A 57671-nucleotide genomic window follows, 5' to 3' on the forward strand; every position below is an offset into this window, starting at 1 on the left:
TTTATGGGAAAAAATTGAACCAGAAAATGATTTCACGGATAGAATAAAATCTTTCAAATTTTTTAATAAAATCCTGTTGTTCTAAATAGAGATGTAAATTTTGGTTATTTCTGTAATATTATGTTACTTTACGTTATCACGCGGTTTTTAAATTTTCCTTTTGCTTACTAGTGAAAATGCTAAGCACTACACCTCATCATTCCAGCGTAATCGAATTTCCTGTGCCGCAAGCATGGCGAGACATTATTTATACGGTCATTTTTGACGTTATGGAAGACAATTATGCCAGCGTGAAAAGAGGTGCATTCGGTAAATGTGCTGAGTTTGCAATTGTCGGGGCAAGGGTATTAAAAATTTTGACAAACGCACCATATAAGGCTGTTGGTGGTGGGCAAATTATGGATTGCGGTGATGAGCAATATGTACTGATTACCCCGACTCGTACCGAGCGTCGTAACGCCCGTAATCTCGCTGAAATGAAGTTTTATCACTGCTGGGTGCAGCTTGAAGCCCAATCGATGTCAACTGGGGGTATAGAATTTGTCGACTTTACTTTGTTGTACGATAGGCTAACGGCTCATTTATTAAATAAACCCTATACACTTAGCAACTCTGCGGCCTACTTTTGGGGCGATGCCAAGGCACTGGATTTACCCATTCCTGCATCACTCAGCAAACATCCTTCACTTAAAGAGCGTCAATCAGGTTGGTACTGGACTGATTCTATCTGCTGCAGATTACTTTTAAAATATGAAAACGAGAACGCAGCTTATTTTTCAGCGCTGACTTCTAAGATACTTTATCGCATTGCTGATGAAGCTGAAAAATGCTTCGCACCGACATCAACTGCTAGTTTTTAAACCTTGAAGCTGAGGTTTTTTATCGGGCAATTAATTTTCATTCAAATGTTTTTTTAATTTACTGAGCGCTTGTTCCAGGTCGCAATAGTCGGAATCGGTGTAGCCTGAAAACCGTTGTTCGCCAGCATGGACAACTTTAGGGAAGATTTCACTGAAAGTCGCCTCACCTTGCGGCGTTAGTTTAACAAATAATTGACGCCTATCCCCATCCCCGCGTTCACGCTGAACCAGGCCTTTTTGCTCCATGCGATCGAGTACGCCAGTTAGTGTGCCTTTGGTGATTAAGGTTTTTTCGCCCAGTTCTTTGCAAGTCATTCCTGGGGTATTGCCTAGTGTTGCGATGATGTCGAATTGCGCTGGTGTGCAACCGAACTGACGCACATTTCGGTTGGATGCCTGTTCAAAAAGTTGCATACATTCGGAGAGCAGACGTATGCTGCGGAGGTAACGTTTACTCATGGTTTAATGGTCAGTATCTGCGGCGATATCGATATAAACATCGCCGCTTTATGCACTCATGCAACTTCCGTCGGAAGTTGCATTACGCAATTATTGCAAAATATTAGTCAGCGCGAACGGCTTCAACCTGGATCGCTAATTTTACTTCAGGTGCAAAACGTGGGGTGCCATAGTTCAGGCCAAAATCTGTACGCTTGAATTCTGCAGATGCGTCAGCACCGCAAACTTCTTTTTTCAACATTGGATGTTGAATGCACTTAAATTTGTTGATGGACAGTGTCAATGGCTTAGTGACGCCCAACAGAGTGAATTGACCATCGACGGCAACTGGAGTGTCGCCATTGAATTTGACAGAAGTGCTTTTGAAAGTGGCAGTTGGGAATTTTTCGACATTGAACATATCCGCAGATTTAGCGTGATCGTTCATTTTTGTCATACCGAAATCGATAGATGAAGTATCGATCGTGATATCAACTGTGCCTGTTTTCGCTGCACGGTCTAACGTAACTGTGCCGCTGGTTTTATCAAACTTACCGCGCCATACAGAAACGCCCATATGGTCAGCTTCAAAACTTGGGTAAGTGTGGCTAGGATCAATGTTGTAGGTATCTGCAAATGCTGGTGCTGTACTGATAACCAAAGCGGCGGCGATGAGTTTTGCTAATTTCATAGTGACTCCTGATTGGATAGAGGTTGAATGTCAGCGTGTAGTTGCTGACATTCAGGATTTAACATGGGATAACTTTGTAAAATTTCGTGCTACTGCGTTCTTGCTGAGTTTTTACTGCGTGGTGACTACGTGAAATTTAATCGTGACTTCATCGGCGACCATACCGGTGTCTTTCCATTCACCTTCGCCGATATTGAATGCCAGACGTTTGATCGGCAGGCTGCCATCAAACACTTGTGTATTGCCTTCCTGTTTTACGTTCATAGGAAAACTGACGGGAGCGCTTTTGCCTTTGATGGTCAATGTGCCGCTCACATCAAGTTTGCCTGCGCCGCTGGTTTTCATGCTGGTTGCAACGAAGCTGGCTTTAGGAAATTGCGCTGCGTTAAACCATTCCTTTTTCAATACTTCTTTGTTGTACTCGGCATCGCCTAAATCAAAACTGGCGAGGTCAATTTCTACGCTCGCTTTTGAGGTTTCTGGTTTGGCGGCGTTGTAATCGATGACTGCTGAGAATTTTTTAAACTTAGCATCCACTGGCACGTTCATTTGTTTAAATACGATACCGACCGTGCTTTTACTGGTATCGAGTTTGGAGATGGCTGCCAGTGCAGGAATCGCGATTGCAAGGACGATGGTTGAGACGAGAAGTTGCTTGGAATTTTTGAAGAGTTTCATTATTTTCCTCTGATTATTCATTACGGATGGATTCATTTAGTCGGCATCATGCGGCGCAAGATACCATCCTTATCAACGAATTGATGCTTGAGTGCGGCAAGTACATGCAAGATCACGACGCCGAGCATGACATTAGTTAGTAATTCATGTAATTCTTTAAGTGTATGTTTAAGGTCTGGATCCGGGGCGATAAAGGTTGGTAATTCAAACAGACCCAGATACACGACCGGATAACCGGCAGCAGATGTATAAAAATAGCCAGACAAGGGAACCGCAAACATCAACACATACAACAGGATGTGCGCTGCATTTGCTGCATTCTTTTGCCAGATTCCCATAGTTTCAGGATAGGCGGGCGCTGCACTAAGTAAGCGCGCTAACAGGCGGACCGCCACCAATCCTAACACCGTGACACCCAGCCATTTATGATAGGAGTAGTATTGCAGCTTGGTTGGGCTGATGCGCATGTCAGTCATGATTGTGCCGAGTGCAAACGCCGCAACGATCAGCAAAGCGATGAGCCAATGTAAAGCGATGAGTGTTATCGGATATCGATCTTTTGTCGGCATACCTGGACTCCTGTAAAATAAAAATTAGTTCGTATTAGAACTAATATAGCAAAAAAAGTTCAACTCTGCTGAACACGGTTTATTTTCTAATGTTGATTTTGATGAGCAATACCTTGCAGTAGGCGTGCATAAGGCTCGTTGTCATACTTGAATAGAGAATGAAAAAAAGCGCAATCAACTGTTTGATTGCGCTTTCTTATTTTGGTTCGCGAACTTGAACACGGGGATGTTCAAGTTATACAACTTTAAATCGCTTTCGCTAACTTTGCAGCAATACCAATGTAGTTGGCAGGTGTCATTGCCAGCAACACGTCTTTAGCTTCTTGTGGAATTGCCAGACTTTCAACAAACTCACGCAATGCTTCTTTGGAAATACCTTTACCACGAGTTAATTCTTTTAATTGCTCGTAAGGATTTTCAATTGCGTAGCGACGCATTACTGTTTGAACTGGTTCAGCCAATACTTCCCAGGTTGCATCCAGATCTGCAGCCAGGCGTTCTGGATTTGTTTCCAGCTTATTCAGACCACGCAGGCAGCTGTCGTAGGCAAGTAAGGTATAGCCTAACGCTACGCCGATGTTACGTAAGACTGTTGAGTCAGTCAGATCGCGCTGCCAGCGGGAAACTGGCAATTTTTCAGATAAATGACGCAGCAAAGAATTAGCCAGACCGAGATTACCTTCGGAGTTTTCAAAGTCGATAGGGTTGACTTTGTGTGGCATGGTGGAAGAACCAATTTCACCGGCTTTGGTTTTTTGCTTGAAATAACCAACCGAAATGTAACCCCAGATATCACGATTTAAATCCAGCAAGATCGTGTTGACGCGTGCAAATGCATCAAACATTTCCGCCATGTAATCATGCGGCTCAATCTGTATCGTGTATGGGTTATATGTCAGACCCAGACGTTGTTCAATCACATTCTTAGAGAAACTTTCCCAGTCGTAGTGTGGGTAAGCGGACAAATGAGCATTGTAGTTACCAACAGCGCCATTCATTTTCCCCAGAATTTCTACTTGTTCAATACGCTTCAAGGCGCGTTGCAGACGTGCTACGACGTTGGCCATTTCTTTACCCAAGGTCGTCGGGCTTGCAGCCTGACCATGGGTACGAGACAGCATAGGTACATCGGCGTTGGTATGCGCTAACTCAGTCAGGCGCGTAATCAACTTGTTCAACGCTGGCAGCATGACGCTGTCACGTGCTGTTTTCAACATCATACCGTGTGAGGTGTTGTTAATGTCTTCTGAAGTGCACGCAAAATGGATAAATTCGCTGGCAGCAACCAGCTCTGGTACATCTTTGACTTGTTCTTTCAGCCAATATTCGACAGCTTTGACGTCATGGTTAGTCACTGCTTCGATATCCTTGATGCGCTGTGCATCGGCTTCGGAAAACTCAGCCGCCAGTTTATCCAGCAGTGCGTTGGCGGCAGTCGAAAATGGTTTAATTTCATCAAAGCCAGCCTGAGATAAGGCTTGCAACCAGGAAATTTCAACTTTAACGCGGTGATGCATAAAACCAGCTTCCGATAGCGTTGAGCGTAAAGCATCGACTTTGGCAGCATAGCGGCCATCTAATGGCGAGAGGGCGGAAAGGGAGGATAAGGACATGATCGCTCGATGTGGTAGTGTGAGATAGAAAGCATTGCGCAAAAAACAACATTGAGTTGTGTTTTTACTAAAAATAACAAGGTTATAATCTAAACTAAGTATCCTGAAACGTTCTACTTGCTTGTCTTTATTTTTGCGCTCAAGTCCCAATTTTACCATTTGATGCTTGCTTAAAGGGGGTATAAAGGGGTTATAACGGGTTTATAAGGGGCTATTAAGGGTCGATAAAGTAGTCTTAACGCCGACCAACCTGAACTTAGAATGGTATTTTATGGTTTGCGCGATGACTAAGGGGCTCTGGAAACCGCAGCTTTTAACTTTCACAATGCTATAATCAAATCCACATCATTCTTGCAAAAACTATGAAACTCATCGGCTCTACCACCAGTCCTTACGTAAGAAAAGTTCGTATTGTCTTAGCGGAAAAGAAAATTGATTACGTGTTTTTGTTGGAAAATGTATGGGCCAGCGATACCAAGATTCAAGAGTCCAATCCAATCGGCAAAGTTCCATGTCTCTTGATGGAAGATGGCGGTGCGATGTTTGATTCTCGTGTGATTGTTGAGTATCTGGACACTTTAACGCCCGTTGGTAAGTTGATTCCCGCATTAGGGCGTGAACGCGCTGAAGTGAAATGCTGGGAAGCGCTGGCTGACGGTGTGCTTGATGCCGCAATTTTAGTACGTCTGGAGAAAACCTTGCGGCCTGAAGCACAGCAAAGCGCGGAATGGATAGAACGCCAGATGAACAAAGTCAATGCGGGATTAAAAGCGATGTCAGCAGGTCTCGGTGAAACTGCATTTTGCTCCGGTAACCATATGACGCTGGCAGACATCAGCGTTGTTTGTGCACTCGACTGGTTAAACTTCCGCTTCCCGGACATCGATTGGCGTACCGAATTCCCTAACCTTGGTAAGTTGTTTGATAAACTGTCCGAGCGCCAGTCGTTTAAAGATACAGTACCAGGTTAAAACGACTATCTCAGGTAAAGTTACCTGAAGACAGTTTCAACAGTTTCTTAAAAAAGGATGATGCCCAAAAGCTCATCCTTTTTTTTGTTTGAATGAATTGGGTCGGGAGCAACCCGCCAATTCAAGTTGATAGAAAATGGATTCCACCGCAATAGCAAATACTCACATTAATCAATTACTCTTCTTCACTCATTTGTGATTGCAAATAATTTTGGATGCCAATTTTTCCGATCAGCTCTAACTGAGTTTCCAACCAGTCGATGTGTTCTTCTGTATCTTCAAGTATATGCTGGAAGATTTCGCGAGACACAAAATCTGCATGTGCTTCACAGGCGGCAATTCCTTCTTTTACCGTTTTTTGCGCAGCCTGTTCGAGCTTCAAATCGCAGCTCAGCATTTCTTTGGTATCTTCGCCTATCATTAACTTATGTAAGGCTTGCAGATTGGGTAAGCCGCCTAGCATCAAAATGCGGTCGATCAGCTTGTCAGCATGTTTCATCTCGCCGATGGATTCTTCGTACTCTTTTTTAGCGATTTTTTCAAAGCCCCAATGCTTATACATACGGGCGTGAAGGAAGTATTGATTGATGGCACTCAACTCATTCGTGAGCTGTGCATTCAATAATTTAATGACTTTAACGTCACCTTTCATAGCGCATCCTTTCAAAGAAATTTGAATCAGGTATTTCTAGCGAATGGTGATGGCGCAGACGGCAGTTGATGGCTGCGGGCAAGCGTCATGCCACGCAATCATCATAACAATTTTCAAGAGATTAAGAAATAAAACTAGCCAGCTAAGGAAAAATTGATGGTTGCTGTGGCAAGCATAGGTATTGCTTTACCATCCTCAACATAGGGCTTGAACAAGGCATGCATGAGGGCAGCACGGGCAGCTTCATCAAGGCGTTGTGATCCTGATGAGTGATGGACATCAACTTTTTCCGCTTCACCTTTTTCGTTGACGAGTACCTTCAGTGTTACTTTTCCTTCTTCGCGCAGACGACGTGATTGTGCAGGGTAGACGGGTTGTGGCGCGCGTAGATATTCGACTTGACTGGTGACCTTCAGCGATGGTTGCGGCGTAGTCTGTGCCGGGGCGGTGGCGATGCTGGTTGAAAGTGCGGGTTTTTCGTGGACAGGGGTTTCAGCAGCCGCGATCACGATTGCATTTTCACTTGGGGCGTTACTGGCCAGATCTGGTAATGCGACTGGCTTTGTCGCTGGTACTGCTAATGTCATTTTTTTAGTATTGCGTGGCCTGGAGTTACTCTTTATTTCGACATTTAGTGGGGTGCTGACAAAGCTGACGATGACTTCTTTTGGTAAATTCATTTTGATTTCAGTCACCAAGCCACTTTTCAGCGCATAAATTGCGGCAATATGAGTAAGTACGATAAAGCCAAACGTTGCATAACGTTTGAGATTGAATCCAGTATCTTCGTATTCAAACAAGTTGGCGCTTGCCGTGCTCATGCTGATACTCCGTTGGCGTGAAACTGAATGTTATGGAGTAGTAAGTGCACACCATGTGTTTTGCTCTGTGTTTCTTGTTTCTCACAGTGCTCGCGCAAAATTTTTCTGGCGCATCCAGCGCATTTGCCACAGCAAGTCCCGACGTCAAGTTGCGTGCGCAGCTCCGCCATGGTGCGTATGCCTGCTTCGGCTGCACGCTGGATTTTGGATTCAGAGACGTTGTTGCAAACACAGACAATCATGAAAATATCCTTCTCATTTCGATTAAAATTTACTCGCTGGCGGCTGGCATTAACCAGGAAAAACGCTGTATTTTGTTTTGCCGCTTCAAATTACTATCAATCAAACCAGCCCATTGCTCACTGAGTTGTTGGCAAGTGGCACGAAGTACCGGAGTCAGATCTGATAATTCAGACAAGGCCTTCAGGTGTCGTTCTATAACTGAAGCTAACTTCAGGCAGGGATTGTTGCCTTCTGAAGACGCTGAATTGACGCTGTAATGTGACATCAGATGTAACGCGGCTGAAACAAGCAATTCTGCATGCGTTGATTTTTCGCTATGGCCAGAAATCTGCGCCTCTGTTGGTACAGTTTCTTTCAGTAAAGTATTTGGCATCGTGCTTCTCCATTTCATTGACTACGATCTGACTGGCTGAGATGCAAATAGCTGGCTGATGACGACGTAAAATCAGGCGGTCAATATCAGCTTGTTAAGCTGGGTGACGCGCAAGCGGTAAATTCTGCCTTCGTGGTCGATTTCGACTTCTCTTGAGTGCTGCATTAATTCTTTGCTGTTTAAACGCGGAATAGAAATCGATGTTTTTGCTTGCTCACGCGCCGATGTTGTCATGCCGTGAGACGGAACCTGATGTGGTAAATATTCATCCATAACAAACCTTAAAATCTAAATGATAACAATTCTTATTTAGATTATTGTTGATGTAACGAAAATTTGCAAGAAATTTCTATCGACCCGTCAGTTTTTCTTTTTCTGTAGATGAATAACGAATAAGTTTTTGGCGCTGGGGGGATGTTGAAAATCTATATGGCGGCCTGGAACATCTCAATGATGCGAGCAGTAAAAACTTAAAAATAGATGCTTAAAAACAAGAAAGCCCGATACGTTTAGATCGGGCTTTTAAATATAGAGTGGGGTTGAGCTTAATTGCTGATTGCTGGAAAATCCGCCATCACTTCACCTAGTTTGACACTAGCGGCCGGCTTCCATGCCGGATTAAAGCGTAGGTCACTTTGCGGGAAGAGCAGCACGACAGTAGAACCAAGCATGAAGCGGCCCATTTCTTCGCCTTTTTTCAAGACGATGTTCTTGTCTGGATAATCCCAGGTACGAATTTTTCCGGGACGCGGTGGGTTAATTGTGCCGTGCCAGACGGTTGCCATGCTGCCGACGATTGTTGCACCAACTAAGGTCAGGACAAAATTGCCATTGGCGGACTCAAAAAAGCAAACCAGGCGCTCATTGCGTGCAAATAGATTCGGTACGCCACGTGCCGTCGTCGGGTTCACCGAAAACAAGTCACCTGGTATGTAGACCATACGTATCAGTTTGCCGTCGCATGGCATGTGTATGCGGTGATAGTCGCGTGGGCTGAGATAGATATTCGCAAAACTACCGTTGGCGTACTCCGCCGCAGCCTTGCTATCGCCGCCGATTAACGCGGTGGTTGAAAATTCATGGCCTTTTGCCTGGAAAATTTGACCCTGAGTAATCGGTCCAAACTGGCTGATAGCACCATCAACCGGGCAAATCAAATCAGATACTGCGATAGGCCGCGCGCCAACTTTCAAAGGTCGTGTAAAAAACGCATTAAACGTCTCGTAGCTGCCGATGTCAGGATTTACTGCTTCGTCCATGTTCACTTGATATTTACCGACAAACCAGCGGATAAATTTGGTCGTTACATTACCCCATTTCGCATTGGCGGCTTTACCAGCGAGCGCGGTCAGCGCCTGTTTGGGTAGGAGATATTGAGTGAGAACGGCAAGTCGATCAGACACAGTAGGTGGCCTTTGAATTGAATTGGTCGGGAATTATAACGTTGCGCAAAGAGAAATCACGTATTTCGTGTAGTTTCATATCAATTTTGATGTAAAAATCAGAATTCTCGTGATAACCCCAAATTTCTTCAAATATGCACCGCGTTACCTTGGTTGCGCTGTGACATATGCATGGAACAAAATTACGGTATACTTGTATCGATAGTTAAAATTAATTGAATTGATAAAATTAATTAGTTTTTCAATATTGTGAAAACGTTCTATCATACAGTCTCATCACGTCACACTTGTTTCAACTACAAAGGAAATTACCATGTCATTGATTAACACTATCGTAAAACCATTCAAAGCAACTGCTTACCATAATGGCAAATTCGTTCCAGTAACGAACGAAGATCTGAACGGCAAATGGTCTGTTTTCGTATTTTACCCAGCTGACTTCACATTTGTTTGCCCAACAGAATTGGGTGATTTGGCTGATCACTACGCAGAATTCCAAAAAATGGGCGTTGAAATCTACTCAGTTTCTACTGACACACATTTCACCCACAAAGCATGGCATGACACATCTGACACGATTGCGAAAATCAACTACCCAATGATTGCGGATCCTACATTGGCGATCTCCCGCAATTTTGAAGTGTTGATTGAAGAAGAAGGTCTGGCACTGCGCGGCACTTTTGTTATCAATCCTGCTGGCGAAATCAAAGTCATGGAAGTACATGACAACGGTATTGGACGCGATGCAAAAGAATTGTTGCGCAAAGTACAAGCTGCACAATACGTAGCGAGCCACCCAGGTGAAGTTTGCCCTGCAAAATGGACACCAGGTGCAGAAACATTGACACCATCTCTGGATCTGGTTGGCAAGATCTAAGTTTGGGGCTAAACGCGCAACTAGATTGAGTTGCATTGTTGAGTAAGTCGTTCATACCCTGATGCTGATCAGGGTATGGACTGATGCAAAATCGCCCCAAGAGTTGTAAGGCACGTCAGTGATGTGCCCGATTGGGACAATTTTGCATCAGTCCTAAAAACATAAAACGCATGAAGCATATGAATAGGAAAGAAATATCATGTTAGACAATAATCTCAAAACCCAACTTAAAGCCTACCTCGAAAGATTAACTCGCCCGATTCAGTTGGTGGCTTCTCTCGATGACAGTGACAAAGCAAAAGAAATGCAAAGTTTGCTCAACGAAATCGCTGAATTATCGGACAAAATTTCATTGTCTGAAAATAATGATCCAGCCGTCCGTAAGCCATCATTTGCGATTACGTCGCCTGGTCATGATATCTCGTTGAGCTTTGCCGGTATTCCGATGGGGCATGAATTTACTTCGTTGGTATTGGCATTGTTGCAGGCTGGCGGTCATCCACCAAAAGTGGATGCGGATGTGATCGAGCAGATCAAAAATCTGGACGGTGATTTTCTGTTTGAAACCTACATTTCATTGACTTGCCAGAATTGTCCTGAAGTTGTGCAATCGCTGAACCTGATGGCGGTATTGAACCCACGTATCAAATCCGTCACGATTGATGGCGCCTTGTTCCAGCAAGAAGTTGAGCAACGTCAGATCATGGCTGTGCCAACGATATTCTTGAATGGTCAGGTATTTGGCCAGGGGCGCATGTCGGTTGAAGAAATTCTGGCGAAGCTTGATACCGGTTCTGTACAACGTGCCGCAGAAAAACTCGATGCCAAAGCGCCTTATGATGTGTTGATCGTCGGTGGTGGTCCAGCAGGCTCTGCTGCTGCGATTTATGCGGCGCGTAAAGGAATTCGTACAGGTATCGTTGCCGAACGCTTTGGTGGGCAGGTTCTTGACACCATGTCGATTGAGAATTTTGTCTCTGTGACGGAAACTGAAGGGCCAAAATTTGCGGTCGCTCTTGAGCAGCACGTGAAAGCCTATGATGTTGACATTACCAATTTGCAACGCGCAGAAAAACTGACACAGCAAGACGGCATGACCTCAATTCAACTCGCCAGCGGCGCGACATTGAAAGCCAAAGCCGTGATCCTGGCAACCGGCGCACGCTGGCGCGAGGTGAACGTGCCGGGCGAAAAAGAATACCGTAATCACGGCGTTGCTTATTGCCCACACTGCGATGGTCCTTTGTTTAAAGGCAAGCGGGTTGCTGTCATTGGTGGCGGTAACTCTGGTGTTGAGGCAGCAATTGATCTTGCCGGTATTGTCAGTCACGTGACTTTGATTGAATTCGCGGCTGAATTGCGCGCTGATGCCGTGCTTCAGAAAAAATTGCATAGTCTGCCAAATGTTACTGTTATTACACAAGCACAGACCACAGAAATTCATGGCGATGGCCAAAAGGTAAATGGTATTAGTTATAAAGACCGTGTCACTGAAGCAGTTAAACACATCGAGTTAGAAGGTGTGTTTGTACAGATAGGATTGGTGCCAAATACAGAATGGTTAAAAGGCACGCTTGAATTATCTCGTCACGGTGAAATTATCGTGGATGCAAAGGGGCAGACTTCGTTGCCCGGCGTATTTGCAGCGGGCGACGTCACCACTGTTCCTTACAAGCAAATTGTGATTGCTGTTGGTGAAGGTGCTAAAGCAGCGTTAGGTGCTTTTGACCACTTGATCCGGAGCTGAATTTAGTCAAATCTCATTACGTAGCAAGGTCCGATCATGTAGGATTGAAAGGATTGAAGTCGGAAATAGTTTAAAAGCCTCAGCCGCTAGTTGGATGAGGCTTTTTTATTCCTCGATATAAAAAAGCTTAGTTAATTTGTTAATGATTATTGCTATAATCTATATTATTACAAATTGTAACAGTGATCCTATGACTTTTTTACCGCAATGGCTGTATAACTGGTTGGGCTTAAATTTCCCCGCGCAACGTATTCCGCTCACTGTCATATTGCCATTGGTGAAGTCGACTCCGTTACCGGTTTTAAATGCGCTTTATCAGTTGCAAAAAACGAGAGCAACAGAGGATGAAGACGTGCAGTTTTTACGCCTGATATTAAAAAATCTCAAGCAACTCAATCGTTGCGATACGAGCGTCACTCAACGAGAAGAATATAACCACCGATTAGCCGCCTTGTTTTATCCGCTGACGCAGGTGATGGTGGGGCGGTTTGGAAAGGACGGTGGTGTTCCCGATAGTCAAGTGCGCGCGCAAACCCTCGATACACTGATCGCTATCTGTACAGAGTTTGCCAGTTCATATGGCGTGATTATTCAGTATTACCAGCAGTGTTCACGTTTTCGTTATGCAAGATCTCTCAAAAAATTGGATTTGGCGGCATTACGTCTCTTTGAATTTTTAAAAATGGAGCAATCGATCAAAGGCTTGCGTTATCAAGAATTAAGCGAGAAGTCCTGGGCGATGGCGAATACCCTAATTCATATTCTAGCTGCATCAGAACGCTTGAGTGTGGTGTTGAAACCATTGGATCAAACTTACAGCGCAGAGCGGGCGGTTGCTACAACCAGAGCGATGGATGTCTATCTGAGCATACAAATGTCGGAGCGCCTTCAACTCAGTTTTTGGCCTGTTCAATGGCAATCGTGGTTGCAACGTTCGTTAGGTTTGGGTGACCTGAAAATTGGGTTAAGCGTGTTGTCGGAGCAAACGAATAAAATCCAGGTCTCGTTTGTTTATTGCTACGATCCGACTCCAAGTTGCTTTACTCCCAAATTAAATAAGACGAGCGTCGAACCACTACTGCTTCAATGGGATCAATTGCAGCAGTCATTGACCAGTGATTTTGCCCAAGTTTTGCGTTCTCGCCAGTCCGAGCGCCAAGTCACGCTTTCTAAGCATCTGAGTTTATTTCATCGTGACGAACAACTCGCTTTGGCGCAATTGCAATTTGATCGATTTAATACTTACCCAATAAGAGCAGTGGCCAAACTTGATCAGGAGAAAGAAGTACCTGATTTGAGAATTTTCATTGGTTTTAAGGATGTATTTGCCTTGTTGCGTCATATCGCATCTGGAGGGACCTGGAAACCAATCGGGCAGCGCATGACCGACTTGCTTGCCAGACACTCGGCAGTGTTTTCTGATGATGCGGATGCCAGTGTCGAAAGCACCTGGTCTTTGCGACATCAGGATAATAGTTTGATATGTTTATCTAGCCTGGAAAGTCGTCACACAACGCATATGCACATCGGAGATTTAGCAGCGTGCATGCTGGAACAATCTGATTGGCATCAACCAAAGCTATGTGTGATACAGCGCATTTTGCGTCCGCAAGCTGGGCGTGTTTATGTAGAAATGCAGGTATTAAGTGAACAGTCCGAAGCAATTTTTTTCGAGTCGCAAGTGCTTAATCAGGCCAACTTATCGACAGATTCCATACCGGGCAACGAGCTTGTACAAGCTATCCGAGGAAAAAATGCAAATGCCACACATTTAATTTTGCCACGTGGGGTCAGACTGATGTCCGAAGGCCAAGTAACCATGAATACAAAAAATGGTATGGAACTAGCTCAACTAGGCCATATTATGAGTGCCACTAAGAGTTTCAGCATGTATGCTTTACGTCGGAGTCGGCCTATTCGTGATTTGCACGAAGCGGATAGAGTTCTGGCTTAGCAAGGATAAATGCAGATATTTGTAATGAGTATTCTTGAGTTGAGTCTGGGTGGTAATTGAACTGAAGACTTCTGATGACCAGTTAAACAAAGGTAAAAAATAATTGTTGATAGCGGCATCAAAGTTGATGCCGCGTGATACTACGTGGAGTTCATTTTTAAATAGTCTGATACTCAGGCTGGTCTATCGAGGTCGTTAATATTGTAATCATGCGGGGTGGTTTTTTTCGATGTACCTGCGGGATCTTGATACATCCAGTGTAGTAAAAATTTCGTCATTTCCGACGCTGCGTGGACCGGTGCTTCAGCTTGATGAGCAACCGCGCTACAGATAGCCTCGATCAGACACAATGCAGCGCCTTCTGAATTCGGCGAGAACTGGCGTCTGGTTTGTGCAAATAAGGTCACATTTGCCAAAGCCGCCAGCGGTGAACTTGGTGCATCAGTTAGCGCCAGTATTGGAACTTCTTTCTCATTCAGTTGACGCAAAATCGTGACAACATCTTCTGCGTAACGCGGAAACGAAATTCCGATGACCAGATCGCGTGGCGTGAACTTGAATAATTGTCTGGCTACCGTTGATGGGCCGCCAGCACCTATAGTTGATTGTACGGTATTGCAGAATGGGTCCAGATTATGCGCCATTAATCCGGCTAAAAATGCGCTTGCGCCATAACCGACGATATAAATACGTTCAGCATTGAGTATCATTTTTACCGCTTGATTACAGGCATCTGCATCCAAACCACGACGCGTTGCCTCGAGATTTGCCAGATCTTCATTGAGCGAGCCTGCGACAATTTCGGTGCTGCTTGCTGCGCGGCTGACTTCCGTGCGCAAATTATCAATCGGTGCCAGCATGGCTTCAAAACCAGTCACTAATTCTGCACGGAACTGCGGGTAACCTTCAAAGCCTAAGGCGCGTGCAAAACGATTTGCAGTGGCGACCGAAATACCGACAGCATTTGCTAATTCGTCGATAGACATCGTGGCCGATCTGAACACATTCGACAACACATAGTCAGCTGCTTTTTTATGTGCTTTGGAAAGGTTCATGTAAACCTTGCCTATGCGTGCGTTGACTGTACCACCAAGGGATTGTGTATCAGGGCGATTCATAGTTGGCTGGCGTTTTCAGTGATAGGAAATGTAAATATAGTTTCATCATTTTATTAAGTAAAGTAATGAAACGTATCAAAATGAACGAGTGAGCTTTTTTATTGAGATGTTGATATTCGCATTACATTCACAGAATATTCATCCGATTATTCTTATTAATGTAAATTATATTTTCAGTTGTCCCCAAAAAACTGTTCCTACTTTGTCTCTTTTTATAAACATGTGTGACTGCAAGTGCTATTCATCGTCAACGAAAACCTGTTGTGAAGGCAAGAGAAATTTAAAGATTCTTTGAAGCAAAGATGATTGAACGGGCATTGTGAGTCTGTGTTGTTGCGCACAATGCGGGTACGATGTGAAAGGCGGTGCGGGTTGTAGCCGCCCGATAAAACGAAGCAAAAAGTCGGGCGGATGTAACCCGCCCCATTCGGGACTAATTCAGCATCCCATCCAATAGACTGCAAGTTGCGATCCAGGACCCTTGCTATGATTAAGCAGATGCGGCGTGAATAATGCCACCACCGAGGCAAACATCGCCGTCATACAAAACCGCTGATTGGCCAGGTGTAACCGCCCATTGAGCTTGTTCAAAATGCAAATTGAACTGCTGTTCGTCACCCGCAAAAGTGCAACGCATATCCGGTTGGCGATAACGGGTTTTGGCGGACAGATCCGTATTCTCAGGTGCATGACCTGCCACCCAGCTGACTTGAGTTGCGTCTAAGCTTGATGATAATAACCATGGATGATCATGACCTTGTACCGTGTACAAAGTATTGGCGGCAACATCTTTTCTGGCGACATACCAGGCATCGCTGCTGCCGTCGGCATTTTGGTGGGTTTTGATGCCGCCGATACCTATGCCTTTGCGTTGACCCAGAGTGTAGAAACTCAATCCCACGTGTTGACCGATGATTTGATTTTCCGGCGTTTTAATGTCACCTGGTTTGTACGATAAATAGCGATTTAAGAAATCACGGAAAGGGCGTTCGCCGATGAAGCAAATCCCGGTTGAGTCTTTTTTCTTCGCATTCGGCAATTGCAATTGCTCAGCGATTCTTCTGACTTCGGTCTTTTGAATTTCTCCCAGAGGAAACAGCGTGTTCGCGAGTTGCTTTTGATTTAAACGATGTAAAAAATAACTCTGATCTTTGCTGGCATCCAAGGCTTTGAGCAATTGGAATTCGCCATTGACTTCACGCACACGTGCGTAATGACCGGTCGCGATGTAATCCGCGCCAAGTTTCATTGCATGATCTAAGAATGCCTTGAATTTGATTTCGGCATTGCACAGCACATCTGGATTGGGAGTGCGACCTGCCTGATATTCACGTAAGAATTCGGCAAAAACGCGGTCTTTATATTCACTGGCAAAATTGACGGCTTCAATATCAACGCCAACCACGTCGGCGACACTGACCGCATCAATCCAGTCTTCACGGGTAGAACAGTATTCTGAATCATCATCGTCTTCCCAGTTTTTCATGAAAAGACCGATGACCTCATAACCCTGCTCTTTTAATAACCACGCTGATACCGACGAGTCGACGCCGCCGGACATGCCAATAACAACTCTTTTTTTGCTCATAATTATGATCCAAGTATGCTTGGATGGGTAAAAAGCAAGGACAGCGGTGCGCGTTGTCCTCGCAGATAATCGTCTATACATTGCAGCACCAAAGGGCTGCGATGTCGTTCCTGACAAGCCACAATTTCCTGATAGCTCATCCACAGGGTGCGTAATATCCCAGTATCAAGCGGTTGTTCGTGCTGCTGACCAAGCTCACCCGTGAACGCAAAACGCAAATAAGTCACTTCTTCAGAGCTTACAGGAGAAACGAATTTGGATAAGTAGGTTCCTACTAGCGCCGTTGGAGTGAAATCATGCGCAGTTTCTTCCAGTGTTTCCCGAATCACTGCTTGCACCAAGGATTCATGCGGATCCAGATGACCAGCAGCCTGATTGATGCGGATGCCGTCCGGGGTTTCTTCTTCGATCATTAAAAAACGTTGATCGCGTTCGATAATTGCCGCGACTGTGACCGATGGCTTCCAGATAGTGGACATTGCTGCTTTCATTTAGTCTACCAGGGTGACATTTTACTTTGCCGTCAAAATTTGTGTGGCAAACCAGCAAATTTGAAAGTGAATTAGCTAATGCGATTTTTATCTATGCTCAAAAATAATGCAATTTTTATGCGTAAGGGTTCATTTTGTCTTAGCTGATTAGCGCATTTTTTATTTGTGTATAGCTGATAGCTCATTGTTTTTAAACACAAAAATATTCATCTTTTTATTTCGTAAATACTTTTTAGGCGAATTTGCCAAAAGAAATAATTTAAAAATATGTAAAAAAACGAACGGTTGTGCTAAAAAACATTTTCCGTGTAATATTGTTGTCGAATATTAAATGTAAGATTCGGGTAAGTATTTTTGTGCTCCACAACTGGCTTGATGCTGAGTACGTATCAAGTCAGGCAATCGCTTACCAGGTTATCGTACATGGGCGCTTAGTTTGCTATCGCGTACAAGAATCAGCGGAGCGCGGTGCTGCAAGAAGACACAGATTTCATTCACAAGCAGGGAGCAAATCTATGAAAATCGGCATTCCCGCCGAGACTCGGCCTGGAGAGACGCGTGTCGCGGCTACTCCGGAAACCATTAAGAAGTACGTTGCTGCAAAACATCAGGTGATCGTGCAGTCTGGTGCTGGCGTGGCTTCGAGTATCACAGATGAAGCGTATCTGACAGCAGGCGCCCAAATCGGCACTGCGGCAGAGGCATTCGGGGCAGAATTAGTACTAAAAGTACGTGCACCTGATGCTGGTGAAAGGACTTTGATCAAGTCCGGAGCGGTATTAGTTGGCATGCTCAACCCTTTTGATGCTGACAATATTGCATCAATGGCAACGCACGGTATCAGTGCTTTTGCCTTAGAGGCGGCGCCGCGGATTACCCGTGCGCAGTCGATGGACGTACTTTCTTCGCAAGCCAACATCGCTGGTTACAAGGCGGTGATGCTGGCGGCAAATACCTATCAGCGTTTTATGCCTATGCTGATGACTGCAGCTGGCACGGTCAAGGCTGCCCGAGTGTTAATCATGGGTGTGGGCGTAGCAGGTTTGCAAGCAATTGCCACCGCTAAGCGTCTGGGTGCCGTGATTGAAGCATCGGATGTTAGACCTCCGGTCAAAGAACAAGTAGAATCCCTCGGCGCAAAATTTATCGACGTCCCGTATGAGACCGATGAAGAGCGCGAAATCGCTCAAGGTGCAGGCGGCTACGCACGTCCTATGCCTGCAGCCTGGATGCAACGCCAGGCAGCCTTGGTTCATGAGCGAGCCAAACAAGCTGACATTATTATCACTACTGCTTTAATACCTGGCCGTAAAGCGCCGGTATTGATTTCAGAAGACACTGTCAAATCCATGAAGCCTGGTTCGGTAATTGTCGATATGGCGGTCGAACAAGGGGGAAATTGTCCTTTGTCGGAATTGGGTAAAACAGTGACCAAACACGGTGTCCACATTATCGGTGAGCCCAATCTGGCCACCTTGCTGGCGGCCGATGCTTCGGCGTTGTATGCCCGTAATGTGTTGGATTTTCTGAAACTCATCATCGACAAAGATGCTGGACTGGCGATTAATCGTGAAGACGAAATCGTTGCTGCGACTTTGGTCTGTGCTGGTGGCGAAGTACTGAAGAAGTAGATGAGTATTAATGTTTTTTCGTAACACGTATCAGAAAGTAGAAACACCATGCAAAGAAATATGCTCCGCGCCAAAATTCATCGCGCAACTGTGACCCAGTGCGATCTCCACTACGAAGGTTCATGTGGGATAGATGAAGATCTGCTCGACGCTGCGAATATCATCGAGAACGAACAGATTGAGCTGTACAACGTCAACAATGGTGAGCGTTTCTCTACCTATGCCATTAAAGGCAAACGCGGTAGCGGCGAAATCTCATTAAACGGCGCTGCAGCTCGTCGCGTGCAACTTGGGGATTTGATGATCATTTGTACTTACGCGCCAATGACAGAAGAAGAAGCGCGTGCACACAAGCCGAATGTGGTTTTTGTGAATGCAAAAAATCAGATCACGAGTTTAAAGGAGTATTAAGCCGGTATCGACGGTACGCGAAGTGACAGGTAATTAAATAATACCTGTCCACTCAATGTTACCGCCGGCATCGTCTGCATTTGCATGTCTTAATCCATACAACAGAGAGGACATCATGGAAGTTAGTCATACCCTTACCAACCTCATCATTTTTGTGCTGGCGATTTATGTTGGCTATCACGTGGTCTGGACGGTAACACCTGCATTACATACGCCTTTAATGGCGGTGACTAATGCTATTTCAGCCATCATCATCGTTGGTGCCATGTTGGCAGCAGGTTTGACTGAAGGTTTGCTGGCGCAGGTCATGGGCACGGTTGCTGTGGCTTTGGCTGCAGTGAATGTTTTTGGCGGATTTCTGGTGACTCAGAGGATGCTGGAAATGTTCAAGAAAAAAGAGCCTAAAGCAGTCAAAACCGACGGTGCTAAGGAGGGCAAATAATGAGTATGAATCTGGTAACGATGCTGTATCTGATCGCCTCAGTGTGTTTTATTCAGGCGCTCAAAGGTTTGTCTCATCCTTCGACAGCCAGACGCGGCAATGCTTTTGGCATGATAGGTATGGCGGTGGCAGTGGCAACGACGATTGCTTTGATCGTTAAACTCAAAACCGAAAGTGCTGGTAGCGGCATGGGTTATGGCCTGGTGGTATTGGGCGTGGTTGTCGGTGGCAGTATTGGCGCGATTCTGGCAAAACGTGTCGAGATGACCAAGATGCCAGAATTGGTTGCAGCGATGCACTCGCTGATTGGTCTGGCAGCGGTCTGTATTGCTGTGGCTGTGGTATCCGAACCATGGGTATTTAATATCGTTGGTAAAGATATGCCTATCCCGGTTGGTAATCGGATTGAATTATTTATTGGTACTTTTGTCGGGGCAATTACGTTCTCTGGATCTGTCATTGCGTTTGGTAAATTGTCCGGTAAATATAAGTTCCGTTTATTTCAGGGCGCACCAGTCAGTTTTAGTGGTCAACATCAATTGAACCTGATTCTGGCATTAGCGATGCTGGGTTTGGGGATTGCATTCTGTGTTACGCAAAGCTGGACACCGTTTGTATTGATGGCAGCGATTGCCTTTGTCCTGGGCGTGTTGATCATTATCCCTATTGGTGGCGCTGATATGCCAGTCGTGGTGTCGATGCTCAATAGTTACTCTGGTTGGGCTGCAGCGGGTATCGGTTTTTCATTAAATAACTCCATGTTAATCATTGCAGGTTCGCTGGTCGGATCATCTGGTGCGATTCTTTCGTACATCATGTGTAAGGCGATGAATCGTTCGTTCTTTAACGTGATTCTGGGCGGCTTTGGTGGTGAAGCAGCAACGGCGAGTGTTGGCGCACAAGCCCAACGTAACGTCAAATCAGGCTCTGCTGACGACGTCGCGTTTTTACTGGGTAATGCAGAAACTGTGATCATCGTTCCTGGCTATGGTCTGGCGGTCGCGCGCGCGCAACATGCCTTAAAAGAGTTGACCGAGAAACTGACGCACAAAGGCATTACCGTTAAGTATGCAATTCATCCGGTGGCGGGTCGTATGCCTGGTCACATGAACGTTTTGTTGGCAGAAGCGGAAGTACCTTACGATCAGGTGTTTGAGATGGAAGACATCAATAGCGAATTTGGTCAGGCTGACGTGGTTTTGGTATTGGGTGCAAACGACGTTGTTAATCCGGCCGCGAAAGATCCTAAGTCACCGATTGCAGGTATGCCGATTCTGGAAGCCTACAAAGCTAAAACTGTCATCGTTAATAAGCGCTCCATGGCATCCGGTTATGCTGGTCTGGATAATGAGCTGTTCTATATGGATAAAACCATGATGGTCTTTGGTGATGCTAAAAAGGTCATTGAAGATATGGTGAAAGCGGTCGAATAAGACGCTGAAATTTAAAATTAAAAATCCCCGTCATTTTGATGCGACGGGGATTTTTTTTATAGCGTTTTCAGACAATAAAAAAGCCACCTGCAAGCAGATGGCTGATGTACGATGTTTTTGAAAATGTGAGTAATTTACATTCTGACCAAGGTTGATTTACCAAACAAACTTTCAATCAGATCTACCGCCAGAATTGCGGTTTGATTGCGTAAATCCAGAGCAGGATTAAGCTCAACCAGATCCAGTGAAGCGAGTAAGCCAGTATCGGCAATCATTTCCATACACAATTGTGCTTCGCGATAAGTTGGGCCACCCAGTACCGCTGTACCTACGCCCGGCGCAATTGCAGGGTCCAGGCAATCCATATCAAAGCTCAAGTGCAAATGCGTATTGGAATCGATGCCAGCCAACGCTGAACTCATGACATTGCGCATGCCATACTCATCAATGTAACGCATGTCGTAGACTTGAATACCCATTTCATGAATGAATTTCTTTTCGCCAGCATCGACACTGCGGATGCCGATTTGGCGAATTTCATCTGGTTTCATGGCTGGTGTATGTCCGCCGTAAGAAATCAATTCTTTTGGGCCATGACCCATCAGGCAAGCAACGGGCATGCCGTGGATATTGCCAGTCGGGCTGATCGTCGATAAATTGCTGTCAGCATGCGCATCAAACCATAAGACGCGTAATTTTTTACCAACGCGACGGCAATGCTCAGCAACCGCACTGATAGAACCAATCGCCAGGCAATGATCGCCACCCAGCATCATAGGAATATGGCCATTTTGCAAAGCATTGTCGACGGCGTCATAAACAGCCTGATTCCAATCGATCGCTTCTTTCAGATGGCGCAAGCCATTGACCGGCTGCTCCCATGGATTTGCCGGACCATGTAGATTGCCGTGGTCGATAACTTTGAGATGACGGCCTTCAAGTGCTTCGTTCAGACCGGCTACTCGTAGTGCATCAGGCCCCATGCCTGCGCCTTTGACGCTGGCGCCAACATCTGTTGGCGCTCCAATTAAGGAAATGGTTTTCATTCTATGTGTAATTTCAGACTAGGTTATGCTGTTAAGCGTATTAAGCATGTATTGGCACTTTTGGTGCTAACGGTGTTTCTGGTGTTGCCGATATTGCCGATATTGCTGATGTTGCATTTTTTGTGTCGACGACGGGCTCACCCATTCCCATGCCAAACAAATCTTTTGGATTCATCATTTCTGGAATTAAATCCAGCATAGGCGAAGTTTTTTGCATGACAAATTTTTCCAGATAACGCATCGCAGAAAAATCTTCCAGTGCAAAACCGACAGAATCAAATACGGTGATTTGTTCTGCAGATGAGCGTCCAGTAGATTTTCCTTCAAGAATCGTCCACAGTTCGGTGACCTGGAAGTCTGCTGGCATTTGCTGCAATTCGCCTTCAATTCTCGATTGCGGTTCGTATTCAACCACAACATAAGCATTATTCAAAATATCTGCGTGTAACTCTGTTTTTCCAGGGCAGTCACCACCAACGCCGTTGATGTGCATGCCAGGTTCTATCATTTCTGGTGTCAGAATTGTGGCATTAGTTTTATCTGCTGTTACAGTGGTCACAATATCCACACCTTTGACTGCTTCTGCGATAGATGCGGCGCGTATCACACGTAAATTGGGGTAAGCGCGCAAATTATGAATCAATTTTTCAGTTGCTGCAGGATCAACGTCAAAAACACGGATTTCTTCTATGCCTAACATCGCGTGAAAGGCGACTGCCTGAAATTCACTTTGAGCACCGTTGCCGATCAGCGCCATACGTCGACTGTCTGGACGCGCCATGTATTTGGCTGCCAATGCTGACGTAGCCGCTGTGCGAATTGCTGTGGTTAGTGTTAATTCGGATAACAAACGTGGATAGCCTGTATCAACGTCGGCGAGAACACCAAATGCAGTCACAGTCAGCAAACCAGCCTGGGTATTTTTAGGGTGACCATTGACGTATTTGAATGAGTAGTTGGTGCCGTCAGAAATCGGCATTAATTCAATAACGCCGACGTCGGAGTGATTTGCCACGCGGGCGGATTTGTCAAAACTGCCCCAGCGCAAATAGTCTTCTTTAATCATCTCTGCCATGCGGGTGATGGCTGTTTCCGGCTTTACCTTACGTAAGTGGGCTTGCATTTCCTGTGTGCCAATATAGGTCACCATGATGTTCTCCGAATAGTTTGAATTAGCCTGGATGAAACTGATAAAAAAGTGCAAATTCAAAAAAGCTTTCATGCATTTGTTATCCATCCTGTAAAACCAGAACATCGTCAATGGACTTAGCCAGGCAATTAAAAAAAGAGGCATGTCCGGAAGCCGCTGCGAAATTTTTCCGCATTTCGCAAAAGCCTCAAGCACTAATGTGCTCATGGAAACGACGAGTTCTGATAACCATTGTAGCTACGCGACAGAATAATTAGATTGCTAAATTTGTTGTATTATCTGCAAATAGAGTAATTTAATTACTTAATTTAAATTATAAAGAATTTATATTTCATAATATCGTTATTGAATAAAATATCTTTAAATTGATTAATAAAGATTATGAGAAAATCAGAGCGGTTTCTGAATCTCGAATAACGATATTGATGATTAAAAACTCGAATTGTTATTTTTGAAGGTTGTCTTGCTGCAAATGGATCTAACGACTGTCTACGTCTTTTAGCGCGGCAGAAAAAAGGAATAAAAATGGATGCTTATGATTTAAGTATTTTGCGCTATCTACAAGATGATGGCCGTATGAGTAACCTGAACCTGGCGGAAAAAATTCATTTGTCTGCCCCGCAGACGCTGCGCCGCGTGAGGGTATTGGAAGAAAAGAAAATTATCCGTGGCTATGTTGCACAGGTCGCGCCTGAAGCACTTGGTTTGGGAGTGATGGCTTTTGTGAATTTATCTCTGGATAGAGAGCAGTTCAGAAACGTGCGTGAAGTTGAAAAGCAGTTGCGGGCTTTTCCTAACATCATCGAATGTCATACGATTTCTGGCGACTTTGACTATATTCTCAAAGTCGTTGCGGCTGATTTGAAAAGTTTATCGCAATTTTTGACTGATACCCTGATGCAAGTGCCAGGGGTGGCTTCACTGCGTTCTATGATTTGTATGGAGGAAGTCAAACCGGTATGTGGCTTGCCTATCGATTGAAATGCCGGATCTGAAGGATTTATACGCCTGCAGATCCGGAGCGCATCATCAAGCTTAGTGATGCGTAGTAATGCTTAGTGATAAATTGCGAAGCGCAGAGAGAATTTTTTGAAATGACGATAACTGGCACCAAGTTTATGCAAAGCATCTAAAGATTGTTCCAGCGATTCGCCTTCTTTTGTGAAATTTACACGGAATTCTTCAAACGCTGCTTCTAACACCGTCGCAAGTTGGTGATTGTAAATACGGCCGTAGTTCATCAAACGTCTTTTTGTGCGGAGTTTCATCATGCATCCTTTTTAAGTGAGGGGCGGATTATAGCTTTTTTAAAAAAAATGGCTGGCAAAGTTAAAAAGCACATTAACGCCAGCCGTAAATCATTTGTCCGGCTAGTAAATTTTTAAATGGTTTAAACACATCGATGGCGCCAAGGCTGATGCCAAGCAAAGATTGCGTGAATGAACCATCTGGCGAACTGGCAAATACTCGCGCCATGCTATCGGTAATCCGTATCGTCAATTGTCGGTCAGTTTGTCGTTGCTCGATAAACTGTGGTATTGCGGTGGTCAATTCAGTAGTCTGGCGACTCAAGCATTTCGCCAATGTATGCGCATCCCTCAGACCTAAATTTAAACCTTGACCTGCTACCGGGTGCAAGGTCTGCGCGGCATTTCCGATGCTGACTGTGCGTCCAGTTGAATCTGGCTGCGCATTCAAACCTAGTGGATAAGCGTTGCGTTTCGATATCTGTTGAAATTGCCCCAGTCGATGGCCAAATGCCACTTGCAACTCGGCGAGAAATGCCTGGTCGTCGAGTGCGATGAGTTTTTCTGCCATCGCAGGACGAGCACACCACACCAATGCGTAGCCATCTTCTTGTGGTAATAAAGCCAATGGCCCCTGATCGGTAAAACGTTCAAAAGCGCGTTGCGGTTGTGGCTGATCACAAGTGACATGCGCAATGATCGCGGTTTGTTGGTAGTCATGTCGCTGGTCACGTTGGGTCTGGTCAGCGAAGGTGCCGCCTTCCGCTTGCACCAGAATTTTGGTGGTGACGGTGGAATGGCTTCCCGTTTCTGTATGTTTGAGATTCACCACAACATGTTCTGCATTTTCTTCGATGTGACCGACGTAAAATGGTCTCAACATGTGAACTTGCGTCTGCGCCAATGCGTTCTGCATAGGGCTGATGATGTCACCATAACGCGCCACATATCCTAAGGCTGGCACGTCGTAATCATCTGCACGCATCAGACTGCGACCAAAATGCGAACGACGGGAAACATGAATTTCACGGATTGCACTCGCCTTGATTGGCCAGCTTCCGGCGCGCTGAAGAATTTGCTGACTGCCATAGGAAATCGCAATCGAACGTGCATCTTGTTCTGCCTGTGCTGCGGTTTTTGCGTCAAATAAAGCAATTTTTTCTGCGGGAAAACCTTGCCGGGATAACAGTAGTGCCAGTGCTTGTCCGACTGGGCCAGCACCACAAATAGCAATATCAAAGTCTGGAGTATTCATGCTGTATGTTGTTAACCGTGTTGCATCTCAGCTTCAACTTCTGCCACCGTTTTTGGTGTGTCGCGGCTGAGGTTCAAATGCCCATCGCTGGTGATCAGGATATCGTCTTCGATTCGTATGCCGATATTCCAGAACTCTTCAGGTACATGTTCCGCTGGTCGTACATAGATGCCAGGTTCTACGGTAATGACCATGCCTGCTTGTAAATACCGGTAGGGTTTTTCTTCGGCAATATTATGTGTTTCGCGATAAAGACCAACGTCATGTACATCGAGTCCCAGCCAATGTCCTGTGCCGTGCATATAAAACTGACGGTAGTCGAGGTTTGCAATTGCATCATCGACTGTGCCCACTTTGTGTTTGTCGAGTAAGCCCGTATCGAGCATGCCTTGCGTTAGTACACGCACTGCAGCATGGTGACCATCCATGTAGCGTGCACCAGGCTTGGCGTATTCCAGCGCCGCGTATTGTGACGCCAACACGATCTCATACAAGGTTTTTTGTGCATGGCTAAACTTGCCATTGACCGGAAAAGTGCGGGTAATATCGGATGCGTAGCTATCGAATTCACAGCCGGCATCAATCAAAACCAAATCGCCATCGTGGATTTTTTCCTGATTGCTTTGGTAGTGTAAAACGCAGGCGTTTGCACCAGCGGCAACGATAGAACCGTAGGCTGGTGATTGCGCGCCCTGACGACGGAATTCGTACAATAACTCAGCTTCCAATTCGTATTCAAATTGTCCTGCTCTGGCGGCGCGCATGGCTCTGGCGTGGGCTGCGCCGGAGATGCTGGCGGCACGCTGCATGCTTGCAATTTCAAGGCTGTCTTTAAATAGTCGCATCTCGTCAATCAGATAACGCACATCAACTGTGGTGCCTGGTACGTTGATGCCGGCGCGACTTTTTGCGCGTACTTCTTGCAACCATTGTTGAAGCTGGTTGTCCAGATGAGGTTCAGTGCCTGTACTATAAAATAGCTTGTGTGCATCGGCGAGAAAGCCTGGCATTTTTTCATTGATGTCATTGATCGCGTAGGCTTCATCAAAACCAAATTCGACTCGCGCTGCTTCCGGGCCAAATCGATAACCATCCCAGATTTCGCGCTCGATATTTTTTTCGCGACAAAATAAAATTGCTGATTGTTTATCGCCAGCAGCGATCAGAACGATCACTGCATCCGGTTCGGTAAAGCCGGACAAATAATAGAAATAGCTATCGTGCCTGAATGGAAAAGTGTTGTCGTTGTTACGAATGAGTTCGCGCGCTGTCGGGATGATAGCGACACCTCCGCCTTGCGCTTGCATCAAAGATAGCAGGTGTTGACGACGGGCAGAAAAATGGAGGTGTTTAGCCTGACTCATGGCTATCCTTTAACGAAATTCAGTGGTGCATTGAGCGCATTCAATTGCTCGGGTGTGCCGAGATTATGCCACTCTCCACGATACAGTTCGCCACCGATTCGGCCCACATCGATAAATTCGCGCATCAGCGGTGCCAGCTTTGCATGGTCGCCAGGACGAATGCTGGAAAACATTTCAGGGCGGTAGACGCCAATATTGGCGAAGGTGTGCCGTGGCGAGCCTTCGTTAGATAAACCCATCAAAGTCAGCGCAAAGTCACCTGTTGGATGAAAACCAGGATTTTTAACCATATACAACCAGGCAATATCGCGTTCCTGGTCAGGCAATGGATTTCCCCACGGGTCATTATCTTCGAGCGTATTTAAACATTCTTTGAAATCAAAATGCGGAATATAAATATCGGCTGACACCACAATAAATGGGTCAGAACCGAGTAAGGGCAAGGCTTTAGCAATACCGCCAGCGGTTTCTAGTGCGGTTTCTTCAGCTGAGTAGCTGATCTTTGCACCGAACTGACTACCGTCACCCAGTGTGTCGACGATCATATGTCCAAGATGGGCGTGGTTAATCACGATCTCGGTGATACCTGCTTTCACTAAATTCAAAATATGCCAGACAATCAATGGTCGTCCACGCACTTTCAATAAAGGTTTTGGGCAAGTGTCGGTCAATGGTCTCATGCGTTCACCGCGACCTGCCGCAAGTAACATTGCTTTCATATTACAAACCTCAGAACGTGTAGCCAACTTGGGGGGCAGTATTTTCCAGCTCGTCGAGCAGGCGTAACAGCGGCACTAACTCTTTGTAACGATGGCAAGTTTTGCGCACGTATTCCATAACTGTTGGAATATCTGCGAGGAAATTGTCTTTACCATCGCGGTGCGACAACCGGGTAAAAATACCTAAAATTTTGAGGTGGCGTTGTAAGCCCATCCATTCAAAATCACGGTAAAAACTATCAATGTCCGGTGCGACCGGCAAGCCAGCACGTTTCGCTTTTTCCCAGTAGCGTATCGCCCAGTCCAGCACCATTTCTTCGTCCCACTGGACATAAGCATCGCGTAACAACGACACCAGATCATAGGTGATAGGGCCGTAGACGGCATCCTGAAAATCAATAATGCCAGGATTTCCTTTGTCCATCCACATCAAATTGCGGGAGTGGAAGTCACGGTGTACGTACACTTGTGGTTGCGCTAGTGCGCTTGCCAGCAAATGGTCAAAAACTTTATCTAAAGTAGCGGTTTGCTTTTCATTGAGCGTCACGCCTAAATGCTTATTCACATACCATTCAGTGAATATATTCAATTCACGTAACAAGAACGCGCGGTCATATTCTGGCAGCACATCAGGCTGGCTTTGTGCTTGCATCAATACCAGAGCATCAATCGCGTCAAGGTAAAGTTTGTGTGCAGTGTCATGGTTTAACACATGGGCATAGGTATGCAAACCCAGATCGGTGACCAGTAAAAAACCTGCTTCCAGATTTTGTTCTAATACTTCCGGCACAGTGAGGTTAATACTTTTCAATAAATTCGCCATTTTGATGAACGCGGCAGAATTCTCAGTCACTGGCGGCGCATCCATGGCGATCAGACTGCGACCATCGTTCGTATCGATGCGGTAAAACTGGCGGAAACTGGCATCGGCGGACGCCGGACGCAGACTGTCGAGTTGCAGCGCGTGGTCAGAAAGGCCACCTAACCATTCTTTCAGAGCGGCACGGCGTTGTTCTTTTATCTCAGAAACGGCTGAGTTTGCAGGCGTGTTATCAGTAGATGGCATGGTAAATTTGATAATAGATTGAGTTTGTGCACACACTTCAGGTAGATTTAGCGGCATTTCACCTATAATAGGCGACTAATTTCTGGCGGATTGTCTGAATGATACCGTCCAATATGCTTGCCAAAACGCTCACTGACTACTGAATACATGCGCAGGAAACCCGTATTATCTCACTCACCGCTCTTGTTTCCTACTATCACCGCGATTGTCGTCTCGGTGCTGGTACCTGCTTTCTTTGCAAAGGCGCAGGCACAGACGATAAAAGAGTCGGAAGCAATCGCATCTCCGTTGAGCTCTGAAAACATGAGCACCTCAGATCAAGTACAAAAAACTGATCAGGCACAGGAGAATGATCCCTTTAGTTTTGAAGAGGATACAGCCTCGCGCCAAAAGAGTAAGCGAGACAAAAAGGAAGATCGAGATAAGCAAAAGCAAAAGCAGCGAGATGCGGATAAAGTTGCTCCCACAGTCGTTCAGTCCGAAAAAATGTATGGCCGTCCGGATAGGGACGCTCATTTTGAAGAAAATGTTGAGATCGTCAAGGGCAGCACTACCTTAACTGCGGATAAAGCAACCTATTTGTATCTTGAAGATGAGGTTGAAGCTGAAGGTAATGTGCGCATCCGTAAACAAGGCGATTGCTTCAACAGTGATACTGCACAGCTGCGTTTGGATTCGGGCATTGGTAATGTAAGTCGTGCTGACTATCATTTACTGGAATCGAACGCTCAGGGTAAAGCAGCAAAGATTGATTTTCTGGATACGGAACGTTCTATCGTTCATCAGGGAACTTATAGTACTTGCAACGGTGTTGATCCCGATTGGTATTTGCGTGCCGATACATTAAATCTGGATAGTGGGCTCGATACCGGGGTTGCAGGTAAGTCTGTACTGTATTTTATGGGAACGCCTATCCTGGCTTCACCAACACTGACTTTTCCTTTGTCTGGGGCTCGTCATTCCGGCTTTTTACCGCCGACAATTGGCGCGTCAACGGTAGGTGGCGCTGAATTTGGTTTGCCTTATTATTACAATATTGCACCAAACCGTGATTTAACTTTATATCCTAAAATCATTTCTCGCCGAGGCCTGCAATTAGGCGCCGACATGCGCTATCTGGGTGATACTTATCGCGGTGAAACTTCACTTGAAGGTTTGTCAGCGGATAAATTAACGAATAGCAGTCGCTATGCTGTGGCTTCGACGCATCAGCAATTGTTGACTCCAGCCTTGAATTTAACTTGGGACATTAATGTCGCATCTGATGATAACTACGCCTCAGACTTTTCGAATTCAATCACTAAAACCTCGCAGCGCCTATTACCTCGCAATATTAATGCATCTTATTCTGGTTCGTTCTGGAGTCTGAATGTCCTGGCAAGTAACTACCAGGTATTACAAGATCCAAACGATCCAATAGGTCGCCCATACGACCGGTTGCCGCAAATCCAGTTTCATGCGGGACAATACGATGTAAAAGGTTTCGATTGGTCGTTTGATGCAACCCTAACTCGTTTTTGGCACCCGACTTTGGAGCGAGGAAATCGCCTGGTGATCAATCCCCAGGTGTCTTTGCCGATTGTTGAGCCTGGTTATTTTGTGATTCCCAAATTGATGTTGCATGCGAATGCTTATCAGCTTACGAATCGGGATCCTGGTGACCCAACTAGTTTGCATAAAGTTGTTCCTACATTTTCTATGGATAGCGGCTTAGTGTTCGAGCGTCCGAGTACCTTATTTGGGCGCGATATCATACAAACCCTCGAGCCACGTTTATTCTATGTACGTACGCCATTTGTAGATCAGTCAACCCTGCCAAATTTTGATACTGCGGATGCTGATTTCAATTTTGCGCAGATATTTAGTGAGAATCGTTTTAGTGGTCAGGATTTGGTCGGAGATTCAAATCAAATCACTGCGGCATTGATTTCCCGATATATTGAGATGGATGGTCAAGAGCGTTTGAGGCTTGCAATTGGGCAACGTTTTTATTTCAATACACAGAAAGTGCTCATCGACGACACGATAACCCCAAGTCGTTCGGATTTGTTACTGGCTGCGACAGGGCAAGTTACGCGTAGTTTTGGTATGGATATGGCGCTGCAAGTCAGTCAGAGCACGCATCAATCGGTGAGGTCAACATATGGCATTCGTTGGCAACCCGAGCCGAAAAAAGTATTGAATTTGGCCTATCGTACGCAACGCGATACGCTTGAAGAAGTTGACATATCAGGGCAATGGCCAATGAGTAGACGTTGGTATGCGGTTGGCCGTACCAACTATTCGTTGATGGATAGGAAAGTAGTTGATGGATTGGTTGGTGTCGAATATAAGGCAGATTGTTGGGCATTGCGCTTCGTTGCACAGCGATTTGCTCTTACTAGCCTGAATAATAATACCGGTTTTTCAATTCAGCTTGAACTTGGTGGATTAGGAAGACTTGGGGTTGGGAATGATCCTATAGAAGCATTAAAACGTAACATTTCCGGTTATCAGCCGATTACTGAACGTTAATACGCGATGTGATCAGCCCAACAGAGTTTTCGTGAGGTGAGTTAGTGACTTGTTGAATAGCGATGCGCAAGCATGGTTGTTTGTGAAAACACCGCTAACGTGTATATTGCAACTTTTATGCCGCTTAAGCAGTCAATACTGCGGCTTTGCTCAAACAGTTTTTTAGATCATTATGCGACATTTATTGCACATGAAACAACGTACTCTTTTCTCTGTAGCGGCACTTTCTATAAGTTTGCTGGCGACACAATCCAGTTTTGCACAACAGGCTTCTGGCAACACGAGCGCATCGGCAAAATCACAAGCGGTCAATAGTATTGTGGTGGTCGTCAATGACGAAGTGATCACCAAGCAAGAATTAAATGAAAAACTGATTACCGTTGAACGTCGTTTGAAGGCGCAGGGTACGGCCTTGCCAGATCGTGCAGATTTACAAAAGCAATTGTTGGAACGCATGATCATTGACCGTGCACAATTACAGTTGGCAAAAGAAAACGGTATGCGCGTTGATGATGTGATGCTCGATCGTTCAATGCAGCGCATGGCCGAACAAAATAAAATGAACATGCAAGAATTTCGTAATCAAATTGAACGTGAAGGTACGTCCTACGCTCGCTTTCGCGAGGAGATTCGTGATGACATCATGATGCAGCGTGTACGTGATCGCGAGGTTGATAGCAAGATTCTGATTACCGAAAGCGAAGTCGATAATTTCCTGGCGGCCGAAGCGAATGCAAAAGCTGGAAAACAAGAGTTGAATCTTGCACATATTTTGATCCGTATTCCGGAAAACGCGAACGCTGATCAGATCGCCTTGCGCCGTAATCGTGCTGAAGAAGTGCTGCAAAAATTACGTGCAGGCGGTGATTTCGCCAAGCTGGCAGTGACTTATTCTGACAGCGCTGAAGCGCTCAAAGGTGGCGACTTGGGCTGGCGTGAACAGGATCGTTTGCCCCAATTATTTCTTGATGCTGTCAGCAAAATAAAGGCAGGAGAATTTACCGACATTATTCGCAGTCCGAATGGCTTTCATATTGTTAAATTGAATGGACAACGGGCATCTAACGATGTGAAGGCCGAGGCTGCCGTGGTTCAACAATCACATGTACGTCATATTTTGATGAAGCCAAATCAGATTATTTCTGAAGCAGAAGTTCTGCAAAAAATGCAGGATATGAAAAAGAAAATCGACAGCAAAGAAGCGACATTTGAAGACCTCGCAAAAGCGAATTCCGCTGATGGCTCCGCTGCTAAAGGTGGCGACTTAGGATGGATTTTCCCTGGCGATACCGTGCCTGAATTTGAACAAGCGATGAATAAGTTGGCGATCAATGAAGTAAGTGCGCCTGTAAAGTCGCCATTTGGCTACCACCTGATCCAGGTTTTAGAGCGCAAATCGGAAGATCAAACCAATGACCGTCAACGGATGGCTGCGCGCAATGCTCTGCGTGAACGCAAGTCAGACGAAGCATATCAAGACTGGTTGCGTGAATTGCGTGATCGTACTTACGTTGAATTCCGTACGGAAGATAAATAATGCCTGAATCGAGATTACCGGCCATTGCACTGACGGTAGGTGAGCCGGCAGGAATAGGGCCGGAAATCTCGATTCGTGCCGCTTGGTCTTTACGGCATGAAATCAGACCCGTGTTGATTGGTGATGCTGCCTATCTGGCAATGTTGGCCAATGAAATAGATCCGGCAATACAATTGATGGGCGTTTCTCTGGAAGCACTCAGAAATTACGGTTTATCAGCTACCGGAATTGATCGCATTACGGTCATAGATTGCCCACTCACTGCCCATGTGGTAGCCGGTCAACTCGACCCTCGTAATGGCAGAGCCGTTTTGCATACGCTGGATGTCGCAATAGAAAGTGTTCAACGAGGCTGGTGCGATGCCATCGTTACTGCACCATTGCAAAAAAGTACGATTAACGATGCTGGTGTGAGGTTCAGTGGGCATACTGAATATCTGGCAGAAAAGACGCAGACACCGCAAGTGGTCATGATGCTCGCCTGCGAAGCAAATGATCACCTGAAACAACCTTTGCGGGTTGCATTGGCTACCACACATTTAGCGTTAAAAGATGTACCAGCGGCGATCCGTTTCGATGATTTGTTGTGCACGCTGCAAATCATTGACACTGATTTGCGATACAAAATGGGAATTTCCCACCCCCGCATTTTAGTGACCGGACTCAACCCGCATGCGGGAGAAAACGGCTATCTGGGGCGAGAAGAAATTGATGTGATCACTCCTGTCATTGAACATGCAAAAAGCCTTGGTATAGAAGCAAGCGGCCCCTACCCAGCTGACACTTTGTTTCAGCCTAAATATCTGGAACATGCTGATTGTGTACTGGCGATGTATCACGATCAGGGTTTGAGCGTGCTTAAACATGCGAGTTTTGGATTGGGCGTCAATATCACTTTAGGTTTGCCGCTGATACGTACCTCGGTTGATCACGGAACAGCTTTAGATCTAGCGGCGCAAGGTCTTGGACATGCTGATATCAGTAGTATGCTGGTGGCAATTCGCGTTGCCGCTGAAATGGCAAAAAATAAGAAATAATCATGAAACATATTCCACGTAAACGTTTCGGCCAGAATTTTCTGACCGATCAATTGGTGTTGAGTCAAATCATTCGCGCCATCAACCCACGCGCTGGCGATACTATGGTCGAAATTGGCCCTGGCCTCGCTGCGATGACTAGCCTGCTTCTGGAAGGCGTACCACAGATGCATGTAGTGGAACTGGATCGCGATCTGGTCACGCGTCTGAAAAAGAGTTTTCCGGCAGACAAACTTATCATCCATGAAGGCGATGCGTTGAAATTTGATTTCAATACGATCCCAGTACCTGAAGGTAAAAAACTGCGTGTTGTTGGCAACTTACCGTATAACATTTCTAGCCCACTGTTATTTCATCTCGCCGAGATTGCCAATCAGGTCGAAGATCAACACTTCATGCTGCAAAAAGAAGTCGTTGAGCGCATGGTGGCGCCGCCAGGTAGCAAAACTTATGGCCGTTTATCTGTCATGTTGCAATGGCGTTATGAGATGGATTTATTGTTTGTCGTACCGCCTGAATCCTTTGATCCGCCGCCAAAAGTCGATTCTGCGATCGTACGCATGATCCCGAAAAAAGAAACCTTGCCGTGTGATCAAAAGAGTTTAGAAGCTGTCGTAACGAAGGCGTTTTCACAACGCCGTAAAGTGGTACGTAATTGTGTGGCAGGCATGTTTACTGAACAGCAGCTCATCGATGCAAGTGTTGATCCGCAAGCACGTCCAGAAACCATTCCGCTCGAACAATACGTTAATCTCGCACGTATTCTTCACACCGCGGCATAATTGAAGCAGCACTTTTTGATTCTACTATTTACGCTGATTTTCACACTATGAATATTACGCTGACCCCGGAATGGCAATCCTTGTTGCAACACCAGACTCGTCTGGAGCAAAAACACTTACGCGATTTATTTGCAGAAGATCCGCAACGTTTTAAACGCTTTTCAGCTGAGTTGGATGGTTTGCTCATTGATTATTCCAAGCAAAGAATAGATCAACCAGCTTTAGACGGCTTACTTGCATTGGCACGATTGTCAAATGTCGAAGCCTGGCGTGATCGCATGTTTTCCGGTGAAAAAATCAACATCAGCGAAGACCGCGCAGTATTGCACACTGCCTTGCGTAATATGGACTTTAAGCCATTTCCCAACGCCGAACATGACGTGATGCCGCAAGTGCGCGCCGTGCGTAAGCAAATGCGTGATATCGTTGAGCGCGTACGTAGCGGTTTGTGGCGCGGCTTCAAAGGTGACGCGATTCAAAATATCGTCAATATCGGTATTGGTGGTTCTGACCTCGGCCCGAAATTGGCAACGCGCGCTTTGTCAGCGATGCAGCACCCGAATCTGAATTTTTATTATGTCTCGAATTTGGATAGTGCACATCTTGCGCCCTTGTTAGAAGAGCTTGACCCGCGCACGACCCTATTTATCGTTGCATCTAAGACCTTTACTACTCAAGAAACCAGCATTAATGCGCACACAGCGCGTACCTGGTTGATGGCAGCCGCGATGGAAGAATGGGCAATCGGCAAACACTTTATTGCGGTCACTTCCAGTCCCGATAAAGCTCGTGAATTCGGTATTCCTGACACGAATATTCTGACCATCTGGGACTGGGTTGGTGGCCGTTATTCTTTGTGGTCGGCGGTTGGTTTGTCCGTTGCCTTAGCAATAGGAATGAGTGGTTTTGAGCGCATGTTGCAAGGCGCAGAAACCATGGACAAGCACTTTTGTGCGACGCCGCTCGAACATAATCTACCTGTATTAATGGCGTTGATCTCGGTTTGGAACACTAATTTCCTGGGGGCGGAAACGACGGCGATTTTGCCGTATAACGAATCTATTCGTCACTTGCCTGCATTTTTGCAGCAACTGGAAATGGAGTCTAACGGTAAAACAGTAGGCCGCAATGGTGAGCCTTTGACTTGTCGCGCCAATCCTATCGTTTGGGGTGAAATTGGCGTCAACGGCCAGCATGCCTTCTTCCAATTATTGCATCAAGGCGGCTGGTTGATTCCATGTGATTTCGTGGTCGCTGCATCCAGTGATCATCCATTACCAGGTCATCAGGCACCTTTGCTTGCGAACTGTCTGGCGCAAAGTGCCGCTTTAGCGTTTGGTAAAACAGAAGCACAAGCGCGTGAAGAACTGACCAATGCGGGTTTAAACGAAGCCCAAATTGCTACCCTGTTGCCGCATAAGGTTTTCGCAGGTAATCAACCATCCACGACGATTTTGATGCCAGCTCTTGACCCATTTCAACTTGGCATGTTGCTGACATTGTATGAGCACAAAGTGTTTGTACAAGGCGTTATCTGGGGCATTAACTCATTTGATCAATGGGGGGTGGAACTTGGCAAACAATTGGCAAACCGCCTGTTACCAGCAATTCTCGGTAACCAGGATTACGACGCCCAACTTGATACTTCTACCAGTGGCTTGATTGCTTATTTCCGCCGCCACGGTCACGTGTGATCTACCATATTGAGGATAACTTGAAACGTCCAAGTTATCCTCACTGCATTATTTTATTTTACCCATTAGTTTTTCTTTGTCGGTTCACGGGTATGGGCTGATTTTTTAAGCGCTTCCATAAATGTAAAATATCGTGTCTCATCATTTATCCATGTAAGGCGCGGATTGTCCTGGAGTATTATTGCCTTCCATCATTAACTTTTCTCCAGGCATCAGTTTTATTATGTGGACAATGATTTTTTCTTGCTTGGCGTTGCTATTTATTTTGAGTTTGGTTTTTTTGATGAAAGTCATGAACACAAGTGCCCGTGAGTCCGATAACAGTGCAGACACCAAAAAACTACCACTTAAAATTGATCGTTGATCTATTTTAAGTGGTACTGAGCGTTAAACACTTGTTTGCTTTTATGTATACCTTGCACCGGTTATTGATTGCAATTTTGTCCGGTGCAAATATCTTATATATCCTGTTAGAGCGTAACGTCTGAACTTCGTTGTATCAATTCGATTTTATAACCATCGGGATCCTGCACAAAAGCGATGATGGTTTTTCCGCCTTTCACTGGACCAGCTTCGCGCGTCACGTTGCCACCACGTTCCTTGACTGCAGTACACGCTGCCTCTGCATCAGGTACTGCAATCGCAATGTGACCGTAGGCCGTACCCATATCGTATTGCTCTACGCCATAGTTGTAGGTCAGTTCCAATTCTGCGTGTTCAGGGTTGCTGCCATAGCCCAAAAAAGCCAGTGTATATTTATATTCTGGATTATCAGATTGGCGCAGCAAATGCATACCCAATACTTTGGTATAGAAATCGATAGAGCGCTGCAGATTACCGACGCGTAGCATGGTGTGTAAAATTCTCATGGTTTTTTCCTTGGTGTTTGGTGTTGTTGCGATCAGGTATTGAGGTTTGCACAATTTTGTATACCACTCGCATTTTTACATATTCTGGAAATCTGTGTTTTATTACGGTAGGACGGGGCCGCCCCGCGCTGTGATCGCTGATGATGTGATTGGCGGATTGCACCCGCCTTGAAAATGAATGGATAATTAAAAATTCGGCAAATCCGTCGTCGCATGTTGTCGCAACTGGCGGCGGGCGATGTCGAAATCAGGGAAGATGGATTCTACGGTCGCCCAAAAGCGTGGGCTGTGGTTCATTTCTTTTAAATGTGCCAATTCGTGCGCAATCACATAGTCAATAATCAGCGGTGAAAAATGAATCAGGCGCCAATTTAAACGGATTTTTCCTTGCGAGGTACATGAGCCCCAACGTGTTGTTGCGGCCGATAGCGACACGCTGTGATAGTGTACATTGAGCTTTTCTGCATACCCGGGCAAGCGTTCGTTAAATTCGCGCTTTGCTTGTTGCTGTAACCAATTGCGGATCAAGTCTTTTAATTGTTGTTCGCTGGCATCCACTGGCAGACGCACGTGTAGTTCATTTGTCTCTGAATCAAAATGGGCACCGGTGTTGAGAACGTTCAAAACGCGGACAACAATCTCATTGCCCAGATAAGCCAACTTCGCTCCATCACCCCATACCATGACTGGTTCGCGCTTACCCAAAGTACGTTCGTGTCGCTCGCTGAGTTTGCGTAAAATCCAGTTTTGCTTTTCATGAATAGCGGACTCGATGGCGGGAATGGTAACCCAGCGAGGGGCTGTAATGCGTAAGCCTTCATCATTGATTAAGAAGCCAATGCTACGGCGCTTGGATCGTTGTAGATTATATTCAAGCACTGTGCCATTAATGAGAATACGGCGATGATTGCCAGCGTTAGTCTTATCCTGCGGAGGTGCTAATGGTAGCGATGGCCGTGACGAATGTTGGTCATCATTTTTGCTTGTCGGGGGTGCTATTGGTTTTGGCGTTGGTGATGGTAATTCAGGCGCTTCTGGCTTGGCTTTACGGCGTTCCGGTAATAAAAAATCGCTGAATAAATCCAGTTGTAATGCGAGTTGTATGGCTTTTACGATGGATGGCATACGCAGTTCAATTCAGACTGACAATCAGGATTTTTATCGTGGACGTGGACGGAATTTTTATAGGGAGATTTTAAATTCAGCTATGCATACTGTATCTCAAGTCAGAGAATGCTGCACGAGGATGAACGATGTCGCTTGGGGATGCGTATAGATTTTTTTGATAACGAAGAAACTTGCGAAAATTAAACCTGAAGCTCAAAAACGGGGCGGCAATAGTTTAATTTTCGCTCTGAAAGTATTATTAATAAAGGCTTACTTTATTTTTCTGAGCCGTCAGCATTATAGGCATGTGGAGAAATCACACGCATTTCGGCTTCTATCCATGCCTCGACTTTTTGCATTAAATCGAAAGGATTTTCGCCTTCTGATGAAATAGGCTTCCCGACGGAAATAGTAACGGTTCCTGGACGTTTGATAAAAGAATTTTTCGGCCAGCATTCACCGGAGTTTAAAGCGATGGGAACAACTTGTGTGTTTGTTTCTACAGCCAGTCTGGCGCCACCACCTTTATAGCTGCCTTTTTTACCAACCGCAATGCGAGTGCCTTCAGGAAACATGATGATCCATTGTCCGTCCGCAAGGCGCTTTTTACCGTGAACAACGACTTGTGCAAACGCATCTTTACCTTTGCTGCGATCAATCGGGATCATGCGCAGCAAAGAAATTGCCCAGCCAAAAAAGGGAATGTAGGTGATTTCTTTTTTAAATACAAACACCAGAGGGCGAGGTGTCGCCATCAATAAAAAAATGGTTTCCCACGCAGATTGGTGCTTGGACAAAATGATCGCTGGCGCATCAGGAAAATTTTCAAAACCTTTAAATTGGTAATGAATGCCACACACGACTTTTGCAGCCCAGATGATAAAGACATTCCAGCGTGCCGTGATGTAATAGCGTTGGTTATACGGCAGAAATGCAAACAGCATGCTGATCGGCGCCCAAACGACGGTGGCAACGATCATCAGCAGTAAAAAGATGAAAGAACGAATAAACGGTATTACATTACGCATGAAGTCTCCAGGTCAGAAATGATTGCTATCTATCTTATTTTTATTTTAGTTTATAGCATTAAACGGCAAAATTAAGTTCGGCTTGCAGGGAATTGCTCAGCAATTGATCTACCATCGCTTCCAGATTCGGATAAATCTGTGTTCCGGGCGGTAAGCCGCCTTTCTCTTGCGTCTTAATACCTTTACCAGTCAATACCAGATGCGGTACGCAACCCATCATGAAACCAGATTGCAAATCACGTAATGAGTCACCCACGCTATGTATGCCTTTGAGGTTGATATCATAGCGGCGACTGATCTCATGCAACATTCCAGGTTTAGGCTTGCGGCAGTCACAATTGTCATCGGCAGTATGCGGGCAGAAAAATACGGCATCGATGGTGGCACCAACTTGTTGTGCTGCCGTGTGCATTTTTTGATGAATCGCATTTAAGGTGGCCATATCAAATAACTTACGACCAATGCCAGATTGATTCGTCGCGACCACCACAGTATAGCCCGCCTGGTTCAGGCGGGCGATGGCTTGTAATGAGCCAGGAATGGGAATCCACTCAGTAGGTGATTTGATGAACGCATCCGAATCCTGATTGATGACGCCATCACGATCAAGAATAATGAGTTTCATGCCATGTCCTTTCTCAGCCATCATCACGTTATGCCGCGAGTTTAGAAATGTCAGCGACTTGATTGAGCATCACGTGCAAACTTGCCAGCAATGCCAGGCGGTTATGACGTAAAGCCAGATCGTCGGCATTGACCATCACATCGTTAAAGAAGTTATCTACTTCAGTACGTAAGGCTGCCAGCGTTTTTAACGCTCCGGTAAAGTCACCGCTACTAAATGCAGCATCCACTTGCGGTTTAACATTCGCCATTGCGTTGGCAAGTGCTTGTTCTGGTGCCTCAACTAACAATGCCGGGCTAACGCTGGTTGGAACACTGTCTGCTTTCTTCAGAATGTTAGTGATGCGCTTGTTCGCCGCAGCCAGAGAGACAGATTCTGGCAAGGCGGCGAAGGCTTGCACTGCTTGCAAGCGTTCAACGATATTGTCCAGCGTGTCCGGATTTTGTGCGACCACGGCTTCTACTTCGTTCTGTGCAAAACCACGTTCACGCAATTGTCCGCGTAGACGATCAAACAAGAAAGTGAGTACGTCCGCAGATGGATCTTTGAAATTCGCATTGCCAGCAAACAGGGCAACTGCATTAGCCAACAAACCCGACAGAGATAGTGGCAAACGCTTTTCTACCAACATACGCAAAATGCCGAGTGCATGGCGACGCAAGGCGAACGGATCGCGATCACCAGTTGGTTGCAAACCGATGCCCCAGATACCGACCAGCGTTTCTAATTTATCAGCCAGTGCAACGGCCGTACCGGTCATGGTTGAAGGTAATGCATCACCCGCAAAACGTGGTTGGTAATGTTCTGACGCTGCAGCTGCGACATCCGCGTGTTCGCCGTCATGTTGCGCGTAGTAAGTGCCCATGATGCCTTGCAGCTCCGGGAATTCGCCGACCATGTCGGTCAGCAAGTCTGTCTTCGCCAGCAAGGCTGCGCGTTCAGCTAATGCGATATCTGCGTGCAAGTTGGCAGCAATTTTACCGGCCAATGTCTTTACGCGTTCGGTACGTTCAGCCTGACTGCCAAGTTTATTGTGATAAACGACATTAGCTAACATTGGTAAGCGTGATTCCAGTGTTTTTTTCTTGTCTTGCTCAAAGAAAAATTTTGCATCCGACAGACGTGGACGAACGACGCGTTCATTGCCTTGAATGATGTGTTGCGGATCGCTGGTTTCCAGATTCGAGACGATTAAGAAACGTGAACGCAGTTTGCCATTGGCATCGGTCAGCGCAAAATATTTCTGATTGGTCTGCATCGTCAGGATCAGGCATTCCTGCGGCACCGCCAAAAATTCTTGTTCAAAATGGCATTCGTAAACCACTGGCCATTCGACCAAGGCAGTCACTTCATCCAGCAAAGATTCTGGCATCAATACCAAATCAGCACCCGCTTTTTGCAACAAGGCAGTGCGGATTTGTTCTTTACGTTCTGTCACGCTGGCAACCACTTTGCCTTCCGTTTTTAAGGCGCTTGCATAATCATCTGCGTGAGCAATGCTGACCTTGCCAGCGGATAAAAAGCGATGACCCTGGGTAACGCGATCACTGTGTAAGCCAAGCAAAGATAGCGGCACGATATCGTTACCATGTAAAGCGATGACGCTATGCACAGGGCGAACGAAGTGTACGGTCTCGCCATCAGGACGTTGATAGCTCATGACCTTCGGAATTGGTAATTTGCTGATCGATTCTTCTACTGCCGCTTGCAAAGCAGGTGCTAAGGCAGAACCTGGTGCTGTGTGGTTGTAGAAGAAGCTTTCTGCTTTGCCATCAATCGCGCGTTCCAGATCGCTGATTTGTAAATGAGGGAAACCCATCGCCGCCAATTTTTTGCTCAATGGCGCCGTTGCGTTGCCATCGGCATCCATGGCCACGCTGACTGGCAATACTTTGTCGCGCATCAGCTTATCTGGTGATGTGGCGCGTACTTTACTGATGCTCACTGCCAGACGACGTGGTGAAGCATAACTCGTGGCTACCGATTCAGCATCTAAGAAATCACGTGATTTCAAACCGGCGACAATGCCAGCAGCAAAGGCTTCGCCTAATTTTGCCAGTGCTTTTGGTGGTAGCTCTTCGGTAAATAATTCAACTAATAAGGTGTGATTCATTTTTAAAATCCAGTCAATTCTGTCAATGTTCGCTTAAGCGGCTTCAGTTGGTGAAGGCGCTGAAGGGGCAGGGGCTGGTTTATGTTTGTCATCCGCTGCACACATAGGGAAACCCAATGCTTCGCGCGACGCGTAATAAGCCGCAGCAACAGCACGCGACAGATTGCGAATACGGCCGATATAGGCCGCGCGTTCGGTGACGGAAATCGCGCCACGGGCATCGAGCAAGTTAAATGTGTGCGCCGCTTTTAAAATCATTTCGTACGCAGGTAATGCCAGCGATTTTTCTGTGACATCAAGCAAGCGTTTCGCTTCTGATTCGTAATTGCTAAACAGTGAAAACAAGAAGTCAGTATTTGAATACTCAAAACTGAAGGTTGATTGTTCAACTTCGTTTTGGTGGAACACGTCGCCATAGGTCAGACGCACGGTTTTGCCATTTTCTTCGCGTTCAGTCCATACCAGATTGTAGATATTGTCGACGCCTTGCAAATACATCGCCAGACGTTCCAGACCGTAGGTGATCTCACCAAGGATAGGTTTGCAATCGAGACCGCCCACTTGTTGGAAATACGTGAACTGTGTCACTTCCATACCATTGAGCCAGACCTCCCAGCCCAGCCCCCAAGCGCCAAGCGTAGGGTTTTCCCAGTCATCTTCCACAAAGCGAATATCGTTTTGTTGCAAATCCAGACCAAGTGCTTTGAGTGAGCCGAGGTACAAGTCCAGAATGTTTTCTGGCGCTGGTTTCAGTACGACTTGGTATTGATAGTAATGCTGCAAACGATTCGGGTTTTCGCCATAACGTCCGTCTTTTGGGCGGCGAGAAGGTTGTACATAGGCTGCACGCCAAGGCTCTGGGCCAATTGCGCGTAAGAAAGTGCCAGTGTGCGACGTGCCAGCACCCACTTCCATATCATAAGGTTGTAACAAAGCACAACCTTGTTTGTCCCAGTAATCTTGTAATGTCAGAATGATTTGTTGAAATGTAAGCATCGTGCTATCTACCTTTATCGCGTCCAACGGAGGGCGAGGAATATTGTTTGCCAAACCTACGATTTTAACCTAGAAATGCTGCTGATCAGACATGAAAGCAGATAGAAATACCGTCAGAATGCCTGCATAGCGAAGGTATTTGCTGCAATGCGCAACATCTTTGTTTGTCATTTTGCTATTTTGGTCTGATGTTTCTATTGCGTTAATATTTTATACAAGGTATAAAAATCGCCTCAGAAGTTAATCGCAATCTTAGACAAGAGGAGAGGCGCAGCAGATGAGTACAAGCATGCCGGTAGATTCTTTGGATGCCGAATCACAAAAAATGGAGCAATGGTACCGCTTGCTTGGCGAACTGACCCATTGCCTTTGGTATCCAATCGATTTGCCTGGAATGCTACAAGGCTTTTGCCGCATCTTGGTTGAACGTGCCGGTTATTCCAGCGTCGAAATTGTTTTTGAATCCGGCGATCAAGCCGATTCTTATCATGCAAGTAATGGGCGAGGCGGTGATGCTAACTTGGAGTATTTGAGTTTGAGTCTGCATCTTCATCAGGATAACCCGCAAGCGGCCTATGCCAGGCTCTTATTGAGCGCGGACTTTGATCTGGAAGAAGGTAGCGAATCACGTTTGATCCTTGACCGTTTTGTGAAAGAATTAAGCGAAGCGATCATCGCCCTTCTGACCACACACGAACACCATAATTTGCAAGACAATCTGGAGCTATTGGCTTTACTTGTGAAGCAAAGCCCATTCTCCATTTTGATTACGAATGCAGTTGGCGAGCTTGAATATTGTAACGCCAGCTTTATCCGCCACTCAGGGTTTGAACTGGGGGAATTGGCGGGACACTGCGTGCTTTGGAATAGCGGTGATGCGCGCTTAGATGCCGAGCATATGGCGGCGTTTATTGCTTTGCAACCTGGCGAGCATTGGCACGGGGAGGTACTGAGTATCAGCAAAGATGGGCGTCACTATTGGGAACGCCAGGTCGTCAGCCCCTTAAGCGACGATCAGGGCAAAGTCACGCATCTGATTGCAGTGCGCCAGGACATTACGGGCAGGCAAGATCAGCTCAAAGATGTAGAGCAGGCCTTACTGTTACGCGAGCAGGCCTTGGTATCAAGCAGCAATGGCATCATGATTACCCGCAGTGATGAAACTGATCATTCGATTGTGTACGTCAACCCTGCATTTGAACGTATCACAGGTTATAGGGCTCAAGAAGTCATCGGCCTGGAAGGACGTTTTCTGGTGCGTGACGATCTTGCGCAGCCTGATCTCGAAGAGATACGTTCTGCCTTGCGTGAGAAGCGAGAGGGGCGGGCACTTCTGCGCAATTACCGCAAAGACGGAACACAATTTTGGAACGAGTTACACATCTCACCCGTTAAGGATGCGTGCGGCGCAGTCACGACCCATTTCGTCAGTGTGATTAACGATGTCAGTGAACGCGTCAATTACCAAAAAGAACTCGAATATCAGGCCACCCATGACAGTCTTACCGGTCTGGCTAACCGCAATCTTTTGAATGACAGAATTACCCAGGCAATTGCCTGGGCTAAACGGCAGGAATTGCATGTAGGTTTGATGCTGCTCGACCTGGATCATTTTAAGTTGATCAATGATGCTTCCGGTCACGGTGCAGGTGATGAGATGCTAAAGCAAGTAGCACAGCGTCTGAACCAATGCGTCAGGGACACGGATACCGTGGCTCGACTAGGCGGTGATGAGTTTGTGATTGTACTGACCGATTTGCAGGAAAGTGGTGATGTCGATCTGATCGCGGAAAAAATTCTGAAATCTCTTTCGCGTCCGATTTTGATTAATGGACATGATGTGGTTGTTACCGCAAGTATCGGTGTTTCCGTCTACCCACGCGATGGTGATCACGGCGAAATTCTTTTGCGTAACGCTGATATTGCGATGTACCGTGTGAAAGAGCATGGCCGCAACAGTGTGCGCCAATTTATTCCGGAAATGGGACTCACCGCGATAAGCCGTCTGAATATGGAAAGCGCGATGCGACGCGGGCTGGAGCGTGGTGAATTTGCTTTGCATTATCAACCCAAAATTGATTTGCTGACACAGAAGGTAATTGGTGCTGAGGCTTTGGTACGTTGGCATCATCCGCAAATTGGCTTGATTCATCCTATAGAATTTATTCCCTTAGCCGAAGAAACCGGATTAATTTTACCGCTGGGTGAATGGGTGCTGGCGCAGGCATGCCGACAACAAGTTTTGTGGCAAAAAAAGGACGGATTTGATTTACACATCGCGATCAATATGTCATCGCGCCAGTTCCGTCAGGAAGACCTGGCAGAGCGCGTCGCCATGATCATTCAGGAGGCTGGCGCTGATCCGCACAAACTCACCTTAGAATTGACGGAAAGTATGGTGATGCAGGATGTAAATAGCACGCTAGGTGCCTTGCGTTCCCTCAAAAATTTAGGTCTGTCGATTTCATTGGATGACTTTGGAACAGGTTATTCCAGCCTCTCTTACTTGCGTCGGTTCCCGATCGACGAATTAAAAATCGACAAATCGTTTATCAATGATATTCACACTAACCCTGACGATGCCGCCATTGCGAGCGCAATTATTGCAATGGGATTAAGCCTTGGTTTAAAAGTCGTGGCAGAAGGCGTGGAAAAAAATGAACAAATAAAAGCCTTAAAAGAGATGCGGTGCAGCCAGGTGCAAGGATACTTCTTTGCCAAGCCTATGGATACCATCGCTTTTGAACACTATCTGAATGGCAAACAGGCAAAGTCTAAATGAGTAAATTGTCATGGCGTATCGCTCCGGTCAGCGAGTTATCTCAATTGCTGGTTTCTGCTCATCTCGAAAAATCATCTGCGGTTGGAAATTCGACCATATATCATTTTCAACATGAAGGACAAGAAAAAATGGCGGTCGCTCTGGCTGATGGGCAAGCCTTGATGATAGAGTTGCAAAGCCTGGATACGAAGCGAAGGCGCAAGATAGACGGACTGCATGTGCCGAGGGCATCTTCTGGTGAGGAGGATTAACACCAGCAAGTTGCGCTTGGGCCGGTTTCCTGTAAGCTATCTCATCCCCATTTATTTATCCCCACGGATCAATCGAATTCATGAATAGTCTTTTGCTTGCACCAGCAATCATTGAATTCGCCGAAAATCATAGCATGACTGTCGATTTAGAAAACCCACTTCCTTCCCCACTCGCTTCCGCACTTCCATCTTATCCCGGAATTGCTCTGGCAGATATTTGTCTGGTACGAACTGACGACGATGCTGCATACGCTTATGCCCATCTCTCCGCGTTGAAAGTAATTGGCTTTGATACTGAAACTAAACCAGTATTTCAGAAAGGTCAACGTAACGATGGGCCGCATTTAATCCAGCTTGCGAGCGAAACCAAAGCTTTTTTATTTCCGGTCGTGCAACCAATGAATGTTGATGTAGTCAAATCATTGCTTGAGGCACCAAACATCTTAAAGGTGGGCTACGGTTTGAACGACGATGTCAAACAACTGAAAAGTAAGTTAGGCATCATCACTGTGAATGTGCTTGACCTTGCCAAAGTAATGCGCGAGAGCAAGCAGAGGGACATGGGGGCAAAGGCAGCGGTCGCGAAATTTTTTGGGATGCAATTGTCCAAATCAAAAAAAACCTCGACTTCAAATTGGGCCTTAAATCCTCTGAGCGAAAAACAAATTTTGTATGCAGCCAACGATGCACAAGTCGCATTGTTGACCTATCAACGATGGTTGGATTTGAAAAACAATCAGCTGTGATCTTGATAAGAAATTTGATTTTTTCTTGAGATTTTTTGCAGAGTCGCGCAGCGAGTTTAAAAAATTAACCTGTTATCAGAATGGATGAGTTATGTGGATTTTTGAAAAACGTTTAATCGCAGTCAGTTTATTTGGTTTGAGTGCACTAAGTCTGATGTGTGGTAACGCTCATGCAGACGGTATTACAGACTTAAAAGCGGCTTTAGCAAAGTTACAGGGAAATGCAAGCCTCAAAGCAGTATTGGAAGCAAAATCTTGGAATCGTCAGGGTGAAGGTAAGGATGCTGAGGAAATGCAATCTGTCGTCAGTGTCAGCGTCGAAGATAGTGCGCGGGGCATGCAAGTACTATATAGCAAGGATTTGCTCTCCCGATTGCAAGCTGAAGAGCAAGCAAAGCAAAAAGATCCTAAAGCAAAAATGGCCTTGTCAAAAGCTTTGAAAGAATTTAATTCAACAGAACTGCGCCCCTTACTTTCTGCCGCGGCAGGTTTATCTAGTCGTCTTGAAACTGCTATCTTTAAAAGCGAAAAAAACGATACCTTCAATAACAAGCCAGCCCGTTTGTTGAGCTTTGATATTCCAGTCGAACATCTGAGTGAAAAAGACCGTAAGTATATAAAAAAATATGAAAGCAAACTCGATATATGGATAGATAGCGATGGCACGCCATTAGCGAGTCGCAGTAGCGAAGTGGCATCGGGTCGTGCTTTCGTGGTCGTTAGCTTCGACGTGAAAGAAGATGAAAATCTCGTTTATGGTCTGGTTGGTGATCGTTTAGTCGTCTTGAAAAAAGAATGGAAAAATCTGAGTTCCGGCGCCGGTGAACGCAATGAAATTCGCGTCATTAAAACCCTGCAGGTACAAACGTAAGGGGGAGTTTTTAGTCCTTTGATCTCTTTATTTTTCTGATCTTTAATTTAAATATTATTCATGTATCCCAAATCCCCATTTTCCAAGCAAAGGGGGCATGTGTGCCCTTTGTGCGCCAGTGCAGTTTTATTGACAGTTTTGTTAAGTAATGCAGCTTATGCGACACCGTCTGTGATCGATGACACAACAGCCAGTGCGATTTCAGTAAATAAATCTGCTACTCCCCTGGTTGCCGACAAAAAGGTGATTTCGCATCACGCTTACGCCAATTGGCGCAGTATCGCAAACACGGTCTTGAGTCGTGACGGCAACTGGGCAGCGTATGCCATGGTGGCGCAAGAGGCTGATGGTGAGATCATTTTTAAAAATTTGAAAGACGGAAAGGAATGGCGCTTCCCACGTGGCATAGCGCCAGCCTTCAGTGCGGATGGCAAATATGCAGCATTTTCTATCCGGCCAACGCAGGCAGAGCTCGACAAAGCGAAGAAAGAAAAAAAGAAGGGCGAGGATTTGCCTAAGGCTGGTCTTGGCATCGTAGACCTCTCCAATGGAAATATGGAAGCGATCGACACTGTCAAACAGTTCGCATGGCCAGAAGAGGGTGGGAATTTTTTAGTTGCCTTGTTGGAACCAAAAAAAGAAGAAAAAAAAGAAATTGGCTCCAATAAAAAAGCTGACATTGAAGATGCGTATGATGAAGAAGCAGGTGGTTCTGATTCTAAGAAAAAAGCCTTGCCAGCTGAGCTTATTTTTATTGACGTTCAAAAAAATGAGCGAAAGTACTTTGATGGCGTGATGAATTTCACTTGGGCAAAGAACGGAAGCTTTCTCGCTTTTAGTGTGCGGAAGCCATCGAAAGATGTGAATGCCAAGTCTGCGCAAAAAAAAGAAATTTTGCTTGATGGTATACACATTCTTCATCCTAAAAATGCTGAGGCACAGACAATTTTGAGTGGAGCAGGTAGTTATAAGCAACTGAAATTCAATGATGTTGGAACCATGTTGGCGTTCGTCAGCAATCGTGATGAGATCGCAAAAATAAAAGAAAAAAAGTTGCAGAATGAGAAGTTATTGGCTGTCAAAAAAACATCTGAAAAAGTCTCAACTGACGAAAAGAAGAGCGATCAGTCTAAAGAGAAGAATACTGAAAAAGATGCGAATCAAAATCTCGATAAAGAAGCGCCAATTTATCAACTTTTTTCTTGGAGTCCCGGTCAGGATGCGGCACAACTTTTAGTAACAGCAGAGACCAAAGGTATGCCCTTATCATGGGGTGTCAGCGAATTTGGTGAACTGAGTTTTAGTAAAGATGGTCAGCGTTTATTTTTTTCTACCGCTGTTTTGCCTAAACCGGAAAGTAAAGATGACGAGGAATTGGTTAAAGTGGATCTCTGGCACTGGCAAGATCCAGAGCTGCAATCGGTACAAAAAGTAAATGCCGAAAAAGATAAAAATAAGCATTTCAAAGCAGTTATTCATCTTGCCGACCAACGCTTTGTGCAACTGGCGACACCATTGATTCCAAGCATAGCATTCAATGACAATGCAGAATTTGCTTTGGGAACGAGTGACGTGCCATACAAGATGCTGTCTTCCTGGGATGGCAATTTCGAGGACGCCTATGCGATCGATTTGAAAACCGGTGTATCCAGCTTGCTGGCGAAGAAATTGCGTTTTTCTGCCAGCTTGTCGCCGGCCGGTAAATACGTGCTGGCGTTTGATGCTGCGAGCAGTCAATGGTTGGCGTGGAATACATTGGACGCCAAGGCAATCGAGCTTACCAAAAAAATCAAAGTCAATTTCGAAGACCACGAACACGATACACCAGAGCCAAGATCAGCGTACGGTGTTGCTGGCTGGACTAGTAATGATCAAACGGTCGTTATCTATGATCAGTATGATTTGTGGGAAATTAATCCACAAACCCTGGAGCATAAAAATCTGAGCAATGGGTATGGTCGTCGCCATCAACTTGAATTACGTTATGTGCCATTGGGTGAAGATACACTAGAAAAATCAGAGGAAGTCACCCTCAGCGCAGAGCGTAAAGCACTGCCATCTCACAGTTGGGTACTTAGCGCAACGCATGAACAAAACCGTTCAAGCGGATTTTTCCAACAAGATCCGCATGGCGGGACACCACAACAATTGATGCTACAAAATAAAATGCTAGGCTCAGTAATCAAAGCAAAGCAAGCCGACGACATTTTATTTACTCAGCAAAGTTTTACTGAGTTCCCCGATTTGTGGCACAGCAATCTGCAATTTCAACATCCTGAAAAAATCAGTGCGGCCAATCCACAGCAGGTCAAGTACAACTGGGGTACCCAGGAACTGATCGAATACACAACCAAGGATGGAAAGAAACTCAAGGCACTGTTGGCAAAGCCGGAAAATTTTGACCCAGCTAAAAAATACCCTTTGATGGTCTACATCTACGAAAAAATGACTGACAACCTGTATCGCTACGTGCCGCCTGCGCCAAGCCAGAATATCAATGTCACGCGGTATGTCAGTAATGGCTATGTGGTGCTGCGTCCTGACATTATCTATCAGACTGGTCACCCCGGTAAGAGCGCGATGAATGCTGTGATTCCGGCAATCAATAAGGTAGTCGGTCTGGGCTACGTAGATGCGAAGCGTATTGGTATTCAGGGCCATAGCTGGGGCGCCTATCAGATCAACTATATGCTGACCCAGACCAATATGTTCCGTGCAGCTGAGGCGGGTGCTGCTGTTGGAGATATGGTCAGTGGTTATGGAGGTATTCGTTGGGGTAAGGGCGTGTCGCGTGCTTTCCAATATGAAACAGGACAAAGCCGCATCGGTGGAACACCCTGGAGTAAAACCAATGAGTACATAGAGAACTCAGCAATTTTCCACATCGATAAAATTCAGACACCGTATCTGACCAAACACAATGATGGTGATGATGCTGTACCCTGGTATCAGGCGATTGAGTTTTTTACGGCGTTGCGTAGACTCGGTAAAGAAGCGTATTGGTTTAACTACAACGGCGAGAAGCATGGTTTGAAAGACCGTGAAAATATCAAACACTACACAGTTCATCTGGATGAATATTTTGATCACTTCTTACTGAACCAGTCACGGCCAGATTGGATGAATGCGCCAATTCCTTATTTGCAGCGCGGCAAACGCGACGTGAAACCATTGTTCACTCCGGAGGATGTAATGACAGTACCAGTTTCTTCAAGCAAGAAAGAAATGTAGATCGGCGCGTTTTAGACTATTGTTGTATTTCGAAAGAGTAAATATGCTTACGCCGGATGAACAGGCTGAATTTTTGGCCGCGATACAATCAGTACGTCGCGTTGCCGTCCGGCAGTTAGCTGAGAAGCCGTATCCGGCGAACATCATGCGTATTGTGCCGCAAATACAGCACGGCATAGATGACTTATTTGCGCAATCAAATATGGTAGGGAAAGAAATTGCCTGCCGCGCTGGATGTAGTTTTTGTTGCCATGTCAGAGTAGAGGCTAAACAACCTGAAATTGATTATATTGCGCATCAATTGAAGCAATTACCCGTCGCTGAATTGGCTCATATTGTCGAACATATGCGGATTGGCTTGGCTGAGAAGCAAAGATTGGCCGCCACTGAGCCGCTTCAGCGACCACCTTGTGTGCTGTTGGAAAACCAGCAATGCATGATTTATGAGAACCGTCCCGCGGTGTGCAGGAAGGGCCATTCTATCGATGCACAACAATGTGCTGACGGTACACCGACAATCCCGCAACATCTGGATATTATTTTAAAGGCAGAAGCGTTGATGCAGGGCGTAGCAGCAGCCTATGAGGATGCCAAATTACCTTCAATTTCTTTGGACTTTACAAGTGCTTTGTACAAGACACTGAGGTCTTAAACTTGTACGTCTGCATGACAAGATGTTGATTCACAGGAATGAACTTTGATTGAATCAAATTTATGACGAATGAGTGTTGGCCGGGGTGCTGATTAAAATGGGAAAAAAAGAGTGGCGATTTTAAAGTCGCCACTCTTTTTTAGTTTTCTTCTGACCACTGTTGTACGTCAATCACTGGTGTTGAAAGCCAGTCATTTCCTTTTGATCCAGTCACCTTGATATGCTGATGCTGACGCTTGATTAACTGTTGCGTTGCGTCTTGACTCAGCTTTTCAAGCCGCCAGAGCCTTCCAAAATTATCAATCAGCCCTAACCAGCTTTCCATTTCCGGCCCCATGCGAACAAGTTCGCCATGCCAGATTTGTGCTACAGCAGCGGGCTTACTCGCTGCTGCTAAGGGTATTGCTGGCGTCTGGGCGGCGCAGCCAAGCACCACGCCAGACGTGATGATCATACTCAGAATATGGCGCATGGCTACGGTTCTTATTTAATAATTAAAGAGAAGTTAGTTCCTGCAGGTACTAGTACCCCAGTTCTTGTATAGGTGCTTTTGGTAATTGCGTCAGTTTGATAATAATGAGTCGTAGACGTGAACGTGCTGCCTATTGTTGCTGCTTGTCCAGAGCTTATCGTCGACAAATCAATTGCTGACATCGAATAACCACCATCAACTTTAAAAGGGAAACCGTAACCAGTTGGTGCATTGATCCCAGACATTTTTGAAAATACTGAAGCACCAAAACGCGTGAATTCATCTGCAAGACCAATACCGCCATTATTTTTTATCAATGTGTCCAGACAGGTATAGCTGTCATTGGTTGTTACACCATCCGTGCAGCTAGTTATTAATTGCTTATAAATTGATAATCCATAACGACGGCTCAGGAAAGCATCAAAAGAGCCACCAAGTGCATAATTTGCACCAGAAAGGGCAGGCCATTTGATGTAGTTGACACCGCCGCCTGTCCCCAGATAGGAAGGTAATCGGGCTTTTTCTGCAGTGTTATAGCCATTCAGAATTGCCGGTACTACGATATCTTCTGTCATCATGGCTGAGCTTTCTTCCAGCCAGGTTTCATGACTCAAACCTCGCACGATCGCACGTTGGTAAAAATTGGTCATATGCGTGGCTTCGTGCAACAAGGTCGATAGAGCATAGTTGCGATTGTTTTGAATCTGGCTAGCATTAATAAAAAATACTAATGCCTGGTTGGAGCTCGGTGCTACGCTGGTCAATTGATTGTTTAGGCCATAAAAATACCCTGCCCATCCTGTATTTGAAGGCACATTCAAAATCACAATATTGATATCTTGTGGCTGACCGGTCGTGTCTTGAATCAATTGCGACGAATACTGCGTTGGTACCGGACCCCATACGTCACCAAGCAAGCTAGATAGGCGCGAAAAACCAGCGGTGCCACAAACTGTGCTTGCCATCGTTGTGATGTCGTTAGTAGTGACAGTACCTGATGAAGTCGCGTTAGGATCTAACCAAAATACGACGTTGCGCCCACCAGTAACACTACAGACGTTTGCGACGGCAGTTGAATAGGCGATTGGTGTGGAAGGGAAGAGGTCGGTCCAGGATTTAACCGTGCCAACCGTTGGGGTCGGCGTTGGCGCTTGAACTTTTGGATTTGCAAAAACTTTGCTAGGTTTGAATGCTTGCAAAGACTTCAGCACTTGACGATTACGTTCAATCAAGTCAGTGTGATGCGGATCAAAGGTCGTATAAGCTAAATCTTCAGGAGATAAGATTTTATCTTGAGATTTATTTGCAAAAACCGGTGCAGAGCTGACGCCGATGCTTGGTGCAGACGCCGAATTTACTGTTCCGTTACTAAAAACGAGTGTTGCAGTTTTTCCTGCTGAAACACCTGATATCGCAATGTTTATATTTGCTGTTGTGCTACCTGTATTGTTATAACGCCATATGCCTACGCCGCTACCACTATAAGCTGTAGGGCTGTTTGCGCCACAATTTGTGCCAGTACAGTCTACTACGAGAGCACCGTTAGTAGCAGTGACCACGGTTTCGGTAAACGGAGCCGAACTTGAGCTGTTTCCTGCACTATCGGCGATTTTAAGGGTTACATTGTAGCTACCAGTTGCGCTATAAGCGTGAGTAGGGGTTGCGCCAGTGCCAGTACTACCGTCGCCAAAGTTCCATTGATATGTCAGCGGCAATCCCATAGGGTCGCTGGCCGAGCTGCTGAAATTGACAGTCTGGTTGACAACTGCAGTCACAGGATTTGCTTGAATTACTGGTGCTGCAGGTACTGCTGTTAAAACGCTGACTGACACACTAGAATTCGCCGATAAATTAGCCGTATTGCTGACAGCTACCTTAATGTTGTAGTTGCCAGTATTCGCGTAAGTGTGAGAAACGTTTTGTCCAGGTACGGTAGGGGTGCCATCGCCGAAGTCCCATAAGTAACTGAGAGTGAGGCTGGCAGGATCTTTACTTGACGCACTGAATGTCTGTGCATTGTTAGCAAATGCTGTAGCGCCTCCAGTGCCACTTCCGATCGTAATCGTTGGCGCAGAAGGGGCAACATTCGCATTGACCGTAATAGATTTTGTCACGCTGGTCGATTGATACCCCGCTGAACTCGCAGTCACTGTAACAACGAATGTTCCAGTTTTGCTATAAGTGTGCGTTACTGAACTACCGCTTCCGAGTGGTGATCCGTCACCGAAATCCCAGGAGTAAGTAGTGTTGTTCCCTGACGTGCTTCCGGCAAGTGCTGTTAGCATAACAACACTGCTGACATAAACAGTCTGCGTTCCTGCTAGATTGATGCTTGGTGCGCTTATTTGCGGTAGTGTAGGAGTCGCGGACGTCGCAGTGCTATCCCCACCACCGCCACCACCGCATGCGGTGACTAATACGGCACATGCCATCATGGTCGGTAGAATTTTTCCGCGTTTTAAAAAAACATTTTTAGACATGTTGCCCTTTAAGAGTTGAGGAGCGTCAGCAGATTGAAATGGTTAGAAAATCAACGCAGCAATTGCTGAGGAATCATTGGATATTTGAAGTATCTCCGAAAGCCAGCCAGAATATCAATGTTATTCTGTCGGTCGCCGAGTGAAAACTGAGCCTCAATTATAAATTAATATTTAACATTAATTTACAAAACAATCTGAAATAGATGAAATTTGAACAGAATATTACGCTCGGCAGTCGAATTTTTCGTTGAGGGTTTTCTGATAATAGGAAACAACGCCAGTCTTTTCAAGAAGCAAATTAAGGCTCAAAATCGTCACGGAGTAATGGCTAAATTGTTGTTTTTATCTGATTTAGTCAGATCAGGAATGACAAACACGTTTCGGATAAGCCGAAATTCTATTCAGAAAAGAGGATCTTGATATATTCCTTGTCCACGCATTGTGCACCGTTACTTGTCGGGAGAAATGCGTATCTGCATATAAAAAATCGCAATTAAAAAGTTGCAATTTATTGTGTGTAAAGCAGAAACTTTGCGATGACCAATACTTCTTGGTGGGAAGTGATTTTGAAATATAACTTATCAATAAATACATATATAGATTCTACAACGACAGAATCGTACAACTTAAACCCGTTTGCTTTTTTCACATTCAAACGGGTTTAAATCCGGTACAGATATTTCTTAATGTGGCTGGTACACCAACACAGTAAATTGCTGATTGCTAATAGATGGCAAATAAATAGTTTTACTGGCTTTGTCCATCGCCATCGTTCTGGCACCCTTCGCGGTCTTTACCGAGATTGCTGGTGCGTAATGATTGGCATCGATTTGTTTAATTACCGATAAATTTCCTTCGCCATTGGAAGAATAGATGGTTGCCAGGTCGGCATCATAGACCGCTGCGTCAGGATGACCGCCAATCGCGACGCTGGCAACTTGTTTGCCTGTTGATGCATCCGTTACAACCATCGTATTGTTTTGGCATACAGAAAATAACCGGGCGTTCTTAACATCCATTGCCAGACCAGTTGGTTCTTCACAATGTGGTAGTGGCCATTTGGCGATTAATTTATTGCTCGCAATATCAATCGTATGTATCTCTGCCTTATCTTCGACGTTGAAAAAGATTTTGCCATTACCGTTATTGACAGCAAACTCTGGCTTGCCAGTTGTAGCAATGGTAGCGACGACTTGTAAGCTATTTACGTCAATTACTGTTACGTTCGCGGTTTTGCCATTGAATGTGTAAAGTTGGCGTGATTGTTGATCGTATAAAATCGCATCAGGATTAACGCCGCTGACCTTGATTTCTTGTTTCACGGCGAGTGTATCGAGATCAAACACCGTTACTGAGTTAGCTTTGCCATTGCTGGTAAAACCAAGTTTTAAATCCTGAGCAAACGCGATACCATGCACGCCATTCGTATTTGGAATATCTCCGGTTACATTGCCAGATGGAAGATCCAGAACTTGTACGTGATCACCACGACTTAAAAATAGGCGATGACGAAGCACATCAATGTCAATATAATCCCAATGGCTTGGTGCTCCGAGGGTCCAATTTTGAATCCACGATGGCATGTCATTCGCACCCACTGCACTAGTTGCTGTTAGTGCAGCACCTGACAATATTACAGAAGCCATGACTTGTTTTTTAAAACTCATAATTATTTAAATTTGAAAAATTAAATAGAAATTCTTTGCAAAAAGAAGAATGTAAAACACTTTTTTGCAGAGGCGTAAATATTAAAAGCAGATGCAAGCCCCCAAAAAAAATCAAGCACCAACTTGCTTACAATGCATGAACTACTACATTACACATGATGTTCATTTCATGTATGGATGCAGAGTTTTTCAAATTAAGAGTAAGCGACAACCTATCCTCGATGTTGTCGAGGCTTCGGGGGATATATGTCAAGGCTTTAAGGCTAAACCGGATCGCAATAAATAGAATTAAAATTGCATTAATTCAGAGGGATTTAGTTGCGGTCGGATCGTTTTATAGTCTGGGCTTATTTTTTTGTGCCACCCATTAGCATTCTCTTGAGTACCGCATCTTTAAAAATAAAGTGATGTGCCAACGCGGCAGCTGCGTGCAATGCTGCGATTCCCAGTAAGATGTTGGCAGCCAATGCATGAATGTCTTCAACCTGATGCCTGAACGCCTTATCTCCAGGAGCGAACGAAGGCAGTTTGAACAAATCAAATACATTGTCACCTCGTACCCAGGTGTTAAAAAGCCCCAATAATACGGTTGCGGCGATTAACAGATATAAGAAATGGTGTATCGATTTTGCCAACGTTTGCTGCCAACCCACTGAGGCGGGTGGAAGTTTTGTGCCGGCACTGATGCGCCACCAGAGTCGGTATGCAAATACCAAGGCGAGAACGCTGCCAAACAAAATATGCAAGCTCCGAACCCAGACGCGAGGTGTTCCACTGGGGAACCAATCGATGCTTTGCCCTACGCACCATAAACCAATAATTAAAATTGCTGTAAGCCAATGCAAAGCAATTGTTTTGTGGTCGTAACGATCATTCATGAAGAAACCTCGATTCTCAAAATAGAATAGGAAAAACGCTGAATTGGCATTTATTAGTATTAATTGATATTAATTGATATTAATTGATATTACTAAGCTTCGATTACCATCCTCAGAAATTCCATAATACGCTTATATTTGCCAGCGCTTGTAGCGAAAAGTGATAAAAAGGCACCAGAGCCATGAACCGCTCTGGTGCCTTCTGAAAGTTAAATATCGATGAGTAGCTGTGGCTCAACGACTTGGACAGACTATGTTGCGCTGCTATAAGCTGCATTACCCTGTATTGTCATAAAGGGTAGAACATCATTCTGGCGTAGTGCCGTACTACATTGATGGTACTACATTGACGGTACTATGCCAGATCTCAACTTTCAGTTAAAAGTAGCCTTTGAGTGAGAGCATATAGCTGCGTGGTGCTTGCCATTGATATTGATCTAACGCTGCTGTTGCGCCATTAGAAATCGACGTCACCTTTTGGCTATTAG

At 45.5% G+C, this 57671-nt stretch carries 54 protein-coding genes (1 of these 54 only partly in view); 21 read left to right on the top strand and 33 right to left on the bottom strand.

Going from position 1 to position 57671, the window contains the following annotated elements; all coding sequences use genetic code 11:
• Window positions 1-176: 176 nt before the first annotated feature.
• Window positions 177-860, top strand: coding sequence for a hypothetical protein (locus ACO0KY_RS02800; protein WP_423044013.1), 684 nt, complete (start codon window positions 177-179; stop codon window positions 858-860).
• Window positions 861-890: 30 nt separating this feature from the next.
• Here ACO0KY_RS02800 and ACO0KY_RS02805 read toward each other — a convergent pair whose 3' ends face one another.
• The 5 genes from ACO0KY_RS02805 to purB form a co-directional block, all read right to left on the bottom strand.
• Window positions 891-1319: a MarR family winged helix-turn-helix transcriptional regulator gene (locus ACO0KY_RS02805; RefSeq protein ID WP_186910993.1), complete on the bottom strand. Its 429-nt coding sequence runs from the start codon at window positions 1317-1319 to the stop codon at window positions 891-893.
• A 103-nt stretch (window positions 1320-1422) separates the two neighbouring features.
• Window positions 1423-1989, bottom strand: coding sequence for a YceI family protein (locus ACO0KY_RS02810; protein WP_423044015.1), 567 nt, complete (start codon window positions 1987-1989; stop codon window positions 1423-1425).
• Window positions 1990-2100: 111 nt separating this feature from the next.
• A complete protein-coding gene (locus ACO0KY_RS02815) occupies window positions 2101-2667 on the bottom strand; it encodes a YceI family protein (protein WP_423044017.1) in 567 nt (188 codons plus the stop codon).
• A 32-nt stretch (window positions 2668-2699) separates the two neighbouring features.
• Window positions 2700-3236, bottom strand: coding sequence for a cytochrome b (locus tag ACO0KY_RS02820; protein WP_423044019.1), 537 nt, complete (start codon window positions 3234-3236; stop codon window positions 2700-2702).
• A 245-nt stretch (window positions 3237-3481) separates the two neighbouring features.
• Window positions 3482-4849: an adenylosuccinate lyase gene (gene purB / locus ACO0KY_RS02825; RefSeq protein ID WP_423044021.1), complete on the bottom strand. Its 1368-nt coding sequence runs from the start codon at window positions 4847-4849 to the stop codon at window positions 3482-3484.
• A gap of 362 nt (window positions 4850-5211) precedes the next feature.
• Between purB and ACO0KY_RS02830 the strand changes: the two genes are divergently transcribed.
• Window positions 5212-5820, top strand: coding sequence for a glutathione S-transferase N-terminal domain-containing protein (locus tag ACO0KY_RS02830; protein ID WP_186910988.1), 609 nt, complete (start codon window positions 5212-5214; stop codon window positions 5818-5820).
• Between the two features lie 175 nt (window positions 5821-5995).
• On the opposite strand, the gene bfr is transcribed toward ACO0KY_RS02830, so the two are convergent.
• The 6 genes from bfr to asd form a co-directional block, all read right to left on the bottom strand.
• Window positions 5996-6472, bottom strand: a complete 477-nt coding sequence (bfr, locus tag ACO0KY_RS02835) for a bacterioferritin (RefSeq protein WP_423044023.1) — start codon at window positions 6470-6472, stop codon at window positions 5996-5998.
• Between the two features lie 134 nt (window positions 6473-6606).
• Window positions 6607-7293: an energy transducer TonB gene (locus tag ACO0KY_RS02840; RefSeq protein ID WP_423044025.1), complete on the bottom strand. Its 687-nt coding sequence runs from the start codon at window positions 7291-7293 to the stop codon at window positions 6607-6609.
• Window positions 7290-7535, bottom strand: a complete 246-nt coding sequence (locus ACO0KY_RS02845; RefSeq protein WP_423044027.1) for a (2Fe-2S)-binding protein — start codon at window positions 7533-7535, stop codon at window positions 7290-7292. Before ACO0KY_RS02845 ends, ACO0KY_RS02840 begins: the two co-directional genes overlap by 4 nt.
• Window positions 7536-7564: 29 nt before the next feature.
• A complete protein-coding gene (locus ACO0KY_RS02850; protein WP_423044161.1) occupies window positions 7565-7801 on the bottom strand; it encodes a hypothetical protein in 237 nt (78 codons plus the stop codon).
• A 180-nt stretch (window positions 7802-7981) separates the two neighbouring features.
• Entirely contained in the window at window positions 7982-8182 is a 201-nt protein-coding gene (hemP, locus tag ACO0KY_RS02855) for a hemin uptake protein HemP (RefSeq protein WP_423044029.1), read from the bottom strand.
• A 272-nt stretch (window positions 8183-8454) separates the two neighbouring features.
• Entirely contained in the window at window positions 8455-9312 is an 858-nt protein-coding gene (asd, locus tag ACO0KY_RS02860; RefSeq protein WP_423044031.1) for an archaetidylserine decarboxylase, read from the bottom strand.
• Window positions 9313-9625: 313 nt separating this feature from the next.
• On the opposite strand from asd, the gene ahpC reads away from it, so the two are divergent.
• The 3 genes from ahpC (at window position 9626) to ACO0KY_RS02875 (ending at window position 13890) form a co-directional block, all read left to right on the top strand.
• Window positions 9626-10189, top strand: coding sequence for an alkyl hydroperoxide reductase subunit C (gene ahpC / locus ACO0KY_RS02865; RefSeq protein WP_423044033.1), 564 nt, complete (start codon window positions 9626-9628; stop codon window positions 10187-10189).
• Between the two features lie 199 nt (window positions 10190-10388).
• Window positions 10389-11936, top strand: a complete 1548-nt coding sequence (gene ahpF, locus ACO0KY_RS02870) for an alkyl hydroperoxide reductase subunit F (protein ID WP_423044035.1) — start codon at window positions 10389-10391, stop codon at window positions 11934-11936.
• Window positions 11937-12126: 190 nt separating this feature from the next.
• Entirely contained in the window at window positions 12127-13890 is a 1764-nt protein-coding gene (locus tag ACO0KY_RS02875) for a hypothetical protein (RefSeq protein WP_423044037.1), read from the top strand.
• Window positions 13891-14063: 173 nt separating this feature from the next.
• On the opposite strand, the gene ACO0KY_RS02880 is transcribed toward ACO0KY_RS02875, so the two are convergent.
• The 3 genes from ACO0KY_RS02880 to ACO0KY_RS02890 form a co-directional block, all read right to left on the bottom strand.
• Window positions 14064-15008, bottom strand: coding sequence for a MurR/RpiR family transcriptional regulator (locus ACO0KY_RS02880; RefSeq protein WP_423044039.1), 945 nt, complete (start codon window positions 15006-15008; stop codon window positions 14064-14066).
• A gap of 490 nt (window positions 15009-15498) precedes the next feature.
• Window positions 15499-16596 carry a tRNA 2-thiouridine(34) synthase MnmA gene (gene mnmA, locus ACO0KY_RS02885; protein ID WP_423044041.1) on the bottom strand — a complete coding sequence of 366 codons (1098 nt, stop codon included), beginning with the start codon at window positions 16594-16596 and terminating at the stop codon, window positions 15499-15501.
• Between the two features lie 2 nt (window positions 16597-16598).
• Entirely contained in the window at window positions 16599-17075 is a 477-nt protein-coding gene (locus ACO0KY_RS02890; RefSeq protein ID WP_423044163.1) for an NUDIX hydrolase, read from the bottom strand.
• A gap of 527 nt (window positions 17076-17602) precedes the next feature.
• Between ACO0KY_RS02890 and ACO0KY_RS02895 the strand changes: the two genes are divergently transcribed.
• The 4 genes from ACO0KY_RS02895 to ACO0KY_RS02910 all read left to right on the top strand — a co-directional run bounded on the left by ACO0KY_RS02895 (window position 17603) and on the right by ACO0KY_RS02910 (window position 21004).
• Window positions 17603-18718, top strand: coding sequence for a Re/Si-specific NAD(P)(+) transhydrogenase subunit alpha (locus tag ACO0KY_RS02895; protein ID WP_423044043.1), 1116 nt, complete (start codon window positions 17603-17605; stop codon window positions 18716-18718).
• 48 nt (window positions 18719-18766) lie between these two features.
• Complete coding sequence (panD, locus tag ACO0KY_RS02900; RefSeq protein WP_186910976.1) at window positions 18767-19129, top strand: aspartate 1-decarboxylase; 363 nt, start codon at window positions 18767-18769, stop codon at window positions 19127-19129.
• 115 nt (window positions 19130-19244) lie between these two features.
• Window positions 19245-19571 carry an NAD(P) transhydrogenase subunit alpha gene (locus tag ACO0KY_RS02905; RefSeq protein WP_422991250.1) on the top strand — a complete coding sequence of 109 codons (327 nt, stop codon included), beginning with the start codon at window positions 19245-19247 and terminating at the stop codon, window positions 19569-19571.
• Window positions 19571-21004, top strand: a complete 1434-nt coding sequence (locus ACO0KY_RS02910; protein ID WP_423044046.1) for an NAD(P)(+) transhydrogenase (Re/Si-specific) subunit beta — start codon at window positions 19571-19573, stop codon at window positions 21002-21004. The genes ACO0KY_RS02905 and ACO0KY_RS02910 overlap by 1 nt, the downstream gene beginning before the upstream one ends.
• A gap of 134 nt (window positions 21005-21138) precedes the next feature.
• On the opposite strand, the gene rocF is transcribed toward ACO0KY_RS02910, so the two are convergent.
• Both rocF and ACO0KY_RS02920 read right to left on the bottom strand, forming a co-directional pair.
• Entirely contained in the window at window positions 21139-22050 is a 912-nt protein-coding gene (gene rocF / locus ACO0KY_RS02915; protein ID WP_423044048.1) for an arginase, read from the bottom strand.
• 40 nt (window positions 22051-22090) lie between these two features.
• Window positions 22091-23200, bottom strand: coding sequence for an ornithine cyclodeaminase (locus tag ACO0KY_RS02920; RefSeq protein ID WP_186910972.1), 1110 nt, complete (start codon window positions 23198-23200; stop codon window positions 22091-22093).
• 525 nt (window positions 23201-23725) lie between these two features.
• Here ACO0KY_RS02920 and ACO0KY_RS02925 point away from each other — a divergent pair.
• Window positions 23726-24181 (top strand): Lrp/AsnC family transcriptional regulator, encoded by a 456-nt coding sequence (locus ACO0KY_RS02925; RefSeq protein WP_186910971.1) that lies wholly within the window; start codon window positions 23726-23728, stop codon window positions 24179-24181.
• 74 nt (window positions 24182-24255) lie between these two features.
• On the opposite strand, the gene ACO0KY_RS02930 is transcribed toward ACO0KY_RS02925, so the two are convergent.
• The 5 genes from ACO0KY_RS02930 to ACO0KY_RS02950 form a co-directional block, all read right to left on the bottom strand.
• Complete coding sequence (locus ACO0KY_RS02930; protein ID WP_186910970.1) at window positions 24256-24468, bottom strand: hypothetical protein; 213 nt, start codon at window positions 24466-24468, stop codon at window positions 24256-24258.
• Window positions 24469-24541: 73 nt separating this feature from the next.
• Window positions 24542-25702, bottom strand: coding sequence for a UbiH/UbiF/VisC/COQ6 family ubiquinone biosynthesis hydroxylase (locus ACO0KY_RS02935; RefSeq protein ID WP_423044051.1), 1161 nt, complete (start codon window positions 25700-25702; stop codon window positions 24542-24544).
• 11 nt (window positions 25703-25713) lie between these two features.
• On the bottom strand, window positions 25714-27066 hold the full coding sequence (locus ACO0KY_RS02940) for an aminopeptidase P N-terminal domain-containing protein (RefSeq protein WP_423044053.1): 1353 nt from the start codon (window positions 27064-27066) through the stop codon (window positions 25714-25716).
• 2 nt (window positions 27067-27068) lie between these two features.
• Window positions 27069-27785, bottom strand: a complete 717-nt coding sequence (murU, locus tag ACO0KY_RS02945) for an N-acetylmuramate alpha-1-phosphate uridylyltransferase MurU (protein WP_423044055.1) — start codon at window positions 27783-27785, stop codon at window positions 27069-27071.
• A 10-nt stretch (window positions 27786-27795) separates the two neighbouring features.
• Window positions 27796-28851, bottom strand: coding sequence for an aminoglycoside phosphotransferase family protein (locus ACO0KY_RS02950; protein WP_423044057.1), 1056 nt, complete (start codon window positions 28849-28851; stop codon window positions 27796-27798).
• 183 nt (window positions 28852-29034) lie between these two features.
• Here ACO0KY_RS02950 and ACO0KY_RS02955 point away from each other — a divergent pair, with 183 nt between their 5' ends.
• The 5 genes from ACO0KY_RS02955 to pgi all read left to right on the top strand — a co-directional run bounded on the left by ACO0KY_RS02955 (window position 29035) and on the right by pgi (window position 36415).
• A complete protein-coding gene (locus tag ACO0KY_RS02955) occupies window positions 29035-31365 on the top strand; it encodes an LPS-assembly protein LptD (RefSeq protein WP_423044059.1) in 2331 nt (776 codons plus the stop codon).
• Between the two features lie 190 nt (window positions 31366-31555).
• Entirely contained in the window at window positions 31556-32902 is a 1347-nt protein-coding gene (locus ACO0KY_RS02960; protein ID WP_423044061.1) for a peptidylprolyl isomerase, read from the top strand.
• Complete coding sequence (pdxA, locus tag ACO0KY_RS02965; protein ID WP_423044063.1) at window positions 32902-33939, top strand: 4-hydroxythreonine-4-phosphate dehydrogenase PdxA; 1038 nt, start codon at window positions 32902-32904, stop codon at window positions 33937-33939. Before ACO0KY_RS02960 ends, pdxA begins: the two co-directional genes overlap by 1 nt.
• Window positions 33940-33941: 2 nt before the next feature.
• The gene (gene rsmA / locus ACO0KY_RS02970; RefSeq protein WP_423044065.1) at window positions 33942-34721 is read left to right on the top strand and encodes a 16S rRNA (adenine(1518)-N(6)/adenine(1519)-N(6))-dimethyltransferase RsmA; all 780 of its coding nucleotides are present in this window, start codon (window positions 33942-33944) and stop codon (window positions 34719-34721) included.
• 47 nt (window positions 34722-34768) lie between these two features.
• Window positions 34769-36415: a glucose-6-phosphate isomerase gene (gene pgi / locus ACO0KY_RS02975; RefSeq protein ID WP_423044067.1), complete on the top strand. Its 1647-nt coding sequence runs from the start codon at window positions 34769-34771 to the stop codon at window positions 36413-36415.
• 141 nt (window positions 36416-36556) lie between these two features.
• On the opposite strand, the gene ACO0KY_RS02980 is transcribed toward pgi, so the two are convergent.
• The 7 genes from ACO0KY_RS02980 to glyQ all read right to left on the bottom strand — a co-directional run bounded on the left by ACO0KY_RS02980 (window position 36557) and on the right by glyQ (window position 43153).
• The gene (locus tag ACO0KY_RS02980) at window positions 36557-36709 is read right to left on the bottom strand and encodes a hypothetical protein (protein ID WP_423044069.1); all 153 of its coding nucleotides are present in this window, start codon (window positions 36707-36709) and stop codon (window positions 36557-36559) included.
• A gap of 176 nt (window positions 36710-36885) precedes the next feature.
• Complete coding sequence (gloA, locus tag ACO0KY_RS02985) at window positions 36886-37284, bottom strand: lactoylglutathione lyase (protein WP_222612999.1); 399 nt, start codon at window positions 37282-37284, stop codon at window positions 36886-36888.
• Window positions 37285-37470: 186 nt separating this feature from the next.
• Complete coding sequence (locus ACO0KY_RS02990; protein WP_423044071.1) at window positions 37471-38409, bottom strand: YgjP-like metallopeptidase domain-containing protein; 939 nt, start codon at window positions 38407-38409, stop codon at window positions 37471-37473.
• Between the two features lie 257 nt (window positions 38410-38666).
• Window positions 38667-39419: a lysophospholipid acyltransferase family protein gene (locus tag ACO0KY_RS02995; protein ID WP_422994467.1), complete on the bottom strand. Its 753-nt coding sequence runs from the start codon at window positions 39417-39419 to the stop codon at window positions 38667-38669.
• Window positions 39420-39477: 58 nt separating this feature from the next.
• Entirely contained in the window at window positions 39478-40044 is a 567-nt protein-coding gene (gene gmhB, locus ACO0KY_RS03000) for a D-glycero-beta-D-manno-heptose 1,7-bisphosphate 7-phosphatase (RefSeq protein WP_423044073.1), read from the bottom strand.
• Between the two features lie 28 nt (window positions 40045-40072).
• Window positions 40073-42157 carry a glycine--tRNA ligase subunit beta gene (gene glyS / locus ACO0KY_RS03005; RefSeq protein WP_423044075.1) on the bottom strand — a complete coding sequence of 695 codons (2085 nt, stop codon included), beginning with the start codon at window positions 42155-42157 and terminating at the stop codon, window positions 40073-40075.
• Between the two features lie 33 nt (window positions 42158-42190).
• Complete coding sequence (gene glyQ / locus ACO0KY_RS03010; protein ID WP_186910956.1) at window positions 42191-43153, bottom strand: glycine--tRNA ligase subunit alpha; 963 nt, start codon at window positions 43151-43153, stop codon at window positions 42191-42193.
• Window positions 43154-43430: 277 nt separating this feature from the next.
• Here glyQ and ACO0KY_RS03015 point away from each other — a divergent pair, with 277 nt between their 5' ends.
• The 6 genes from ACO0KY_RS03015 (at window position 43431) to ACO0KY_RS03040 (ending at window position 51686) form a co-directional block, all read left to right on the top strand.
• The gene (locus tag ACO0KY_RS03015) at window positions 43431-45935 is read left to right on the top strand and encodes a putative bifunctional diguanylate cyclase/phosphodiesterase (RefSeq protein WP_423044078.1); all 2505 of its coding nucleotides are present in this window, start codon (window positions 43431-43433) and stop codon (window positions 45933-45935) included.
• Window positions 45932-46186 carry a hypothetical protein gene (locus ACO0KY_RS03020; protein ID WP_423044080.1) on the top strand — a complete coding sequence of 85 codons (255 nt, stop codon included), beginning with the start codon at window positions 45932-45934 and terminating at the stop codon, window positions 46184-46186. The genes ACO0KY_RS03015 and ACO0KY_RS03020 overlap by 4 nt, the downstream gene beginning before the upstream one ends.
• 80 nt (window positions 46187-46266) lie before the next feature.
• Complete coding sequence (locus tag ACO0KY_RS03025; protein ID WP_423044082.1) at window positions 46267-46932, top strand: 3'-5' exonuclease; 666 nt, start codon at window positions 46267-46269, stop codon at window positions 46930-46932.
• A 91-nt stretch (window positions 46933-47023) separates the two neighbouring features.
• Window positions 47024-47803, top strand: a complete 780-nt coding sequence (locus ACO0KY_RS03030) for a hypothetical protein (protein ID WP_423044084.1) — start codon at window positions 47024-47026, stop codon at window positions 47801-47803.
• A 60-nt stretch (window positions 47804-47863) separates the two neighbouring features.
• Window positions 47864-51034, top strand: a complete 3171-nt coding sequence (locus ACO0KY_RS03035; protein ID WP_423044086.1) for an alpha/beta hydrolase family protein — start codon at window positions 47864-47866, stop codon at window positions 51032-51034.
• 43 nt (window positions 51035-51077) lie between these two features.
• Entirely contained in the window at window positions 51078-51686 is a 609-nt protein-coding gene (locus ACO0KY_RS03040; RefSeq protein ID WP_423044088.1) for a YkgJ family cysteine cluster protein, read from the top strand.
• Between the two features lie 139 nt (window positions 51687-51825).
• Here ACO0KY_RS03040 and ACO0KY_RS03045 read toward each other — a convergent pair whose 3' ends face one another.
• From ACO0KY_RS03045 to ACO0KY_RS03065, 5 genes are all read right to left on the bottom strand, one after another.
• Window positions 51826-52158 carry a hypothetical protein gene (locus ACO0KY_RS03045; protein WP_423044091.1) on the bottom strand — a complete coding sequence of 111 codons (333 nt, stop codon included), beginning with the start codon at window positions 52156-52158 and terminating at the stop codon, window positions 51826-51828.
• Between the two features lie 11 nt (window positions 52159-52169).
• Window positions 52170-54638, bottom strand: coding sequence for a PKD domain-containing protein (locus ACO0KY_RS03050; protein ID WP_423044095.1), 2469 nt, complete (start codon window positions 54636-54638; stop codon window positions 52170-52172).
• A gap of 683 nt (window positions 54639-55321) precedes the next feature.
• Window positions 55322-56305: a YncE family protein gene (locus ACO0KY_RS03055; RefSeq protein WP_423044097.1), complete on the bottom strand. Its 984-nt coding sequence runs from the start codon at window positions 56303-56305 to the stop codon at window positions 55322-55324.
• A 347-nt stretch (window positions 56306-56652) separates the two neighbouring features.
• Window positions 56653-57183, bottom strand: coding sequence for a cytochrome b (locus ACO0KY_RS03060; protein ID WP_423044099.1), 531 nt, complete (start codon window positions 57181-57183; stop codon window positions 56653-56655).
• Between the two features lie 378 nt (window positions 57184-57561).
• A protein-coding gene (locus ACO0KY_RS03065) for a TonB-dependent receptor (RefSeq protein ID WP_423044101.1) crosses the window boundary here: on the bottom strand, window positions 57562-57671 show its 3' end. It continues 2140 nt past the right edge of the window; 110 of the gene's 2250 nt are visible here — the last part of the coding sequence; its start codon lies beyond the right edge, outside the window; the stop codon is at window positions 57562-57564.

It is taken from the genome of Undibacterium sp. Dicai25W (assembly GCF_049340505.1).
In the GTDB taxonomy this organism is placed as follows: domain Bacteria; phylum Pseudomonadota; class Gammaproteobacteria; order Burkholderiales; family Burkholderiaceae_D; genus Undibacterium; species Undibacterium jejuense.

Bases quoted from the DNA above. Each gene is read 5' to 3' on its own strand.
- ACO0KY_RS02800 (WP_423044013.1), top strand. From the start codon at position 177: ATGCTAAGCACTACACCTCATCATTCCAGCGTAATCGAATTTCCTGTG.
- ACO0KY_RS02805 (WP_186910993.1), bottom strand. From the start codon at position 1,319: ATGAGTAAACGTTACCTCCGCAGCATACGTCTGCTCTCCGAATGTATG.
- ACO0KY_RS02810 (WP_423044015.1), bottom strand. From the start codon at position 1,989: ATGAAATTAGCAAAACTCATCGCCGCCGCTTTGGTTATCAGTACAGCA.
- ACO0KY_RS02815 (WP_423044017.1), bottom strand. From the start codon at position 2,667: ATGAAACTCTTCAAAAATTCCAAGCAACTTCTCGTCTCAACCATCGTC.
- ACO0KY_RS02820 (WP_423044019.1), bottom strand. From the start codon at position 3,236: ATGCCGACAAAAGATCGATATCCGATAACACTCATCGCTTTACATTGG.
- purB (WP_423044021.1), bottom strand. From the start codon at position 4,849: ATGTCCTTATCCTCCCTTTCCGCCCTCTCGCCATTAGATGGCCGCTAT.
- ACO0KY_RS02830 (WP_186910988.1), top strand. From the start codon at position 5,212: ATGAAACTCATCGGCTCTACCACCAGTCCTTACGTAAGAAAAGTTCGT.
- bfr (WP_423044023.1), bottom strand. From the start codon at position 6,472: ATGAAAGGTGACGTTAAAGTCATTAAATTATTGAATGCACAGCTCACG.
- ACO0KY_RS02840 (WP_423044025.1), bottom strand. From the start codon at position 7,293: ATGAGCACGGCAAGCGCCAACTTGTTTGAATACGAAGATACTGGATTC.
- ACO0KY_RS02845 (WP_423044027.1), bottom strand. From the start codon at position 7,535: ATGATTGTCTGTGTTTGCAACAACGTCTCTGAATCCAAAATCCAGCGT.
- ACO0KY_RS02850 (WP_423044161.1), bottom strand. From the start codon at position 7,801: ATGTCACATTACAGCGTCAATTCAGCGTCTTCAGAAGGCAACAATCCC.
- hemP (WP_423044029.1), bottom strand. From the start codon at position 8,182: ATGGATGAATATTTACCACATCAGGTTCCGTCTCACGGCATGACAACA.
- ahpC (WP_423044033.1), top strand. From the start codon at position 9,626: ATGTCATTGATTAACACTATCGTAAAACCATTCAAAGCAACTGCTTAC.
- ahpF (WP_423044035.1), top strand. From the start codon at position 10,389: ATGTTAGACAATAATCTCAAAACCCAACTTAAAGCCTACCTCGAAAGA.
- ACO0KY_RS02875 (WP_423044037.1), top strand. From the start codon at position 12,127: ATGACTTTTTTACCGCAATGGCTGTATAACTGGTTGGGCTTAAATTTC.
- ACO0KY_RS02880 (WP_423044039.1), bottom strand. From the start codon at position 15,008: ATGAATCGCCCTGATACACAATCCCTTGGTGGTACAGTCAACGCACGC.
- mnmA (WP_423044041.1), bottom strand. From the start codon at position 16,596: ATGAGCAAAAAAAGAGTTGTTATTGGCATGTCCGGCGGCGTCGACTCG.
- ACO0KY_RS02890 (WP_423044163.1), bottom strand. From the start codon at position 17,075: ATGTCCACTATCTGGAAGCCATCGGTCACAGTCGCGGCAATTATCGAA.
- ACO0KY_RS02895 (WP_423044043.1), top strand. From the start codon at position 17,603: ATGAAAATCGGCATTCCCGCCGAGACTCGGCCTGGAGAGACGCGTGTC.
- panD (WP_186910976.1), top strand. From the start codon at position 18,767: ATGCAAAGAAATATGCTCCGCGCCAAAATTCATCGCGCAACTGTGACC.
- ACO0KY_RS02905 (WP_422991250.1), top strand. From the start codon at position 19,245: ATGGAAGTTAGTCATACCCTTACCAACCTCATCATTTTTGTGCTGGCG.
- ACO0KY_RS02910 (WP_423044046.1), top strand. From the start codon at position 19,571: ATGAGTATGAATCTGGTAACGATGCTGTATCTGATCGCCTCAGTGTGT.
- rocF (WP_423044048.1), bottom strand. From the start codon at position 22,050: ATGAAAACCATTTCCTTAATTGGAGCGCCAACAGATGTTGGCGCCAGC.
- ACO0KY_RS02920 (WP_186910972.1), bottom strand. From the start codon at position 23,200: ATGGTGACCTATATTGGCACACAGGAAATGCAAGCCCACTTACGTAAG.
- ACO0KY_RS02925 (WP_186910971.1), top strand. From the start codon at position 23,726: ATGGATGCTTATGATTTAAGTATTTTGCGCTATCTACAAGATGATGGC.
- ACO0KY_RS02930 (WP_186910970.1), bottom strand. From the start codon at position 24,468: ATGAAACTCCGCACAAAAAGACGTTTGATGAACTACGGCCGTATTTAC.
- ACO0KY_RS02935 (WP_423044051.1), bottom strand. From the start codon at position 25,702: ATGAATACTCCAGACTTTGATATTGCTATTTGTGGTGCTGGCCCAGTC.
- ACO0KY_RS02940 (WP_423044053.1), bottom strand. From the start codon at position 27,066: ATGAGTCAGGCTAAACACCTCCATTTTTCTGCCCGTCGTCAACACCTG.
- murU (WP_423044055.1), bottom strand. From the start codon at position 27,785: ATGAAAGCAATGTTACTTGCGGCAGGTCGCGGTGAACGCATGAGACCA.
- ACO0KY_RS02950 (WP_423044057.1), bottom strand. From the start codon at position 28,851: ATGCCATCTACTGATAACACGCCTGCAAACTCAGCCGTTTCTGAGATA.
- ACO0KY_RS02960 (WP_423044061.1), top strand. From the start codon at position 31,556: ATGAAACAACGTACTCTTTTCTCTGTAGCGGCACTTTCTATAAGTTTG.
- pdxA (WP_423044063.1), top strand. From the start codon at position 32,902: ATGCCTGAATCGAGATTACCGGCCATTGCACTGACGGTAGGTGAGCCG.
- rsmA (WP_423044065.1), top strand. From the start codon at position 33,942: ATGAAACATATTCCACGTAAACGTTTCGGCCAGAATTTTCTGACCGAT.
- pgi (WP_423044067.1), top strand. From the start codon at position 34,769: ATGAATATTACGCTGACCCCGGAATGGCAATCCTTGTTGCAACACCAG.
- ACO0KY_RS02980 (WP_423044069.1), bottom strand. From the start codon at position 36,709: ATGACTTTCATCAAAAAAACCAAACTCAAAATAAATAGCAACGCCAAG.
- gloA (WP_222612999.1), bottom strand. From the start codon at position 37,284: ATGAGAATTTTACACACCATGCTACGCGTCGGTAATCTGCAGCGCTCT.
- ACO0KY_RS02990 (WP_423044071.1), bottom strand. From the start codon at position 38,409: ATGCCATCCATCGTAAAAGCCATACAACTCGCATTACAACTGGATTTA.
- ACO0KY_RS02995 (WP_422994467.1), bottom strand. From the start codon at position 39,419: ATGCGTAATGTAATACCGTTTATTCGTTCTTTCATCTTTTTACTGCTG.
- gmhB (WP_423044073.1), bottom strand. From the start codon at position 40,044: ATGAAACTCATTATTCTTGATCGTGATGGCGTCATCAATCAGGATTCG.
- glyS (WP_423044075.1), bottom strand. From the start codon at position 42,157: ATGAATCACACCTTATTAGTTGAATTATTTACCGAAGAGCTACCACCA.
- glyQ (WP_186910956.1), bottom strand. From the start codon at position 43,153: ATGCTTACATTTCAACAAATCATTCTGACATTACAAGATTACTGGGAC.
- ACO0KY_RS03015 (WP_423044078.1), top strand. From the start codon at position 43,431: ATGAGTACAAGCATGCCGGTAGATTCTTTGGATGCCGAATCACAAAAA.
- ACO0KY_RS03020 (WP_423044080.1), top strand. From the start codon at position 45,932: ATGAGTAAATTGTCATGGCGTATCGCTCCGGTCAGCGAGTTATCTCAA.
- ACO0KY_RS03025 (WP_423044082.1), top strand. From the start codon at position 46,267: ATGAATAGTCTTTTGCTTGCACCAGCAATCATTGAATTCGCCGAAAAT.
- ACO0KY_RS03030 (WP_423044084.1), top strand. From the start codon at position 47,024: ATGTGGATTTTTGAAAAACGTTTAATCGCAGTCAGTTTATTTGGTTTG.
- ACO0KY_RS03035 (WP_423044086.1), top strand. From the start codon at position 47,864: ATGTATCCCAAATCCCCATTTTCCAAGCAAAGGGGGCATGTGTGCCCT.
- ACO0KY_RS03040 (WP_423044088.1), top strand. From the start codon at position 51,078: ATGCTTACGCCGGATGAACAGGCTGAATTTTTGGCCGCGATACAATCA.
- ACO0KY_RS03045 (WP_423044091.1), bottom strand. From the start codon at position 52,158: ATGCGCCATATTCTGAGTATGATCATCACGTCTGGCGTGGTGCTTGGC.
- ACO0KY_RS03050 (WP_423044095.1), bottom strand. From the start codon at position 54,638: ATGTCTAAAAATGTTTTTTTAAAACGCGGAAAAATTCTACCGACCATG.
- ACO0KY_RS03055 (WP_423044097.1), bottom strand. From the start codon at position 56,305: ATGAGTTTTAAAAAACAAGTCATGGCTTCTGTAATATTGTCAGGTGCT.
- ACO0KY_RS03060 (WP_423044099.1), bottom strand. From the start codon at position 57,183: ATGAATGATCGTTACGACCACAAAACAATTGCTTTGCATTGGCTTACA.